Annotated in this window: 54 protein-coding genes (2 of these 54 cut by a window edge); 26 read left to right on the top strand and 28 right to left on the bottom strand. The window is 68.9% G+C overall.

Annotation, left to right across the window (positions count from 1 at the left end; translation table 11 throughout):
- Both AB0F17_RS38420 and AB0F17_RS38415 read right to left on the bottom strand, forming a co-directional pair.
- Window positions 1-1647, bottom strand: partial view of an ABC-F family ATP-binding cassette domain-containing protein gene (locus tag AB0F17_RS38420; RefSeq protein ID WP_358033258.1) — the 5' portion only. 150 nt of this gene lie to the left of the window's left edge; only the first 1647 of its 1797 coding nucleotides appear in the window; its start codon is at window positions 1645-1647; the stop codon falls past the left edge of the window.
- 368 nt (window positions 1648-2015) lie between these two features.
- Window positions 2016-2918, bottom strand: a complete 903-nt coding sequence (locus AB0F17_RS38415) for a 4-(cytidine 5'-diphospho)-2-C-methyl-D-erythritol kinase (RefSeq protein WP_358033256.1) — start codon at window positions 2916-2918, stop codon at window positions 2016-2018.
- 274 nt (window positions 2919-3192) lie between these two features.
- On the opposite strand from AB0F17_RS38415, the gene AB0F17_RS38410 reads away from it, so the two are divergent.
- Window positions 3193-3546: an arginase family protein gene (locus tag AB0F17_RS38410; protein WP_358033253.1), complete on the top strand. Its 354-nt coding sequence runs from the start codon at window positions 3193-3195 to the stop codon at window positions 3544-3546.
- A 73-nt stretch (window positions 3547-3619) separates the two neighbouring features.
- Here AB0F17_RS38410 and AB0F17_RS38405 read toward each other — a convergent pair whose 3' ends face one another.
- Window positions 3620-4543, bottom strand: a complete 924-nt coding sequence (locus AB0F17_RS38405) for an NlpC/P60 family protein (RefSeq protein WP_358033250.1) — start codon at window positions 4541-4543, stop codon at window positions 3620-3622.
- Between the two features lie 237 nt (window positions 4544-4780).
- The gene (gene rsmA, locus AB0F17_RS38400) at window positions 4781-5641 is read right to left on the bottom strand and encodes a 16S rRNA (adenine(1518)-N(6)/adenine(1519)-N(6))-dimethyltransferase RsmA (protein ID WP_358033247.1); all 861 of its coding nucleotides are present in this window, start codon (window positions 5639-5641) and stop codon (window positions 4781-4783) included.
- A gap of 71 nt (window positions 5642-5712) precedes the next feature.
- On the opposite strand from rsmA, the gene AB0F17_RS38395 reads away from it, so the two are divergent.
- Window positions 5713-7557, top strand: coding sequence for a protein kinase (locus tag AB0F17_RS38395; protein WP_358033244.1), 1845 nt, complete (start codon window positions 5713-5715; stop codon window positions 7555-7557).
- Entirely contained in the window at window positions 7554-8765 is a 1212-nt protein-coding gene (locus AB0F17_RS38390) for a hypothetical protein (RefSeq protein WP_358033242.1), read from the top strand. Before AB0F17_RS38395 ends, AB0F17_RS38390 begins: the two co-directional genes overlap by 4 nt.
- A 63-nt stretch (window positions 8766-8828) precedes the next feature.
- Here AB0F17_RS38390 and dnaE read toward each other — a convergent pair whose 3' ends face one another.
- From dnaE to AB0F17_RS38375, 3 genes are all read right to left on the bottom strand, one after another.
- Entirely contained in the window at window positions 8829-12383 is a 3555-nt protein-coding gene (gene dnaE / locus AB0F17_RS38385) for a DNA polymerase III subunit alpha (protein ID WP_358033239.1), read from the bottom strand.
- A gap of 184 nt (window positions 12384-12567) precedes the next feature.
- A complete protein-coding gene (locus tag AB0F17_RS38380; RefSeq protein ID WP_358033236.1) occupies window positions 12568-13425 on the bottom strand; it encodes a ubiquitin-like domain-containing protein in 858 nt (285 codons plus the stop codon).
- A 142-nt stretch (window positions 13426-13567) separates the two neighbouring features.
- Window positions 13568-14443, bottom strand: coding sequence for a TatD family hydrolase (locus tag AB0F17_RS38375; RefSeq protein ID WP_358033234.1), 876 nt, complete (start codon window positions 14441-14443; stop codon window positions 13568-13570).
- Here AB0F17_RS38375 and AB0F17_RS38370 point away from each other — a divergent pair.
- Together AB0F17_RS38370 and AB0F17_RS38365 are read left to right on the top strand one after the other, a co-directional pair.
- A complete protein-coding gene (locus tag AB0F17_RS38370) occupies window positions 14442-17738 on the top strand; it encodes a BTAD domain-containing putative transcriptional regulator (RefSeq protein ID WP_358033230.1) in 3297 nt (1098 codons plus the stop codon). The genes AB0F17_RS38375 and AB0F17_RS38370 overlap by 2 nt on opposite strands.
- 35 nt (window positions 17739-17773) lie before the next feature.
- Entirely contained in the window at window positions 17774-18997 is a 1224-nt protein-coding gene (locus AB0F17_RS38365) for an FAD-dependent monooxygenase (protein WP_358033227.1), read from the top strand.
- Here AB0F17_RS38365 and metG read toward each other — a convergent pair.
- Together metG and AB0F17_RS38355 are read right to left on the bottom strand one after the other, a co-directional pair.
- Window positions 18942-20723, bottom strand: a complete 1782-nt coding sequence (metG, locus tag AB0F17_RS38360) for a methionine--tRNA ligase (RefSeq protein ID WP_358033224.1) — start codon at window positions 20721-20723, stop codon at window positions 18942-18944. The genes AB0F17_RS38365 and metG overlap by 56 nt on opposite strands.
- 62 nt (window positions 20724-20785) lie before the next feature.
- Complete coding sequence (locus tag AB0F17_RS38355; protein WP_358033221.1) at window positions 20786-22009, bottom strand: glycosyltransferase family 2 protein; 1224 nt, start codon at window positions 22007-22009, stop codon at window positions 20786-20788.
- Between the two features lie 99 nt (window positions 22010-22108).
- On the opposite strand from AB0F17_RS38355, the gene AB0F17_RS38350 reads away from it, so the two are divergent.
- Window positions 22109-23653: a hypothetical protein gene (locus AB0F17_RS38350; RefSeq protein WP_358033217.1), complete on the top strand. Its 1545-nt coding sequence runs from the start codon at window positions 22109-22111 to the stop codon at window positions 23651-23653.
- On the opposite strand, the gene AB0F17_RS38345 is transcribed toward AB0F17_RS38350, so the two are convergent.
- Together AB0F17_RS38345 and rsmI are read right to left on the bottom strand one after the other, a co-directional pair.
- Window positions 23589-25175 (bottom strand): phospholipid carrier-dependent glycosyltransferase, encoded by a 1587-nt coding sequence (locus AB0F17_RS38345; protein WP_358033214.1) that lies wholly within the window; start codon window positions 25173-25175, stop codon window positions 23589-23591. The genes AB0F17_RS38350 and AB0F17_RS38345 overlap by 65 nt on opposite strands.
- Before the next feature lie 10 nt (window positions 25176-25185).
- Window positions 25186-26034 carry a 16S rRNA (cytidine(1402)-2'-O)-methyltransferase gene (gene rsmI, locus AB0F17_RS38340; RefSeq protein WP_358033212.1) on the bottom strand — a complete coding sequence of 283 codons (849 nt, stop codon included), beginning with the start codon at window positions 26032-26034 and terminating at the stop codon, window positions 25186-25188.
- Between the two features lie 189 nt (window positions 26035-26223).
- On the opposite strand from rsmI, the gene AB0F17_RS38335 reads away from it, so the two are divergent.
- Together AB0F17_RS38335 and AB0F17_RS38330 are read left to right on the top strand one after the other, a co-directional pair.
- Window positions 26224-27756, top strand: coding sequence for a phospholipid carrier-dependent glycosyltransferase (locus AB0F17_RS38335; protein WP_358033209.1), 1533 nt, complete (start codon window positions 26224-26226; stop codon window positions 27754-27756).
- A gap of 113 nt (window positions 27757-27869) precedes the next feature.
- Window positions 27870-29054, top strand: a complete 1185-nt coding sequence (locus AB0F17_RS38330) for a hypothetical protein (protein WP_358033206.1) — start codon at window positions 27870-27872, stop codon at window positions 29052-29054.
- Window positions 29055-29082: 28 nt separating this feature from the next.
- Here AB0F17_RS38330 and AB0F17_RS38325 read toward each other — a convergent pair whose 3' ends face one another.
- On the bottom strand, window positions 29083-29481 hold the full coding sequence (locus AB0F17_RS38325; protein WP_358033203.1) for a MerR family transcriptional regulator: 399 nt from the start codon (window positions 29479-29481) through the stop codon (window positions 29083-29085).
- 61 nt (window positions 29482-29542) lie between these two features.
- Between AB0F17_RS38325 and AB0F17_RS38320 the strand changes: the two genes are divergently transcribed.
- A complete protein-coding gene (locus tag AB0F17_RS38320) occupies window positions 29543-30331 on the top strand; it encodes an MBL fold metallo-hydrolase (RefSeq protein ID WP_358033200.1) in 789 nt (262 codons plus the stop codon).
- 119 nt (window positions 30332-30450) lie between these two features.
- On the opposite strand, the gene AB0F17_RS38315 is transcribed toward AB0F17_RS38320, so the two are convergent.
- Window positions 30451-31029, bottom strand: a complete 579-nt coding sequence (locus tag AB0F17_RS38315; RefSeq protein ID WP_358033197.1) for a calcium-binding protein — start codon at window positions 31027-31029, stop codon at window positions 30451-30453.
- Window positions 31030-31349: 320 nt separating this feature from the next.
- On the opposite strand from AB0F17_RS38315, the gene AB0F17_RS38310 reads away from it, so the two are divergent.
- Window positions 31350-32231 carry a helix-turn-helix transcriptional regulator gene (locus AB0F17_RS38310; RefSeq protein ID WP_358033195.1) on the top strand — a complete coding sequence of 294 codons (882 nt, stop codon included), beginning with the start codon at window positions 31350-31352 and terminating at the stop codon, window positions 32229-32231.
- Window positions 32232-32273: 42 nt separating this feature from the next.
- On the opposite strand, the gene AB0F17_RS38305 is transcribed toward AB0F17_RS38310, so the two are convergent.
- Window positions 32274-32489, bottom strand: a complete 216-nt coding sequence (locus AB0F17_RS38305) for a DUF397 domain-containing protein (RefSeq protein WP_358033193.1) — start codon at window positions 32487-32489, stop codon at window positions 32274-32276.
- 236 nt (window positions 32490-32725) lie between these two features.
- Between AB0F17_RS38305 and AB0F17_RS38300 the strand changes: the two genes are divergently transcribed.
- From AB0F17_RS38300 to AB0F17_RS38280, 5 genes are all read left to right on the top strand, one after another.
- Window positions 32726-33535: an AfsR/SARP family transcriptional regulator gene (locus AB0F17_RS38300; protein ID WP_358033190.1), complete on the top strand. Its 810-nt coding sequence runs from the start codon at window positions 32726-32728 to the stop codon at window positions 33533-33535.
- Between the two features lie 159 nt (window positions 33536-33694).
- A complete protein-coding gene (locus AB0F17_RS38295) occupies window positions 33695-34915 on the top strand; it encodes a sialidase family protein (RefSeq protein WP_358033187.1) in 1221 nt (406 codons plus the stop codon).
- Between the two features lie 53 nt (window positions 34916-34968).
- Window positions 34969-35454 carry a MarR family winged helix-turn-helix transcriptional regulator gene (locus tag AB0F17_RS38290; RefSeq protein WP_358033185.1) on the top strand — a complete coding sequence of 162 codons (486 nt, stop codon included), beginning with the start codon at window positions 34969-34971 and terminating at the stop codon, window positions 35452-35454.
- A gap of 69 nt (window positions 35455-35523) precedes the next feature.
- Entirely contained in the window at window positions 35524-36954 is a 1431-nt protein-coding gene (locus AB0F17_RS38285; protein ID WP_358033182.1) for a DHA2 family efflux MFS transporter permease subunit, read from the top strand.
- 68 nt (window positions 36955-37022) lie between these two features.
- A complete protein-coding gene (locus tag AB0F17_RS38280) occupies window positions 37023-37196 on the top strand; it encodes a CsbD family protein (protein ID WP_358033180.1) in 174 nt (57 codons plus the stop codon).
- A gap of 56 nt (window positions 37197-37252) precedes the next feature.
- Here the strand turns inward: AB0F17_RS38280 and AB0F17_RS38275 are convergent, their stop codons facing one another.
- The 10 genes from AB0F17_RS38275 to AB0F17_RS38230 are packed head-to-tail and all read right to left on the bottom strand — an operon-like array spanning window position 37253 to window position 42460.
- Window positions 37253-37570, bottom strand: a complete 318-nt coding sequence (locus AB0F17_RS38275; protein WP_358033177.1) for a gas vesicle protein K — start codon at window positions 37568-37570, stop codon at window positions 37253-37255.
- Window positions 37560-37769: a gas vesicle protein gene (locus AB0F17_RS38270; protein ID WP_358033174.1), complete on the bottom strand. Its 210-nt coding sequence runs from the start codon at window positions 37767-37769 to the stop codon at window positions 37560-37562. The genes AB0F17_RS38275 and AB0F17_RS38270 overlap by 11 nt, the downstream gene beginning before the upstream one ends.
- The gene (locus AB0F17_RS38265; RefSeq protein WP_358033171.1) at window positions 37759-38553 is read right to left on the bottom strand and encodes a GvpL/GvpF family gas vesicle protein; all 795 of its coding nucleotides are present in this window, start codon (window positions 38551-38553) and stop codon (window positions 37759-37761) included. Before AB0F17_RS38265 ends, AB0F17_RS38270 begins: the two co-directional genes overlap by 11 nt.
- Window positions 38546-38944: a gas vesicle protein GvpJ gene (gvpJ, locus tag AB0F17_RS38260; RefSeq protein WP_358033168.1), complete on the bottom strand. Its 399-nt coding sequence runs from the start codon at window positions 38942-38944 to the stop codon at window positions 38546-38548. Before gvpJ (AB0F17_RS38260) ends, AB0F17_RS38265 begins: the two co-directional genes overlap by 8 nt.
- Window positions 38941-39366 carry a gas vesicle protein GvpO gene (gene gvpO / locus AB0F17_RS38255; RefSeq protein ID WP_358033165.1) on the bottom strand — a complete coding sequence of 142 codons (426 nt, stop codon included), beginning with the start codon at window positions 39364-39366 and terminating at the stop codon, window positions 38941-38943. Before gvpO ends, gvpJ (AB0F17_RS38260) begins: the two co-directional genes overlap by 4 nt.
- A gap of 22 nt (window positions 39367-39388) precedes the next feature.
- Window positions 39389-39619: a gas vesicle protein GvpG gene (locus AB0F17_RS38250; protein WP_358033163.1), complete on the bottom strand. Its 231-nt coding sequence runs from the start codon at window positions 39617-39619 to the stop codon at window positions 39389-39391.
- Window positions 39620-39625: 6 nt separating this feature from the next.
- On the bottom strand, window positions 39626-40450 hold the full coding sequence (locus AB0F17_RS38245) for a GvpL/GvpF family gas vesicle protein (protein WP_358033160.1): 825 nt from the start codon (window positions 40448-40450) through the stop codon (window positions 39626-39628).
- A complete protein-coding gene (gvpJ, locus tag AB0F17_RS38240; protein ID WP_358033157.1) occupies window positions 40431-40841 on the bottom strand; it encodes a gas vesicle protein GvpJ in 411 nt (136 codons plus the stop codon). The genes AB0F17_RS38245 and gvpJ (AB0F17_RS38240) overlap by 20 nt, the downstream gene beginning before the upstream one ends.
- Window positions 40842-40877: 36 nt before the next feature.
- A complete protein-coding gene (locus tag AB0F17_RS38235) occupies window positions 40878-42002 on the bottom strand; it encodes an SRPBCC family protein (protein WP_358033154.1) in 1125 nt (374 codons plus the stop codon).
- Between the two features lie 5 nt (window positions 42003-42007).
- Window positions 42008-42460, bottom strand: a complete 453-nt coding sequence (locus AB0F17_RS38230) for a hypothetical protein (RefSeq protein WP_358033152.1) — start codon at window positions 42458-42460, stop codon at window positions 42008-42010.
- Window positions 42461-42714: 254 nt separating this feature from the next.
- Here AB0F17_RS38230 and AB0F17_RS38225 point away from each other — a divergent pair, with 254 nt between their 5' ends.
- Together AB0F17_RS38225 and AB0F17_RS38220 are read left to right on the top strand one after the other, a co-directional pair.
- Window positions 42715-43455 (top strand): ABC transporter ATP-binding protein, encoded by a 741-nt coding sequence (locus AB0F17_RS38225; RefSeq protein ID WP_358033149.1) that lies wholly within the window; start codon window positions 42715-42717, stop codon window positions 43453-43455.
- Window positions 43456-43460: 5 nt separating this feature from the next.
- The gene (locus AB0F17_RS38220) at window positions 43461-45233 is read left to right on the top strand and encodes an FtsX-like permease family protein (protein ID WP_358033147.1); all 1773 of its coding nucleotides are present in this window, start codon (window positions 43461-43463) and stop codon (window positions 45231-45233) included.
- A gap of 18 nt (window positions 45234-45251) precedes the next feature.
- Here AB0F17_RS38220 and AB0F17_RS38215 read toward each other — a convergent pair whose 3' ends face one another.
- Window positions 45252-46097, bottom strand: coding sequence for an NAD(P)H-binding protein (locus tag AB0F17_RS38215; RefSeq protein WP_358033144.1), 846 nt, complete (start codon window positions 46095-46097; stop codon window positions 45252-45254).
- Between the two features lie 147 nt (window positions 46098-46244).
- On the opposite strand from AB0F17_RS38215, the gene AB0F17_RS38210 reads away from it, so the two are divergent.
- Genes AB0F17_RS38210 through AB0F17_RS38200 form a run of 3 tightly spaced genes read left to right on the top strand, consistent with a single transcriptional unit; the run spans window position 46245 to window position 48305 of the window.
- Window positions 46245-47054: an NAD(P)H-binding protein gene (locus AB0F17_RS38210; protein ID WP_358033141.1), complete on the top strand. Its 810-nt coding sequence runs from the start codon at window positions 46245-46247 to the stop codon at window positions 47052-47054.
- Window positions 47051-47434 (top strand): TIGR03618 family F420-dependent PPOX class oxidoreductase, encoded by a 384-nt coding sequence (locus AB0F17_RS38205; protein WP_358033139.1) that lies wholly within the window; start codon window positions 47051-47053, stop codon window positions 47432-47434. Before AB0F17_RS38210 ends, AB0F17_RS38205 begins: the two co-directional genes overlap by 4 nt.
- 10 nt (window positions 47435-47444) lie before the next feature.
- Window positions 47445-48305, top strand: coding sequence for a haloalkane dehalogenase (locus AB0F17_RS38200; protein WP_358033137.1), 861 nt, complete (start codon window positions 47445-47447; stop codon window positions 48303-48305).
- A gap of 2 nt (window positions 48306-48307) precedes the next feature.
- On the opposite strand, the gene AB0F17_RS38195 is transcribed toward AB0F17_RS38200, so the two are convergent.
- Window positions 48308-48802, bottom strand: coding sequence for a hypothetical protein (locus AB0F17_RS38195; protein ID WP_358033134.1), 495 nt, complete (start codon window positions 48800-48802; stop codon window positions 48308-48310).
- Between the two features lie 135 nt (window positions 48803-48937).
- Between AB0F17_RS38195 and AB0F17_RS38190 the strand changes: the two genes are divergently transcribed.
- The 3 genes from AB0F17_RS38190 to AB0F17_RS38180 all read left to right on the top strand — a co-directional run bounded on the left by AB0F17_RS38190 (window position 48938) and on the right by AB0F17_RS38180 (window position 51007).
- The gene (locus AB0F17_RS38190) at window positions 48938-49468 is read left to right on the top strand and encodes a PadR family transcriptional regulator (protein WP_358033131.1); all 531 of its coding nucleotides are present in this window, start codon (window positions 48938-48940) and stop codon (window positions 49466-49468) included.
- 100 nt (window positions 49469-49568) lie between these two features.
- Window positions 49569-50579, top strand: coding sequence for an alpha/beta fold hydrolase (locus tag AB0F17_RS38185; protein ID WP_358033128.1), 1011 nt, complete (start codon window positions 49569-49571; stop codon window positions 50577-50579).
- Window positions 50576-51007, top strand: coding sequence for a nitroreductase family deazaflavin-dependent oxidoreductase (locus AB0F17_RS38180; protein ID WP_358033126.1), 432 nt, complete (start codon window positions 50576-50578; stop codon window positions 51005-51007). Before AB0F17_RS38185 ends, AB0F17_RS38180 begins: the two co-directional genes overlap by 4 nt.
- Window positions 51008-51032: 25 nt before the next feature.
- Here AB0F17_RS38180 and AB0F17_RS38175 read toward each other — a convergent pair whose 3' ends face one another.
- Window positions 51033-51953 carry an RNA polymerase sigma-70 factor gene (locus tag AB0F17_RS38175; protein WP_358033123.1) on the bottom strand — a complete coding sequence of 307 codons (921 nt, stop codon included), beginning with the start codon at window positions 51951-51953 and terminating at the stop codon, window positions 51033-51035.
- 108 nt (window positions 51954-52061) lie between these two features.
- Between AB0F17_RS38175 and AB0F17_RS38170 the strand changes: the two genes are divergently transcribed.
- Window positions 52062-52805 carry an SDR family oxidoreductase gene (locus AB0F17_RS38170; protein ID WP_358033120.1) on the top strand — a complete coding sequence of 248 codons (744 nt, stop codon included), beginning with the start codon at window positions 52062-52064 and terminating at the stop codon, window positions 52803-52805.
- 31 nt (window positions 52806-52836) lie between these two features.
- Here AB0F17_RS38170 and AB0F17_RS38165 read toward each other — a convergent pair whose 3' ends face one another.
- A complete protein-coding gene (locus AB0F17_RS38165) occupies window positions 52837-53823 on the bottom strand; it encodes an NAD-dependent epimerase/dehydratase family protein (protein WP_358033117.1) in 987 nt (328 codons plus the stop codon).
- Between the two features lie 193 nt (window positions 53824-54016).
- On the opposite strand from AB0F17_RS38165, the gene AB0F17_RS38160 reads away from it, so the two are divergent.
- Together AB0F17_RS38160 and AB0F17_RS38155 are read left to right on the top strand one after the other, a co-directional pair.
- On the top strand, window positions 54017-54964 hold the full coding sequence (locus AB0F17_RS38160; RefSeq protein WP_358033114.1) for an ankyrin repeat domain-containing protein: 948 nt from the start codon (window positions 54017-54019) through the stop codon (window positions 54962-54964).
- A 69-nt stretch (window positions 54965-55033) separates the two neighbouring features.
- Window positions 55034-55728: the 5' end (the start) of a protein kinase gene (locus AB0F17_RS38155; RefSeq protein ID WP_358033111.1), read on the top strand. The gene runs 766 nt beyond the window's last position; 695 of the gene's 1461 nt are visible here — the first part of the coding sequence; the start codon lies at window positions 55034-55036; its stop codon lies beyond the right edge, outside the window.

Genomic DNA, 55728 nt, shown 5'->3' with positions numbered 1-55728 from the left:
GTCGCCCAGTCGGTCGAGTTGGCGTTCGAGGCGGTTCAGTTCCTTGCGGAGCTCTCGTTCTTCCTTGGCCGACATGCCCTCTTGGGTGGCTGCGGGCTGGATCTGTGCGGGAGTGGGTTGGAGTGAGGTGGTTCGCGCCGTCAGGGCGGTGCCCTGGGCTCGGCGGGCCAGGTATTCGTCCACGCCGCCCGGAAGGAACGAGAGCTTGCCGTTGCCCAGGAGGGCCACGCACTTGTCTGTGACACGCTCCAGGAAGTAGCGGTCGTGGCTCACCAGGATGAGCGTGCCGGGCCAGCCGTCGAGAAGGTCTTCGAGCTCGTTCAGCGTCTCGATGTCGAGATCGTTGGTCGGCTCGTCGAGCAGCAGCACGTTGGGGTCGTCCATGAGCAGCCTGAGTAGTTGCAGCCGCCGCCGCTCGCCACCCGACAGGTCGCCGACGACCTTCCACTGCGCCTCGCCCTTGAAGCCCAGGCGTTCGAGCAACTGGGAGGCGGACCACTCCTTCTTGCCGACCTGGATGTACTTGCGGATCTCCTCGACCGTCTCCAGCACCCGGCGGGTGGGGTCGAGTTCGGCCAGCTCCTGCGACAGGTGCGCCAGCCGTACCGTCTTGCCCCTGTTCATCCGGCCCGAGTCGGGCTGGACCGTGTCGGCGAGCAACCGGAGCACGGACGACTTGCCGGAACCGTTGACGCCGATCAGCCCGACGCGGTCGCCCGGCCCGAACTGCCAGGTGCAGTCGTCGAGCACCAGCGGGCCGTTGCCGGGACCACCGGCGTGCAGGGTGACGTCTTCGAGGTTGTACACGGTCTTGCCGAGCCGGACCGCCGCGAACCGCAGGAGTTCCACATTTTCGCGAGCCGGCGGCTCGTCGGCGATCAGCGCCTGGGCGGCATCCACCCGGAACTTCGGCTTCGACGTACGCGCGGGCGGGCCGCGCCGCAGCCAGGCGATCTCCTTGCGCATGAGGTTTTGGCGGCGGTCTTCGGCGGCCTGGGCGATGCGCGCCCGCTCCGCCTTCGCGAGCACGTACGCGGCGTAACCGCCCTCATACCGCTCGACTCGCCCGTCCACGACCTCCCAGGTCCTGGTGGAGACCGCGTCGAGGAACCACCGGTCGTGCGTCACGACCACCAGCGCGCTCTTACGTCCGGCCAGATGACCGGCGAGCCAGGCGATGGCCTCGATGTCGAGATGGTTCGTGGGCTCGTCGAGCATGATCAGGTCGTGCTCTTCGATGAGCAACTGGGCCAGCGCGGTACGCCGCCGCTCACCACCGGACAGATCCCCGGCCTTGGCCTCAAGGTCGAGATCACCGATGAGATTGCCGAGGATCTCGCGGACGCCCTGATCTCCCGCCCACTCGTGCTCGGCCTTCTCACCCAGCACGATCTCCCGGATGGGCATAGCCGGATCGAGCGCATCATGCTGCGCCAGCATGCCCACCCGCAGCCCCCGGGTATGGGTAACCCGGCCGTTGTCCGGCCGGACATCCGCCGCGATCACCGACAGAAGTGTGGTCTTACCGCCGCCGTTACGTCCGACGACACCTATGCGCTCTCCGACCTCGACGCCGAGGGAGACGTCGCTGAGCAGCGGCTTGGGCCCGTAGGCATGGGAAACAGACTCGAGATTTACCAGATTCATGGCCTTACCAGGGTATCGGCCCGCGCGACGCTGTGGTGACGACGCCAAGCCACCACCACCCCCAAACCCAGCCGCAGGCCAGGCGATCAGGCGAACAAGCGAGCGGCCAGGCGGTCGGTTGGGCGGGCGGGCTGTCGGGCTGTCGGGCGGTCGGGCGGTAGGGCGGGCCGTCGGGAGGTCGGGCCGTCGGGAGGTCAGTAGGGCGGGCCGTCGGGAGGTCGGGCCGTTGGTAGGGCGGACGAGCGGTCTGTAGGACGGAAGGGCCATTCATGCGGCTCCGCGCTGCCCGCTCCCCAGTCTGGCCGCGCTGCCATCCTTACCCGAACAGTCCCATCGCACCCTGGAGCGGGCGTAATGCGCTGATGGCGTTAGACCACTACCGCGCCCGGGACAGGGCCGTGGGCAGGGATGGCGGTGCGGGTGACGTTGGTGGTGGTGAGGGCGGTGGCCAGTCGGTCGGCGTGGGCGGCATCGGTCGCGAGGAAGGCGCAGGTCGGACCGGAACCGGAGACGATCGCGCCGAGTGCGCCGTACTGACGACCGGCTTCGAGGGTGCGGGCCAGTTGAGGGCGGAGCGTCAGGGCGGCGGGCTGGAGGTCGTTCGTCAGGTACGCGCCCAGCTTGCGGGCGTCTCCGGCGCCGAGCGCCTCCAGCAGGGGGTCGCTCAACTGCGGCCAGGGGATCTCGGCACTGGTCGCGGCTCTGAGCCGATCGCATTCGGCGTAGACAGCGGCAGTGGACAGCCCACCCTCCGCCACCGCGAACACCCAGTGGAACTGACCACCGGTCGGCAACTCGCTGAGCTGTTCGCCCCGGCCGATCCCCACCGCCGTGCCCCCGAGCATCGAGAAGGGCACGTCACTACCCAGATCGCCGGCGATCTCCATGAGATCTTCGAGCGGCAGGCCAAGCCCCCACAGCTCGTTGCACGCCACCAGAGCCCCCGCCGCGTCGGCGCTCCCCCCAGCCATGCCACCGGCCACGGGAATGGCCTTGTGGATGATCAGCGCCACACCATAAGTGCGGCCCGCGTGCTTGGCCAGGGCTCTTGCTGCCTGAATCGCGAGGTTCTCGTCATCGAGCGGGACCCGGTCCGCCCAGTTTCCCCCCACCGTGACGGTGATCGACTCGGACTCCTTGGCGACCACTTCGTCGAAGATCGATACCGCGTGAAACACGTTGACCAGGTCGTGATAGCCGTCTTCGCGGAGCGGTCCGACGGATAGCTGCACGTTGACCTTCGCGGGCACCCGTACGGTAACCGAACTCATCGATCTTGTGTCACTTTCGTCGCTTGGCGGGGTCGAGGACTCATGAGCTTATAGTGGCTCGCTTCCTGGTCACGCGTTTCTCGGCAGAAGTGGTGAAGCCCTGTATGGGACCAAGCCAACCCCCGTGCTCCTGGAGGTCAGTGACATACGCAGGGATTAAGGCGCTTGGACGGACCAAACGGCCGACCGGACCGACGGACGGACCGACCGACCGACCGACCGACCGACGGACGGACGGACGGACGGACGGACGGACGGACCGTCCGACCCACTGGTGGGACTGAAGGGTCCGGTCCTGGGCTGGGGGCATGGGGCTGAAGAGTTTGATCGTGGGTCGGGGTTTGGGGTCGAGGAGTCGGGCCGTAGGCAGGGGGGCGGGATCGAGGAGAAGGCCGTTTATATTCATATCGATCTTGATGTGCTGGATCCGGAGGTGTTCGCGAGCGTCGGGACGCCGGCGCCGGGTGGGCTGCGTCCTGATCAGTTGCTTGAGTTGGTCGGGGCGCTGGCGGAGCGGTTCGAGGTGGCTGGGCTGGGGATCGTGGAGTATGAGCCGGGCAGGCAGGAGGATCAGGAGCTGCTTGCGCCTCTGGTCGACGGGCTGGTCAGAGTCTGCGCCCGTATTTGAGTAGCCGGACCGCACCCAGGGAAGTGGGGGGCGGATGCGGTCCGAGTGTGCGGAGCCTGCTACGGGCTGTTCGTCAGCCTGGGCGTACGGCGCCTCGGTAGAGGGGGCGATAGTAGGTGGAGGTCAGGAACGGGGTTCTTCTGACTACGTCGCCGGTTTTGGGGGCGTGGATCATCATGCCTCCGCCCAGGTTGAGGCCGACGTGGGTGGGGTCACCGGTGCCACCGCCGAAGAAGAGCAGGTCGCCCTTGCGTAGGTCGCCGAGCGTGACTCTGCGGCCCTGGCGGAACTGGCTGCCCGTGTAGTGGCCGAGCCTTATGCCGGCTTTGGACCAGGCGTAGAGGGTGAGGCCGCTGCAGTCGAAGCCCTTGGTGTGGGCTCCTCTGCCTACGCCTGTGGTGGGGCCCGATGGTGCGCCGCCGCCCCATGAGAACGGGGTGCCCAACTGGTCGATGGCGGCTTCCGTTGCGATGTCGCCCTTGGTCAGGGGCTTGGTGGGGCTCGGCTCGGAGGGAGTGTCTCGGGGGGTCTTGGCTGGGGGGTTGGGGGCGGGGCAGGACTCTGGGGGCAGGGGGATGAGGACATAGATGGGCTGGTTGTCGTGTGCTACGCCATCAGGAGGTAGGGCGAAGAACGCCTCTGGTGGGATGGGGGTGTCCTGAGCGTGGTTCGTCTCGCTGTCGTTGGCTGCGGGTGGTTTGGCGGGGAAGGCGATCAGGCGGAAACACGGGGTGGTAGGCGGTTTGAGTGAGGTGGCGGTCGCGGCGGCCACCGGGCTGGGGAATGCGAGGAGGGCCGCGAGGGTACCGCCACCGATCGCGAGCCAGGTAAGAGCAGAGCGAGGGGCCACGGGGGCGGAGTGGGTGGCCGGGGCAGAGCGAGGAGCCGGGGCAGAGTGGGTGGCCAGGACGGCGGCGGCGTCGAAGACGGGGCTGGCGTCCGGGACAGGGCGGGTGTCCGGGACAGGGCGGGGAGTCAAGACGGGGCGGGGGGTCATAGCGGGCCTCCTGCGACGTGCGGAATGGAGGCCCCAGGATCTTGCGATTGGTTAGGGCGGCGGGGAGCCGAGCGGCGTTCTGTGGATAGCCGAGGCGCGAGGGCAAGACCTGTGGATAGCCGGGGCGCGAGGGCAGGGCCTGTGGATATCCAGGGGGCGCCGGAGAACGCGGGTCTCGGTGGATGGCAGGCGCGCCGGGCAAAGCGGCCTACAGCAAACGCGCCAGACCCACTCGATCTAGGGCTTTACTTCGGCGATCCGGGCGAAGGCCGTCACGTCGAGCTGTTCTCCCCTCTCCGAGGGGTCCACCCCAGCGGCCCGCAGCGCGACCTCGGCCTGGGCGGGGCTTCCTGCCCACGAGGCCAGCGCGGCCCGCAACGTCTTGCGCCGCTGCGCGAACGCGGCGTCGATCACCGCGAACACCTCCTCCCGCGACGCGGACGTCTCAGGCGGGTCCCGCCGGACCATGGAGACGAGGCCGGAGTCCACGTTCGGGGCGGGCCAGAACACCGTCCGGCCCACCGGCCCGGCCCGTCGTACGTCCGCGTACCAGGCGGCCTTCACCGACGGCACCCCGTACACCTTGGAGCCGGGCCCCGCCGCGAGACGGTCGGCCACCTCCGACTGGACCATCACCAGGCCCTTGCGCAGGGACGGCAGCGTCTGCAGAAGGTGCAGGACCACCGGGACCGCGACGTTGTAGGGGAGGTTCGCGACCAGGGCGGTGGGGGTGTGGCCCAGCAGGTCGGCGGAGGTGATGCGCATGGCGTCGGCCTCCACGACCGTGAGCCTGTCGCCGAGGCCGCGGTCGGCGACGGTTACCGGGAGTTGGGCCGCCAGTACGGGATCGATCTCGACGGCCACCACGTGCTGGGCCGCGGGGAGCAGCGCGAGGGTGAGCGAGCCGAGGCCGGGCCCGACCTCTATGACCACGTCTTCTGGGGCGAGTGCGGCGACTCTGACGATGCGTCGCACGGTTCCCGCGTCGATCACGAAGTTTTGGCCTAGCTTTTTTGTCGGACGAAGATTTAGCTTATCCGCCAAAATACGTATTTCTGTAGGGCCCAACAGGCTCATCATCCAACCAGTCTCCCGCATCGAAGAACCTGCGATGGCGGATGGGGGCACCCACAGGGGAGGATGGCGTGGAACAGGAAGGGACGTCCTTGATGGAGCCAACGGGCGCCGCGCCGCTCCGCCCGACGGATCTGCGAGAAATCGGCCCATACCGACTGCTCGGCCGACTCGGCGAGGGTGGAATGGGGACGGTGTTCCTGGCCAGGGCACCGACGGGGCGGTTCGTCGCGGTCAAGGTGGTGAAGGCCGAGTTCGCCAACCAGCAGGGGTTCGCGGACCGCTTTCACGCCGAGGTGGAGAACGCGCGGCGGGTGGCGTCGTTCTGTACGGCACAGGTGCTCGACAACGGCAACACCGGCGACAGCCGGCCGTACATGGTGACCGAGTACATCGGCGGCACCCCGTTGTCGGACCAGATCGCCAAGTACGGCGCGCTGGACCCGGGGCCGCTGCACGGCGTCGCGCTGGGAGTCGCGGCGGCGCTGGCGGCGATCCACGTCGCCGGGCTGGTGCACCGGGATCTCAAGCCGGCCAATGTCATATTGTCGCTGTCCGGGCCGCGGGTGATCGACTTCGGTATCGCCAGGGCGCTCGACAGGGAGACCGGGTTCACGATGTCCGGCGAGCTGCTGGGCAGTCCCGGCTGGTGGGCGCCTGAGCAGGTACAGGGGCACACGGTCACGCCCGCCGCCGATATCTTCGCCTGGGGCTGCCTGATCGCGTACGCCGGTAATGGGCGCCACCCGTTCGGGCGCGGCGACCCCATCACGCTCGCGACGCGCGTCCTGAACACGCCGCCCGACCTGGGCGCGCTGCCCGCGCCTCTCGACGAGTTGGTACGGCGGGCGACCGACATGGATCCCGCCCAGCGGCCCACGGCCCAGGACCTGCTGATCGCCCTGGTCGGAGGCACCGCTGCGCCCAAGCCCGCGGCGACGGCGGTCGATCCGCCGACCCTGGTGGCACCCGGGCTGCTCAACGACTGGGAGCCGCCGCAGAATGTGGTGAACGAACCCGACATCACGGCCACGTTCGCCACACCGCCGCCCAGCGACACGACGGCCAAGGGCCCGGCCGTGGCGACCGACGCACCCCAGCAGGGGTCCCAGCCGGGGTCCCAGAGACAACCGGAGCCACAGCAGGAGCCAGCCGATCTGCAAGAGCTGGCCCGCCGGGAGGAGCAGGCGGCCCGCGAGGAGCTGGCGCGCTGGGAGGTTCCGACCCCCCAGAAGCCGACCCCTCAGAAGCCGACCCCCAAGCAATCGACTCCCAAGACTGCCAAGAAGCCGAAAAAGGCCCGCTTAGCCGAGCAGGCCCCTCAGCCCGACGACGAGCTGAGCGTGCAGGCCCGCCAAACGGACCCGGGGCGCCAGGCCGAGGAACTGTCCACGGACGACACCCAGGCCCCCCTCCCCGGCCGCTCTCTCAGCACCCGCTGGCTCATCGCGGCCGCCGCGGCCGTGGCGGCCATCGCCGTAACCGTCGGCGTCCTCATCGTCACCTCCAGCCGCAACATCACGCCGCCCGCGAAGACACAGCCCCAGTCGGCGTCCGCCTCGGCGCGGCCCAACGACCTCGGCCACCGGTTCGCCCTCGGCAAGTCCTTCGACGACCCGCAGCTCATCGTCGTCGCGGCCCCGCAGTGCGGACTGAAGGAGTTCGAGGGCAAGACGCAGACCCAAGGCCAGCTGTGCGTGGTCCGCTGGACGATGCTGAACCCCGGAGGCGAACGCCAGGAGATCGGCGACCCGATCGTCTCGCTGCTCGACGACAGGGGCGGGCGCCACGACCCGGTGGAGCCCGCGTTCCCGGCGGTGATCACCGCGGGTGGCCGGATCGACAACGCGTTCGTGTTCGACATGCCGCTGTACCGCAAACCCGTAGAGCTGTCCGCCACCAGGCTCAAGAACGGCAACCAGATCGAGGTCCGGCTGTGAAGACGATCGGTGCGGCGCTCCTGGCACTCGCGCTCGCCGTGGGCGGCACGCTCGCCACCAGCACGGCCGCGACAGCCGCCACCAAGAAGGCCGCCTGCTCGGGTACGAGTGACTTCGACGGCGACGGCCTGGAGGACGTGGCGGTCGGCGACCCGTTCGCCGACGGCGGCAAGGGCGCCGTGCACATCCTCTCCGGGGACAAGGTGATCCCGGTTTCGGTGCCCGGCCTCCAGCAGGGCGACGCGCTCGGCTGGTCGGTGACGCTGGCCAAGGTCGATCCCGGCAACCCCTGCGCCGACCTGGTGGTGGGGGCGCCGTACACGGACGTCAACGGCGTCAAGGACGCGGGTGCGGTCTATGTCGTGTACGGCGGGGGCAGCCCGGCGCCGCAACGCCTGGTGGCTCCCGAGCCGCAGCGCGATGCCCACTTCGGCTGGTCCCTGGCGTCTCGCGGCAGCCTGGTGGCGATCGGCGCGCCGTACGAGGACCAAGCCCAGATCGCCGACGCGGGTTCCGTCTACGTGCGCGAGGGCACCGGTCGGCTGATCAGGATAAATCAGGACTCGGCGGAGGTGCCGGGCAACGGCGAGGTCGGCGACCAGTTCGGCTGGTCACTGGCCGTCGGGCCGGGCAACAGCCTGCTCGTCGGCGTCCCGTACGAGAACGACGACGGTGCCGGCCGCCAGGTCGACGCGGGCAAGTCCGACTCGGGGGCCGCGGTCCGCATCGACAACGTGCTGGCCTCGACGCTCTCGGGGGCCAAGATCGACTCGCCCACCAAGGCCGCCGGAGACAGGTACGGCTACGCGGTGGCGTACGCCGAGGGGGCCGGGTTCGCGGTGACGGCGCCGGGCCACGGCTATGTCCAGCTCTACGACCCGGCCATGCGCCCGACGAGGCGGGTGGGGCAGGGGGCGGGGTTCGGGTTCTCGATGGCCGCCTCGGCCGACGGCAAGGTGGCCGTCGGCGCGCCCTATGAGGGAGGCGTACGGGTGCTGTCGTTCAAGAACGCGGCCGAGGACAAGAAGCTCCCAACGTCGGACGGCCTGTTCGGCTGGTCGCTCGCGTACGGCGGCAACAAACTCTACATCGGCCAGCCCGACGCCGTGCCGGCCGGCAAGGTCCTGGTGCTGGCCCGCAACTCCGACGAGCTGCGTCCGCTCCAACCACCCGCTGGCGCCGACTTCGGCACCTCGATCGCCGGTTGACCCAACCGGCCGCGCACCGCCGCCGGTTGACCCAACCGGCGGCGCACCGCCGGGGCCGCGGGCTTACATCATGATCGCCTCAGGCCCGAACAACTGCTTGACGTCCGCGGCGAAGCTGGGTTCGGCGTTGACGGAGAACTCCGGCAGAGCACACACCATGATCTTCCCGGTCAGCCGCTGCACGTTGATCCGCAGCGGCACGTTGCCCTGGTGCAGCTTCAGCACGTTACGGAGTTCTTCCACTGCCTGCTGCGTGAGGCGTTCCTCGCGCACCTGGATGGTGATGGGATGTCCGGAGTCGCTGGTGATACCGGACACGTCGAGTGGGGTGAGGTCTTCCGCGAAGATGCTGATGGCGCCGTCGCGGTTGTTGACCTTGCCGCCGACCGACACCACGGCATCTCCGCGCAGCTCCGGCGCGTACAGCTCGTAGCTCCTGGGGAAGAACAGGCACTCGATGGCCGCGTCCATGTCCTCGACGGTGACGATCGCCCACACGTTCCCGGCCTTGTTGACCCGCTTGTCGACCTTGGTGATCAGGCCGCAGACCCGGACGTCCCCGCGGTCGTCACGGCCGCTTTCGAGGAGTTCGGCGATGGTGGTGTCCCGGTGGCGGGCCAGCAGCCGCTCCGTGCCCGCCAAGGGGTGATCCGACACGTACAGGCCGAGCATCTCCCGCTCGAAATCCAGTCGCGTCTTCTTGTCCCACTCCATGTCCGGAATCTGTACGGAGAACGCCGCCGTGCCCGTGTCGTCGCTCGGGCCGCCGAACAGCGAGTCCTGGCCGTGGGCCTCGTTCTTCTTGATGTCGATGACCGAATCGACCGCCGGCTCGTGCACCATGAGCAGCGCCTTGCGCTGGTGGTCGAGCGAGTCGAACGCGCCCGCCTTGATCAGCGATTCGATGACCCGCTTGTTGCAGACCGTCAGCGGCACCTTGCCGAGGAAGTCGTTGAAGTTCTCGTAGCGGTCCTTCTCGGTGCGGGCCTTCACGATGCCCTCGACGACGTTCTCACCGACGTTGCGGACCGCGCCCAGGCCGAACCTGACCTTGTCGTCGCCGACCGCGACGAAGTCGAGCTGGGATTCGTTCACGTCCGGGGCGAGCACCTGGATGCCCATCTTGCGGCACTCGGCCAGATAGACGGCTGCCTTGTCCTTGTCGTCCCCCACGGAGGTCAGCAGGGCGGCCATGTACTCGGCGGGGTAGTTGGCCTTGAGGTAGGCGGTCCAGTAGGCGACCAGGCCGTAGCCGGCGGTGTGGGACTTGTTGAAGGCGTATCCGGAGAACGGCAGCATGACGTCCCACAGTGCCTGGGTCGCCTCGGCGCTGTAGCCGTTGCCGTGCATGCCGGCCTGGAAGTTGGCGAACTCGGCGTCCAGGATCTCTTTCTTCTTCTTACCCATGGCGCGACGCAGCAGGTCGGCGCCGCCCAGGGTGTAGCCGGCCAGTTCGCGGGCGACGGCCATGATCTGCTCCTGGTAGACGAGCAGGTGGAAGGTCGGCCCGAGGATCGGTTCGAGCGCTTCCTTCAGTTCGGGGTGGATGGGGTCGATGTCCTGGCGGGCGTTCTTGCGGTGCGCGTAGTTGGTGTGCGCGTTGGCCGCCATCGGGCCCGGCCGGTACAGGGCGAGCACGGCGGCGATGTCCTCGAATCGGCTCGGCTCCATCAGCTTCAGGAGCTGCCGCATCGGGCCGCCGTCAAGCTGGAACACGCCCAGGGTGTCGCCGCGGGCCAGCAGCTTGTACGTGGGCACGTCGTCGAGCGGAAGGGTCAGGGTGTCGAGTTTGACGCCCCGGTTCTGCTCGATGATCTTGATGGCGTGGTCGATGATGCCCAGGTTCCGCAGCCCCAGGAAGTCCATCTTGACCAGGCCCATGTCTTCACAGGACGGGTAGTCGAACCCGGTGATGATCACGCCGTCCTTGTCCCGCATGTGCATGGGGATCAGGTCCAGCAGGGGCTCCGAGGACAGGATGACCGCGGCGGCGTGTACGCCGGTGCCGCGGATCAGGCCCTCGATGCCACGGCCGGTGTCGATGACCTTGCGTACGTCCGAGTCGTTCTCGTACAGGGCGCGGAGCTCGCCGCCCTCGTTGTAGCGGGGGTGATCCTCGTTGAAGATGTCGGCGAGCGGGACGCCCTTGCCCATGACGTCCGGCGGCATCGCCTTGGTGATCTTGTCACCCATGGCGAACGGGTAGCCGAGAATCCGGCTCGCGTCCTTGACGGCGGCCTTGGCCTTGATCGTGCCGAACGTGTTGACCTGGGCGGTCGCTTGGCTGCCGTACTTCTGCGTCACGTACTGGACCATCCGGTCCCGCTGACGGTCGTCGAAGTCGAGGTCGACGTCCGGCGGGTTGATGCGCTCGGGGTTCAGGAAGCGCTCGAACAGCAGGCCGTGCTCCAGCGGGTCGAGCTCGGTGATGCGGGTGGCGTAGGCGACGATCGAGCCGGTGGCGCTTCCTCGGCCCGGACCCACGGCGATGCCGTTGTCGCGGGCGTACTTGCAGATGTCGGCGACGACGAGGAAGTAGGAGGAGAACCCCATGGGACCGATGACCTTCATCTCGGTCTCATACCGGTCTGTCACCTCGGCGGGGATGGGCGTGCCATACCGCATCTCCAGGCCGCGCTCCACTTCCTGACGCAGCCAGGACTCCTGCGTCTCCCCCTCGGGCACGTCGGGGAACTGCGGCATCCGGTCGATGTGCTGGAACACATCGCTGTAGTCGCTCACCATCTCGGCCACGAGCAGCGTGTTGTCACACGCCTCGGGCAGGTCGGCGAACAGCTTGCGCATCTCGTCGGCGCTCTTGAGGTAGTAGCCCGACCCGTTGAACCGGAAACGGTTGGGGTCGTCCTTGTTCTTGCCCACACCGACGCACAGGAGGCTGTCGTGCGCGTCGGCCTGGTCCTCCGTCACGTAGTGGGAGTCGTTGGTGCCCAGAAGCGGGATGTTGAGCTGCTTGGCCAGCCGGAGCAGATCGGCGCGGACGTCCCGCTCGATGCTGATGCCGTGGTCCATCAACTCCAGGAAGTAGTTGTCCTTGCCGAAGATCTCTTGGTACTCGCCGGCGACTCTGACCGCCTCGTCGTACTGGCCGAGCCGGATCCGGGTCTGCACCGCGCCGGACGGGCAGCCGGTGGTGGCGATGATCCCGTTCGCGTGCTTGGAGATCAGGTCCTGGTCCATGCGGGGCTTGGAGTAATAGCCCTCGAACGACGCCAAGGAGGACAGCCGGAACAGGTTGCGCAGCCCGTCCGCGTTCTTGGCCCACATGGTCATGTGGGTGAACCGGCCGCCGCCGGAGACGTCCTTGCCGCCCTCACCGTCCGCCACGCCGGTCTCAGCGCGCTGTCCCCAGAAGACCGGCTTCTTCACGAACCGGTTCTCGGGGGCCACGTACGCTTCGATGCCCACGATCGGCTTGACCGGGCTGCCCTTCGCCACCTTCTGGAACTCGTACGCACCGAACATGTTGCCGTGGTCGGACATCGCGATGGCGGGCATCTGGAGCCGCTCGGCTTCCTTGAACAGCGGCTTCATCTTGGCCGCCCCGTCAAGCATGCTGTACTCGGTGTGCACGTGCAGATGCACGAAAGACTCGCTCACCCGTTCCCCTTACCTCGGCGCCGGCCCGACATCTCGAATGAGCCTATTCCGTCCCGTGAGGCTGTTGGGGCATTGGGCGCGAGGGGTCCGCACCTTGTTGCCGGCCTGTTGCCCACGCTGCGCTCTGGAGCGGTGACCGTGATGGGAGCCCGCTGCCCAACTCGCTGAATCGCCTGGTCAGCGACTAGCCGAACAGCCGTGACCCGCACTCCCGCCACTGGCCCTGCCACCGGCCGTCGACCAACTGGTAGAGGAGCTGCGCCCGATAGGTCTGCTCCTCCGCCGGCCAGGTGTGCGGCAGCCCGGTGCCGCCGACGGCCGCCCACATGGGCAGGCTGAATCCGTACATCCCGTAATAGGGCCCGGCGGGGTTGACCGCCAGCGGGTTGCCGTTCGACATGCACCGGGCCAGCTCCGCCCAGTTGAGCCCGGCCACAGCCACCGGTACGACCACGGTGTGCGGCGGCGGGGGCGGGCTGACCCTGATGACGGTCCCCTGCGACGGGAAGCTGTCGAGCGGCGGCCGTACCCGGTAGCCGCGGTGCAGCGGGATGCGGCGCTGCCTGAGCACCTCGCGGACGGTACGGCCGGTGGTCGTGGTCGCCATCCGGACGCCGCCCGTCTCGACGTACACCTCACGCCGCGTATACATCGAGAGCGATATGCCGGACAGCGGCACGTTCCGGCCCGGCGGGGCCGACAGCCGGCCGCCCGCGGAGCTGATGTCGAGCTCGGCCAGCGCGTCGCCGACGTTCGTGGCGGTCACCAGGTGCTGGGTGGTGCGCCCGTCGACGGTCAGGATGATGGGACGGGCGTGGCGCACCTCGATCCGCGTCCCGTCGACGAGCTGTTCCTGCCCGGCCGGCCGTACGGAGTCGCCGGATCCCACCGGCACCCCGGCCTCGCCGAGGACCTCCCGCACCGATCCGGCGAAGCTGCGCAGCGCGATCTGCTTGCCGTCGACGACCAGCACCACGCTCTTGACCATCGTCGCGACGGTCATGATCCCGCCCACGGCCATGGCCGCGAGCAGGCAGAACACCGATGTCCACGGCGAGCGCCAGGCAATCCGAGGGCGTGGAGCGCGCCTCTTTCCTCGCACGGTCGACCTCCGGTAGCGGCTGCGGGCGGCACGACGCTAGCGGCGCCCGTGCCGTCGCCTCCACCGGTTCACGGAAAGATGGTCACCACTCTCCGAAGACCGTGACTCCGTTGACGCTGATGGCCTCGCACAGCTCATCCGGATGGACTCCCTTGACCTCCGCCAGGCAGCGCAGGGTGAGCGGGATGAGGTAGGGCGCGTTGGGCTTGCCCCGGTATGGCACAGGCGGCAGGTAGGGGGCATCGGTCTCGACCAGCATGAGCTCCATCGGCGCGACCTGGGCCGCCTCGCGCAGGTAGGAGGCGTTCTTGTAGGTAACCGGCCCGGAAAAAGACATGAAATATCCGGCTTCGGTGCACTTTTTCGCCATTTCGGGATCGCCCGAGAAGCTGTGGAACACCACCACCGGCGGCGCGCCCTCGGCGGCCAGCACCTTCAGCACGTCGTCGTGCGCATCACGGTCGTGGATGACCAGCGCCTTGCCGGTGCGCTTGGCGATCTCGATGTGCGCTCGGAAGCTCGCGTGCTGGTCGTCCTTGGCCGCCCAGTCACGGTAGTAGTCCAGCCCGGTCTCCCCCACCGCCCGCACCTCGTCGCGCCCGGCCAGCGCCTCGATCTCGGCCAGCGTCTCGGGCGTGGCCGCGTGCGCCTCGTTGGGATGGATCGCGACGCCCGCGTAGATCCCCTCGTGCTCCGCCGCCGCCTCGGCGTTCCACCGGGAGGAGGGCAGGTCGTAGCCGATCGTGACGAGCCGGGTCACACCGACGGCGCGCGAGTCGTCAAGGATGCTCCGTACGCTCGCCGACGCCGCCTGCGCCGCCTGAGCCACCGGATCGCCCGAGGACGCCTGCCGGTTTCCGACCATGATGTCGAGATGGCAGTGACTGTCGAACACCGGCGCGGACAGCGGCTCCGGCGGGCTGGGAATCTTGCTCACGCCCTCTAAAGTAACCTCCATGCGCTTCGGCATCCTCGGCAGCACCCGGGCCTGGCGCGCGGACGGCGGCGAGGTGCCACTCGGCGGCCGGGCCCGGCGGGCCCTGCTGGCTCTCCTGCTCATCCGGCCTGGCGAGGTCGTCACCTACGACAGGCTCATCGATGTCCTGTACGGCGAGCAGCCGCCCAAGAACGCCCAGCACGCCCTGCACTCCCAGGTGTCGAGGCTGCGCGGCGACGGGATCATGGTCGAGCGGGCGGCCACGGGCTACCGGCTGGCCGTCGATCCCGGCGACGTCGACGCGCACCGGTTCCTGCGGCTGGCCGAGGCCGGGCGGCAGGCTCTCGACGCCGACCCGGACCGGGCCGCCGCGTTGCTGGGCGAGGCGCTGTCCCTGTGGCGCGGCGCCGCGCTCGCCGATCTCGACCCTGCGCATGCCGTACCCCTCGAAGAGCGGCATGTGGCCGCCCAGGAGGACCGGATCGAGGCCGAGCTGCGGCGGGGCGCGCACCGGGCGGCGATCCCGGAGCTCGGCGAGCTGATCGAACGCCACCCGCTGCGCGAGCGGCTGCGCGGCCAGCTCATGCGCGCGCTCAGCGCGGACGGCCGCCAGGCCGAGGCGCTGGTCGTCTACGAGCAGACCAGGCGGCTGCTGGCCGACGAGCTGGGCGCCGACCCGTCACCCGAGCTGTCCGGCCTGCACCAGAGCCTGTTACGCGGCGAGCTGGCCCGCCTGACACCACCGCCCGCCCCCGCGCCGGCCACCGCGCAGACCCCGCCCGCAACGACCACCCCTGGACCAGCCGAACAGACTGCACGCGCCCCGGCCACCGCTGGACCAACCGGACAGATCGAGGTCGCGTCCGGCAGGTCGGGGATGCCGGTCCGGCTCACCAGCCTGGTTGGCCGGGCCTACGATTTGGCCGCGGTCGGCGCGTTGCTCGAGTCGGCCCGGCTGGTGACGCTGCTGGGACCGGGCGGCGCGGGTAAGACGCGGCTGGCGGTCGAGGTCGCCGGGCCGCGTCCCGACACCTGCCTGGCCGAGCTGGCCTCCCTGACCGAGGGCGCCGGGCTGCCGCAGGCGGTGCTGGGCGCGCTAGGCGTGCGTGAGGGCGGCCTGCTGACCGGTCCGGCCGAGCCCTTGACCGGCCAGGCCGCAAGCTCGGCCAGCCAGGCCGCAGGCTCGGCCGAGCCCGCGGCCCTGTCGCGGCTGATCGCCGCACTGGCCGAGCGCCCGCTGCTGCTCGTGCTCGACAACTGCGAGCACCTGATCGAGGACGCCGCCGCCCTCGCGGAGCGGTTGCTCGCCGCCTGCCCCCACCTGCGCATCCTGGCGACCAGCCGCGAGCCGCTCGGCATCACGGCCGAGCACCTCTGGCCGGTACGCCCGCTCGCCCCCGCCGACGCCGTCCGCCTCTTCACCGACCGGGCGACGGCGGTCCGCCCGGGTTTCACGCCGGACGAGACGGTCGAGCGGATCTGTTCCGCGCTGGACGGCCTGCCGCTGGCGATCGAGCTGGCCGCCGCCCGCATGCGTACGCACGAGGCCCCCGAGCTGGCCGAACGCCTCGCCGGCACCGACCGCTTCCGGCTGCTGTCACGCGGCAGCCGTACCGCCGACGCCCGGCACCAGACGCTCCGCACGGTCGTCGCGTGGAGCTGGGAGCTGCTCACCGAGCCCGAACGCGCGATGGCCGCCCGCCTCACGGTCTTCTCCGGCGGCGCCACCGCGACGGCCGCCGCCGAGGTCTGCGGCCTGCCCGACGCCGAGGAGCTGCTCGACTCGCTGGCCGACAAGTCGCTGGTGACCGTCACGAACGGCCGCTACCGCATGCTGGAGACCATCCGCGCCTTCTGCGCCGAGCAGCTCGCCGACGAGGCATCCGTACGCCGGGCGCATGCGACGTACTTCCTCGGCCTGGCGCAGGAGGCCGATCCGCACCTGCGCGCGGCCGAGCAGCTCGACTGGCTGGAGTCGCTGTCCGCCGAGCACGACAACCTCCGTACGGCCCTGCGCTGGGCGGCCGAGACGGGCGAGGTGCGGCTCGGCATGCGGCTGCTGGCGGCGCAGTCCGCCTACCTGTGGATGCGCGGGATGCGCGGCACCGCCACGGCCTCGGCCGTGGCCCTGCTGGAGGCGGCCGGGCCGGCGCCGGATCCGGAGCTCGGCGACGCGTACGTGCTCTGCCTGCTGACCGTGGCCGGCGACGAGGCGGCCGGCGGGCTGTGGGCCCGCCACTCCGCCGCGGCCGACGCGATCGTGTCGGCTGGAGAGGGGGCGCGGGAATACCCGGTTCTCACGTTCCTGTGGCCGATGATCACGGCGGCCGTGCACGCCCCCGAGCCGACACTCGCGGTGCTGGTCAGGGCCACGGAGAGTCCCGACCCGTGGGAGCGCGGCATGGCCCGGATGATGTGGGCCTATTCGCTGATGGCCCGCGGCGAGTACGCCCGGGCGCAGGCCGACCTGGTCTCGGCGCTCGACGCCCTGCGCGCGCTCGGCGACCGCTGGGGGTCGATGATCTCGCTCGACGCGCTGGCCTTGCTGGCGGGCACGCACGGCGACCGGGCCACCGCGCTGGCCCGCACTGACGAGGCGATCGTGCTGGCCGAGGAACTGGGCGCGACCGAGGACCTGGCCGATCTGCTGTGCAACCGGGGCGATCACCGCCTGCACGCCGACCCTGCCGCCGCCAGGGCCGACTACGAGCGGGCCGCCGAACTGGCCCGGCGCGTGGGCGTGCCGACGAACGTGGCGTCGGCGCTGCGCGGGCTCGGCGACGTGGCCCTGGAGGAGGGCGACCTGATCAGGGCGCGGGAGCTGTACGAGGAGGCGCTGCGGCGGTCGGATCCCCGGTGGCTCAGGAGTACGGGCAGCAGGATCCGGCTCCTGGTCGGTCTGGGACGGCTCGCGGAGGCCGACGGCGACCCGCACGCGGCCGGGGCCTGGTACCGGCAGGCGGTCGAGGCCGCGGTCGCGACGGGCGCGATGTCGGAGAGCGCCCGGGCGTTCGAATCGCTCGCCCGGCTCGCGCTCATCGGAGACGGCGATGCTTGGCCGGCCGCCAAGCTGCTGGGGGCCGCCACCGCGATGCTCGGCGGGACCCGGCTCGACACGCCCGTGGCCGCGGACGTCTCCGCCCGGGTGCGGGCCGTCCTGGGCGACGAGGCGTACCAGCGGGCCTGGAACGAAGGCGCGGCGCTCACCCACTTCCAGGCGGCCCTCCTGGCGGGTGTGTCCGACGCGGCGATCGACTCCTCACCACTGCGCCTGATCGGCATCCTGCCCGGTGAGCTCGGGGTGAGAGAGCGGTGAGGTCGGGGTGAGCGTGCCCCGCGAAGCTCGGCTGCATGGACATTCTGCTCTCCGGCGCCAGCGTCGCCGGCCCTGCCCTGGCCTACTGGCTCAACCGCTCCGGACACTCCACCACGATCGTCGAACGGGCGCCCTCCCTGCGTGACGGCGGCTACTCGGTCGACTTCCGCGGCGATGTCCACCTCACCGTGCTCCGCAAGATGGGCATATTTCAGGAAATCCAGCGACGGCAGACCCACATGGGCGCCATGTGGAACGTCAACGAGGCGGGCAAGAAACTGAGCGCCCTGCCGGCCGACCTGTTCGCCGGCGACGTCGAGATCCTGCGCGGCGACCTCGCCGAGATCCTTTACGACCTGACCAGGGACCACACCGAGTACATCTTCGACGACTCCGTCGCCGCGCTCGACGAGGACGCCGACGGGGTCACGGTCACGTTCGAGCGGGGTCAGAGCAGGCGCTTCGACCTGGTGGTCGGCGCCGACGGCCTGCACTCGAAAGTGCGTGAGCTGGCCTTCGGCCCCGAACGGCAGTTCATCTCGTCCCTGGGCCTGTACTGCGCGGTCTTCACGACGGAGAACTACCTCGGTCTCGACTACAGCGGCCAGGCCTACGGCACACCGGGCAGGATGGTCGCCCTCTACAGCGCCAGGCAGAACACCGAGGCCAAGGCCATGTTCTGGTTCGGCTCGCCGGAGCTGACCTATGACCGGCGCGACACCCGCCAGCAGCAGGACCTGCTGGAGCAGGCTATGGCGGGCGTCGGCTGGGAGGCTCCCCGGCTGCTGCGCGACATGCGGCGGGCCGGCGACTTCTACTTCGACGCCATCGCCCAGGTGCGGATGGACCGCTGGTCACGCGGCCGGGTGGTGCTGCTCGGCGACGCCGCCTGGTGCCCCTCGCCGCTGTCGGGCATGGGCACCGGGCTCGCCATGGTGGGCGCGTACGTGCTGGCGGGCGAGCTGGCGGCAGCCCGCGACCACCAGACCGCCTTCGCCGGGTACGCGGCGGCCATGCGCGACTACGTGCTCGCCTGCCAGAAGATGGGCGAGGGCGTCAGCAAGCTCATGGTGCCGGAGAGCAGGTTCATGCTCTGGTTCATGAACCAGAACTACAAGCTGCTGCCGTACCTGCCCTGGAAGGGCCTGATGGCGCGGTCCGCGCGGAAGACGGCCGCCGCCATCAGGCTCAAGGACTATGAGATCAGTCGGCCAGCCGGGCCAGCTCCTCGTCCACGACCTTCGGGTCGAGCTTCTTGAACAGCGGCACGGGCGGCGCGAGCGGCGTGCCGGGCTTGATCTGCCGGTGCTCCCACTGGGCAGCGCCCTGGTAGTCGCCGGTGATCACCGGGTAGGGGGTGCCACCGTCCTCGTCGACGTCGTGCATCTCCGGCATGCCGGCCCAGACGCCCTCGCCGCCGAGCATCGCGTGGACCTTGTTGGACGAGCCGGGCAGGAACGGCGTGAGCATCGTCTTGGCGTCGTCGACCACCTGGAGGGCGACGTGCAGGATCGACTTCTGCCGCTCCGTGTCGTCCTTGAGCTTCCACGGCTCCTGCTCGGCCAGGTAGCGGTTGGCGTCGCGGACCACATCGAACGCCTCGGTGATGGCGTTCTTGAACCGCGAACGGTTGAGCTCCGCGCCGACGGGCCCGAAGGCGTTGCGCGAGCGCTCCAGCAGTGCCCGGTCGGCGTCGGTCAGCTCGCCAGCCTCGGGAATCGCGCCGAAGTTCTTGGCCGCCATGGAGATCGACCGGTTGACCAGGTTGCCCCAGGCCGCGACGAGCTCGCCGTTGTTGCGGTTGACGAACTCCTGCCAGGTGAAGTCGGTGTCCTGGTTTTCCGGGCCGGCGACGGAGATGTAGTAGCGCAGCGCGTCGGCGTCGTAGCGGGCCAGGAAGTCGCGGACGTAGATGACGATCTGCCGGGAGGAGGAGAACTTCTTGCCCTCCATGGTCAGGAACTCGCTGGAGACCACCTCGGACGGCACGTTGAGCGCACCCAGCGACCCCGGTGAGCCGTCCCTGGCGCCCACGCCGCTGTAGCCGTACAGCATCGCGGGCCAGATCTCGGCGTGGAAGACGATGTTGTCCTTGCCCATGAAGTAGTAGCTACGGGCGTCGGGGTTCTGCCACCACTGGCGCCACGCGTCGGGGTCGCCGGAGCGCCTGGCCCACTCGATGGAGGCGGACAGGTAGCCGATGACGGCGTCGAACCAGACGTAGAGCCGCTTGTTGGGCTGGTCGCGCCAGCCGTCGAGCGGGATCGGCACGCCCCAGTCGAGGTCGCGGCTGATCGCCCTCGGCTGCAGGTCGCCGAGCAGGTTGAGGGCGAACTTGAGCACGTTGGGCCGCCACTCGCCCTGCTTGGACTGCAGGTAGGAGCCGAGCACCTCGGCGAAGGCCGGCAGGTCGAGCATGAAGTGCTCGGTCTCGGTGAAGATCGGCGTCTCGCCGTTGATGCGGCTCTTGGGGTGGAGAAGCTGGATCGGGTCGAGCTGGTTGCCGCAGTTGTCGCACTGGTCGCCGCGGGCACCGTCGTAGCCGCAGATGGGGCAGGTGCCCTCGATGTAACGGTCGGGCAGGGTGCGTCCGGTGGACGGGGAGATCGCGCCCATCGTGGTCTTGGGGAAGATGTAGCCGTTGTCGTAGAGGCCCTTGAAGATCGCCTGCGTGACGGCGTAGTGGTTCTTCGTCGTCGTGCGGGTGAACAGGTCGTAGGACAGCCCCAGGCCGGTCAGGTCTTCGGCGATCACCCGGTTGTAGCGGTCGGCGAGCTCGCGGGCGGTGACGCCCTCCTTGTCGGCCTGCACCTGGATGGGCGTGCCGTGCTCGTCGGTGCCGGACACCATCAGCACCTTGTTGCCCGCCATCCGCTGGTAGCGGCTGAAGACGTCGGACGGCACGCCGAATCCGGATACGTGCCCGATATGGCGAGGGCCGTTAGCGTACGGCCACGCTACGGCGGTCAAGATGTGCTGGGACATACGCCCAAGCCTACGGTGCGACCGTGGTCGCCTCGCACCGAATCCCGGCACGAGGCGAACGATCAACGCGTCGTGGACTCTTCGCGGGACACGGCCTCGGCCGCCTCCTCGGCCACCTTGGCGGCGACGTCTATCGAGCTCTCGCGGGTGCGGCGGATGCCCAGGATGCTGATGAACAGCGCCGCGAAGATGGTCTGGAAACTCATGATGAGCGCCGTCGCCGACGGCACGACGATGCGCAGCGACTCACGCGGGTCGAGCGAGCCGAAGCTGCGGACCTGCCAGTGCGACAGCGACATCACCAGGCCGACGAGACCGGCCAGGGCCAGCAACCCGCCGACCACCAGGCCCTTCTCCAGGGTGACGATGTCGATGAGCTTGCGGACGCGTGTCGACTCGGGCAGGAAGCCCTCCTCGGCCGCGTAGACCTTGGTGAACAGCGCGAACAGCGCGGCCTGGAAGCCGATCACCACCGCCGCCGACGCCCCGACCAGGGTGTCGACGTCGAAGGCCAGCTCGCCGATCTCGACGGGGCCGAACGTCAGCGCCGTGCCCGCGACCAGCCCGATGATCATGAGCAGCAGGCCGGGGTAGAAGAACAGCCACTTGGGGCTGTACAGCATCAGGAAGCGCAGGTGGCGCCAGCCGTCACGCCAGGAACGCAGGTGCGGCGGCCGGGAGCGGCCGTCGGGCGACAGCGTCGTGGGCACCTCGCGCACGTCGAGGCCGGACAGCGTGGAGCGGACCACCATCTCGGAAGCGAACTCCATGCCGCCCGTCTGCAGCTGGAGCCGCAGGATCGAGTCGCGCCTGAAACCGCGCAGGCCGCAGTGGAAGTCGCCGATGGCCGACGGGAAGAACAGCCGGCCGATGAACGACAGCACCGGGTTGCCCAGGTAGCGGTGGAGCGGCGGCATGGCGCCAGGCGCGATGCCCCCCTTGAACCGGTTGCCCATCACGAGATCGGCACCGTCGCGCAGTTGCTCGACGAACGGGAGCAACGAGGTGAAGTCGTAGGAGTCGTCGGCGTCGCCCATCATGACGTATTTGCCACGCGCGGCACGGATGCCGCCCATGAGCGCGTTGCCGTAACCCTTTTCATCGACGTGGACGACGCGAGCGCCGGCGTCACGGGCGAGCTGCTGCGAGCCGTCCGTGCTGCCATTGTCGGCGATCAGGACTTCGCCCTCGATGCCGTGCTCTTCCATGCACGCCAGTGCCTTGCGTACACAGACTTCCACGGTCTCCGCCTCGTTGAGGCAGGGCATGACCACCGTCAGTTCCACGTCTCAACCCTTCAGTTAAGGCTCTTCCAGCCCACCATCATGCCCTGTGCCCGAGGATGGTCGGGTCAAGTCCTAAAAACGACTGGCATTCTTTACAGCATGGTGAGCGCTGCGGAGATTACCCCTGTGGACCCCTCCGCCCCTGGCCGGCCGGCCCGCGCGCTGGCGTTCCTGGGCCGTCATCGGGTGTTCGCCGCCGCATTCGCCGTGGGCGGGGTGCTGCGGCTCGTCACCATGCTCGGCTACGGCCCGGCGATGTGGTTCAACGACTCCTACGAGTACGTCTCCGTCGCGCTCCACCCCAGGCCACACCCCATCAGGCCCGATGGTTACGGGTTCTGGCTGCTGCTGCTCAAGCCCTTCCACAGTTTCTCTTTGGTAACCCTCTCCCAGCATCTGATGGGCCTGGCCACGGGCGCGCTCATCTACGCGTTGCTGCGCCGGAAATTCGGCCTGCCGAAATGGGGGGCGACGCTGGCGGCCGTCCCGGTGCTGTTCGACGCCTACCAGATCCAGCTCGAACAGCTCATCATGTCCGACACGCTGTTCACGCTGCTGGTCGTGGGCGTGGTCACGATGGTCCTGTGGAACAGGCGGATGTCGTGGAAGCTGGGCGTGGTCGTCGGGCTGCTGCTCGCGCTGACCGCGCTGACCCGTTCGATCGGCCTGCCGATCCTCGTCCTGGTCGTCGCCTACCTGCTGATCAAGCGGACCGGGTGGAAGGCGATCGTGGCCGTGATCATGACTTGCGCGGTTCCGGTCCTCGCCTACATGGGCTGGTTCTCAACAAATTTCGGTAAATTCGCGATGACCAACAGTGACGGGCTCATCCTCTATATGCGTACGGCGATCTTCGCCGACTGCAACAAGATGCACATCGACAAATACAGGGAGCTCCAGATGCTCCTGCTGTGCATCAACGACCCCGTCAACCAGCGCAAGGACTACGCGCAGTGGTACCTGTGGGGTCAGGGCAACGGCGACGGCCAGGGCACCGGCGAGGTGCTGCACCGCTGGGGCGCGGGCAAGAAGTTCACCGACATCACCAACGAGGCCGCCAGCGCGTTCGCCACGCGGGCGATCGTCTCGCAGCCCGGCGACTATCTGAAGGTGGTCGCCCGCGACTTCTTCCGCGCCTTCAACTGGGGCAGGCCGCGCTTCCCGGACGAGAAGACGTACAACATGTATCGCTTCATCCCGTTCTACGAGCTCGATGACGGCGGCAATCCCAAGCGCCTGCCCCAGTGGCCCTCCTTCCAGGGCCGGACCGACACCGACGCCTACACCTACGAGCAGGGCCCGCCCGAGACGAAGATCGTCGCGCCCTGGGCGCAGATCATGAGCGGCTACCAGCAGGTGGTCTACCTGCCCGGCATCGTGCTGGGCGGCGTGATGCTGATCGGCCTGTACGGCACGGTGGTCCGCTGGCGCAGGTTCGGCGGGCCGGTGATCCTGCCCTGGCTCGGCGCGTTCGGCCTGCTGCTCGCACCCGCCGCGACGGCGGAGTTCGACTACCGCTACGTTCTGCCAGCGGTCCCTCTGGCCTGCATCGCGGCGGCGATCACCCTGCGCCGCGGCATCACTTGGGAGCGGGTACGACCCAAGAACGCGTCAGCATCCGAGCCCACCACTGTGCCTGCGTGAGCGTCTCGGCCACCAGCACCGGATAGAGCCACCAGAAGTTGATCAGCACGATCAGCGTGAACGCCCCCACGGCCGCGGCCCCCACCGCCCGCCGTACGGGTGAGGCGCTCTCCTTCCCGATCGCCAGCCCCGCGACCAGGACGAGCGCCAGCACCATGAACGGCACCACGGGGATCATGTAGAAGAGGTACATCGTCCGCTTGTCGGCGATGGCGTAGTAGAACCACGGCAGCCAGCCGGCGGCGTAGGCCAGCAGCACCGCGCCGGCCCGCCAGTCGCGCGTGGCGACGTACCAGGCGATCAGGCCCAGCAGGGCCAGCGCGGCGGCGTACCAGAGCACGGGTGTGCCCGCCCCCACCACGGCCTGCGAGCACTTGTCGGCCCCGCACGCCGAGCCCGGCAGGTCCGTCGGGTAGAAGAAGGAGACCGGCCGCATCATGATCGGCCAGGTCCACGGATCCGACATGTACGGGTGGTACTCGTGCAGGCCGGTGTGGTAGCCGAGCACCTGCACCTGATACTTCAGCCACGACCGCACTGAGTCGACGACGAAGAACATCGGCCCCGACGACGTCGCCTGGTCCCAGTTGCGCCCGTAGCCGCCCGCGGTGACGAACCACCCCGTCCACGAGGCCACGAAGGTCAGCGCGGGCACCAGCCCGAGCGCCGCCAGCCACGACGGCGCGTCCAGCGAGAGGGCCCCCTGGTACGGCCGGCGCAACCCGACGGCCCGCCTGGCCCCCATGTCCCACAGCAGGCTCATGACCGCGAACGCGACCAGGAAGAACAGCCCCGACCACTTCACCGCGCAGGCCGCGCCCAGGCAGACCCCGGCGGCCAGCCGCCACGGCCGCAGGCCCAGCCGGGGCCCGGCCGGGGTGAGCGGGGAGCTGTCGTACCAGTCGGCCAGCCGCTGCCGCGACCAGTCGCGGTCGGCCACCAGGCAGGCGAACCCGGCCAGCACCCAGAACATCAGGAAGACGTCCAGCAGCGCCGTACGCGACAGCACCAGGTGCAGCCCATCCAGCGAGAGCAGCAGCCCGCCCAGGCAGCCGAGCAGCGTCGAGCGGGTCATCCGCCGCGCCACGCGGGCCAGGATCAGGATCGACAGCGTCCCGGCCAGCGCGGCGGCGAACCGCCAGCCGTACGGGTCCACCCCGAACAGCCACTCCCCCAGAGCGATCATCCACTTGCCCAGCGGCGGGTGGGCGACGAACGAGGCGCAGTCCGTCGTAGTGGGGCAGTGCTTGAAGATGTCCAGGTTGCCGGCCATCAGCCGGCGGTCGGCCACCGGGTTCTTGGCATCGCCGAGCGTGACCCGCTCCACCCCGAACCTGAGCAGCGAGTAGGCGTCCTTGAGGTAGTACGTCTCGTCGAAGACGACGGCCCGCGGCTCGCTCAGCCTGACGAACCTGAGTATCCCGCCGAAGAGGGCGACCGCGATCGGTGCCAGCCATCCCCACAGGACGGTGCCCTGCATCGGCGGGACCAGCCTGCGCGCGGAAGACCCCCAATTCTTCACGATGTGCACCCTATGGCGTGGGTGATCTCCTGTGAACCGCGTCGTAGAGCTCCCGCTTGGGCAGACCCGCCTCCTTGGCCACGTCGATGACGGCCACCTTGCGCTGCTCCCCGTCGGCCACCCGGCGGTCCACCTCCGCGACCAGCGACTCGATGTCGGGCTCGGTGTCGGCCATGACGTGACCGGCGACGACCACGGTGATCTCGCCCTTGACGCCCGCCGCCGCCCAGGCGGCCAGCTCACCCAGGCCGCCGCGCCGTATCTCCTCGTAGGTCTTGGTGAGCTCGCGGCAGACGGCGGCCTTCCGGTCCTGACCGAACGCCTCCGCCATCGCCTCCAGCGAGCTCTGGAGCCGGTGGGGCGCCTCGAAGAACACCATCGTGCGCTCCTCCTTGGCCAGCGCCGCCAGGCGGCGGCCGCGCTCGCCCGGTTTGCGCGGTGGGAAGCCCTCGAAGCAGAACCGGTCGCTCGCCAGGCCGGAGACGGCCAGCGCGGTGGTGACGGCGCTCGGGCCCGGCAGCGCGGTGACCGTGATGCCCGCCTCGACCGCCAGGTGCGTGAGGCGGTATCCGGGGTCCGACACGCCCGGCATGCCGGCGTCGGTGATGACCACCACCGTCCGCCCCTCCTTGAGGATCTCGACGAGCTCCGCCGCACGTCCGGCCTCGTTGGCGTCGTAGTAGGAGACCACCCGCCCGCCGATCTCCACGCCGAGCTCGTTGGCCAGCCTCCGCAGCCGTCTGGTGTCCTCCGCCGCCACCACGTCCGCCTTCTCGAGCACCTCGCGCAGCCGCGGCGAAACGTCACCCGCCTGTCCGATGGGGGCCCCTGCCAGCACCAACCTGCCCTCTACTGTCACCCGGCCATTGTGGCAGGGCATGCCGATAAGACCCTGTTTCCTGGGTAAGCACTGGCTTGAGGCCCGTACGATGTCCGAATGGCGGTGACCGATTTCCCGTACGAAACCTTTGGCCAGTCGAATGGCCAACCGGCGGCGGACGAGAGCAGTCCCGGGACGCGATCCTTCCGAGATCGCCTGGTCCCGCCGATGCGCGGCAGCGTGTTGTGGGGCTGGCTGGGGCCGCTGCTCGTCACCCTGTTCGGCGGAGTGCTGCGCTTCATGGGGCTCGGCCACCCCAACGCCGTCGTCTTCGACGAGACCTACTACGCCAAGGACGGCTTCTCGCTGATCACGTGGCTCGTGGAACGGGTCACGATCAAGGACGCCGACAAGGCGCTCATCGCCGGCAACACCGACATCTGGCAGAAGTGCACCGAGGCGACGCTCGACAAGTGCGCCTCCTACGTGGTCCACCCGCCGCTGGGCAAGTGGATGATCGGCGCGGGCGAGTGGCTGTTCGGCATGAACCCGTACGGCTGGCGGTTCGCCGCGGCGGTCATCGGGACGCTGTCGATCCTGGTCCTGGCCCGCGTGGCCCGCCGGATGACCCGCTCGACCCTGCTCGGCTGCTTCGCCGGGCTGCTGCTCGCCCTCGACGGGCTGCACTTCGTGCTGTCGCGTACGGCGCTGCTGGACGTCTTCCTGATGTTCTGGGTGCTGGCCGGGTTCGCCTGCCTGGTGGTCGACCGCGACCGGGCGCGCGAGCGGCTGATCGACTGGTACGAGACGTCGCCGCTGTCGCCGCAGGGGCCCTGGCTGGGGCTGCGGCCGTGGCGGATCGCCGCGGGCCTCTGCCTCGGGGCCGCCATGGCGGTCAAGTGGTCGGGCCTGTTCTTCGCGGTGGCCTTCGCCGTCATGTCGCTGCTGTGGGACTTCGGCGCGCGGCGGGCCGTCGGCCTGCGCCAGCCCTATGCCGGCGCCATGTCCAAGGACGTGCCGACCGGTCTGGCCGCCTTCGCGCTGGTCCCGTTCGTGACGTACATGGCCACCTGGATCGGCTGGTTCGCCACCGCGACCGGCTACGGCCGCAACTGGGACCAGGCCACCTCGTCGGGCCCGTTCTACTTCGTCTTCGACTCGATGCGGTCATGGGTCCAGTACCAGTGGCAGGTCTTCTCCTTCCACAACGGGCTGGCGACCTCGCATCCCTACATGTCGGATCCATGGCAGTGGCCGCTGCTGCTGCGCCCGGTCGCCTTCTACTACGAGGGCAAACAGACCGGCTGCGGCGCCAAGGACTGTTCCGAGGCCGTGCTCGGCGTCGGCACCCCGGTGATCTGGTTCGGCGCGCTGGCCGCGCTGATCGCCCTGATCGCCTGGTACGTCGCCACGCGCGACTGGCGGGCCGGCGCGGTGCTGCTGGCCTACGCGATGGGCTGGCTGCCCTGGTTCTACTTCGCCATCGCCCAGAACCGCACGATGTTCCTGTTCTACGCGGTGCCGATGGTGCCGTTCATGGTGCTGGCCATCACGCTGTGCGCGGGTTTGCTGATAGGCCCCTCAGCGAAGACGGCGGGTGGGGCTGTACCGTTGAGGCGAACGCTCGGGGCTGCGGCCGTCGGCGCGTTCGCACTTCTCGCACTGATCAACTTCTGGTGGCTGCATCCGGTTTTGTCCGCCGAGCTGATCCCCTACACCGAGTGGAAGGCAAGGATGCTCTTCGACAAGCGGTGGATATGACCCGGTTACAGATCCATATTTACTAATTTCATAGGGTAGTCGCAGTGCAAGACCCAATACGCACCGGTTTCGGTCATCGTCAGGCCCGGGGTCGATACGGCAAACTTCGAGGCATGAGTGCACCAGACGTCACCGCCCTGCTCGCCGAGTTGGAGCGCTCCGAGCCGGATCTGGCCGAAGAGGCCAGGACCGCAGTGGAGTGGTTGACCGGCGGGGAGCCGCTGGAGACGGTTACTCAGCTCGACGTCTGCGAATTCCTCTGGTACACGTTGCCGCTCAAGGTCGGCGGCGACCACGAGCGGCTGGCCCACTCCCTCGGCCGGCTGCTGCAGCTCGGCGGGCTCGAACGCTATGCCGGGCTCTGTGAGTCGACGACTACGACGCACATCCTGCGCACCTACGCCCGCGAGGGCGAGGACGCGGGCACCAGCGCTTACCAGGCCGCGCTCGAAGCCACTGGCGTGCTCCCACCCGATGTGCTCGACCTGCAGTGGAGCATGATCATGGGACCCGAGGAGCTGGGCGCGCACGTCGCCTGCTCCGCGGCGCTGGAGCTGGCGATCGTCTCGGGCGACAGCGTCGATCCCGGCGCGCTGACCAAGCGCTGGCTGACCGAGCCACGGGCCGAGCTCGGCGGCGACAGCTGGCTGCACCGGGTGCACGGCGAGCGGCTCAACCGCTGGGTGCTCGGCCGCGGCCCGGCCCGGCGCGAGCTGGCCCAGCCGTTCGAGGTGCGACTGCACGCTCCGGTCTCGGTCCAGTCACTGCCCGGGCTCCACGGCCTGCTGTCGCTGGCCGCCTCGGAAGGCAGCCTGCCCATGCGGCTGGCTCCGTCGGCGGAGGCGCTCCGGCTGCGCGAGCTGGCCGAACGAGAGCTGGGCGCGATCAGCCGCGACGGCACCAGGCTGTCGATCACCGAACGCGGCAGGCGGCTGCTGGACTCGCCCGAGGCCATGTGGGACGCGGTCACCCGGCTGCTCCTGGCCAGGGGCGAGCACGAGTTCGAGGTCTCGGCGCGTGAGGCCGCGCTCATGCTGCTCGCCGACGGCACGCTGATGTCGCCCACCGAGCTGCGCGAGCGGGTGGCGGAGGTGGTCGGCGGAGAGGGCTGGCATCCCGCGACGAACCCTGAGGACATCGCCACACCGGTCATCGAGCTGGTCGGGCAGCTGACCGCGCTCGGCCTGGCGTTCGCCGACGATCTCGCCGTACGGGTGACCCGGCCCGGTCAGCTCGCGGCCCTGGCCGCGCTCCGCGCCCACGCGCTGCGGCCGAGGCAGTATGTGAGCGCGGCCTGACGCTCGGTTTCCAAGCGGCGCTCGGTTTCTAAGGAGCGCTGACGCGTCGGATGGCCTGCTTGAAGTCGGGGCATTCGACGAGCGGGTCGTGGTCGCAGACCGCGGCGTGGCGCAGGCTGTCGCGCAGCCGGGTGAGCTGCGCGATCCGCTCGTCCACCGCGCGCTCCTTGGCGGCCATCCCCTCGCGCAGCACGGCGTCGGACGGCCCAGCGCGCAGGAACGCGGCGATCTCGGCGAGCGTGAACCCGGCGTCGCGCGCGCAGGTGACCAGCGCCAGCCGTTCGAGCGTCTGGGGCAGGTACGTGCGGCGCAGGCCGTTGCGCCCGACGGCCGTGATGAGCCCCTTACGCTCGTAGAACCGCAGTGCCGACGGCGCCAGGCCGGACTGCCGCGCCACCTCGCCGATGTCGAGCAACGTCTCGTCCACAACTCACTCCTTACCTTCGCTCCTTGACTTGAACCGCGCTTCAAGTAGGAGTCTAGGACACATGAAAATTCATCACCTCAACCTCGGCTCGATGCGCGAGATCGATTCGACCGAGTCCCTGCCCTCCGCGCCCGCCGTCTGCCACGCCCTGCTCGTCGAGACCCCCGACTCGGGGCTCGTCCTGGTGGAGGCCGGGCTCGGGCTGGACGACGTGACGCGGCCCGGCGACACGCTCGAAAACGAGTGGGTCGAGCTGGTCGGGCCCGCGCTCCTGCCGGCGGAGACCGCCGTCCGGCAGATCGCCGCGCTCGGCCACGACCCGGCGGACGTACGCCACATCCTGCTGACCCACCTGGACGTCGACCACAGCGGCGGGCTGCCCGACTTCCCGCAGGCCGAGGTGCACGTCATGGCGGCCGAGCTGCAGGCGGCGCTCACGGAGGCGCCGAACCGCCGCTACCGCCCCAGCCACTGGGCGCACGGCCCGCGCTGGGTCACCTATCCCGGCACCGGTGACACCTGGTGCGGGGTCGAGGGTGTGCGGCCTTCGACGTTCTCCACGGACTTCCTGATGGTGCCGCTCGGCGGGCACACCCTGGGCCACGCGGGTGTGGCCGTCAGGGACGGCGACCGGTGGCTGCTGCACGCCGGTGACGCCTACTTCTACCACCGCGAGCTGTCGCCCGACGAGCCACTCTCGCATCCGCTGCTGGACATCGTGCAGCTCGACTCGCAGGTGGACGAGGAGTCGCGGCTGACGAGCCAGGCCCGGCTGCGGGACCTGGCGAACGTGCACGGAGTGGAGGTGTTCTCCGCGCACGACCCGTGGGAGCTAAGCCGCATGGCTTGAGGTCTGGTCAGTTCCCCTTGGGCGCGTTCTACTGGGCATGAACCGGGTATCGTCCGCGCACGTATCTCTGGCTGCCCGGCCACCGCGGCGCGCAGAACGCGGTGGCCGGGCCCGGAGCCCTACAGCTCGCAGTTGATCTCGCTCTCACCGTTGCAACTGTCGGTGTCGCCACCGCCGTCGATCCGGTCGAGCCCGGCGCCACCGCTCAGACGGTCGTCGCCGGCCAGACCACGGACCTGGTCGTCGCCCGCACCGCCGTTGATCACGTCGTCGCCGAAGCCCCCGGCGAGCAGGTCGGCCTTGGAGCCGCCGTTGACGGTGTCGGCGCCGTTGTCGCCGGACAGGGTGCTCGGCAGGGTGGTGTTGTTGCGGATCGCATCGTTACCGGCCCCCGCGAACACGTCGACGCGGGTGATCCCGCTCGTCGGGCAGCGCACCCCGGCCCCCAGTTGCTGGCAGCCGGGGCCGGCGGCGACCGATCCCAGCGTGTTGCCGATGGTGACGAAGCCGCCCAGCGAGCTGACGTCGATCCCGTCCGCCACGGCGCTCCCGTTGACGAGGATCCTGGTCCCGTCCACCTGCGCGTTGACCGTCGCCGCCGACGCCGGACCGGCGAGTGCCGTCGCGCCGGCGAACAGGACGGTGACGAACCCCAGGGCCATGCCCGTGTCGCGGAGCAGAGTGTTTCTGCTGAACATCTGTGTTTCCCCTCGTGATGTGTGTCCGGGCCCCGCATCACTGTGAGTCACTCGCCCGTCGTGCTCCGCGCAGAACGACGCAGTGGCGGCGCGTACTCGTTCGTTGACGACCACCTCGTCGCGCGGGACTGAATCATTCTGAATCATCCGGCTCGCGACGGCGGCGCCTGGACCAGCGATCTCTGCCACGACCAGGGCAGCGCAGCCAGCGCTCCCTGGTTTGACGTATGCGACATTAGCTGATTTAGTGCTTCATCAATTGGCATCAAACTGGGTCGTAGGGAATGGGTGCGCCGGATGCTGTCGAGGGTGCGGAGCGAATGAACACAGTCGCAAGTGACGGCGCCGAACACCGCACCAAGCGCGAGCGTCTCGCGACGGAGCTGCGGCGCCTGCGTGACCAGGCCGGGATCTCCGGGCGCGACCTGGCGCACCGGGTCGGCATCAGCCAGTCCAAGGTGTCACGCATCGAGTCCGGGACCGTGATCCCCTCGCTGCCGGAGGTGACGGCATGGGGTGAGGCGGTGGAGGCCTCGACGCAGACCAGGGAATGGCTGACCGATCTCACCGAAGCGGCGTTCACCGAGATGCACACCTGGCGGGCCGCGCTCCAGCGGCAGGCGCACCTGCAGGACGAGATCCGGGAGCAGGAGGACCAGGCGCGGCTCGTACGCGGATTCCAGCCCACCCTCGTCCCGGGGCTGTTGCAGACCGCCGAGTACGCCCGGCGGGTCTTCTCGCTGTTCGACCCGCCCTACTCCGAGAGCGCCCTGTCCATGGCCGTCTCGGCTCGTTTGCAACGGCAGCTCGCGCTCTATGAGGAAAGCCGGAATTTCGCATTCCTCATTACGGAGGCGGCGCTGAGGTGCCGTCCGGGACCGCCCAAACTCCTGCTGGCCCAATTGGACCGGATAGCCTCGCTCAGCACCCTGGAGAACGTCAGCGTCGGGTTGATACCGCACAACACAGAAGCACTTGTCTGCCCACCGCATGGTTTCACCCTCTACGAGAGCGACGGCGGCGCGGCGGATACTTTTGTGGAGATAGAGACAGCGCATGTGAGATTGACCGCCGGTCATGCCGACGACATCGCGGTCTATCAGCGGCAGTGGTCCCTGCTGAGCGAGATGGCCATCTTCGACGACGAGGCGCGGGAGTTCCTCGCCACGGTCAGCGCCGACGTCCGAGCCACGGCCCGGTGACCCGCCATGAGCGCGGCTGTCCGCCGTGAAGAGCGACCCGGCTCACCTCAGGTCGAATTCACCCGCGTACACCCCCGCGAGGAACGCGCCCCACTCCTCGTCGCTGAAGTAGAGGACGGGACCCTCGGGGTCCTTGGAGTCGCGAACCGCCACCCCGTCTTCACCCAGCGCGACCTCGACACAACCGCCGCCGTTGTCACTGAAGGTCGCCTTGAACCATGCGGCGCGCCGCGACCGGCTCTCCTTGGCAGTACCCATTATTTCTCTCCTGTTCGTTTCGGGGAGCCTTTTGGGCCGCCCGGTGGTTGCGGACGGCTCGGGTATCGGCAGAGTGCCGCGCCGTAGGTCTGCCAGTGGAATTCTATGAATGCTTTAAGCCATATCCAATACGCGTGGTACGGAGGAGTTGGGCGATGCAGTTTCGATTGTTGAACGGCGTGGAGGCGTACCGAGACGGTGTGCGGGTTTATGTCGGTGACCGAAAACAACGTTTGATGCTGGCTTTACTCCTGCTGGCGGGAACCCGGCCGGTCACCATGGAGGAGCTGATCGACAAGATCTGGGGCGCGGAGCCGATAAACAGCGCGCGCAAGGTCATCCAGCACTATGCGAGTGACCTGCGTGCGCATCTGGGCCATTCCAGCGGGCCGGGGTTGGGTGACATGCTGCCCAAGTACCAGGGCGGCTACCGGCTGCTGGCCGACCGGAACCAGGTTGACGTGTACCGGTTCCGGGATCTGGTGAACGACGCCCGGCCGCTGATCTGCCGGGACGACGCGGAGGCCGTACGGATCCTGCGCGATGCCCTTCGGCAGTGGGGCACCCGCGGCCTGCGGGCCGGCGAACCGCTCAGTGGCCTGACCGGTCAGTCGGCGGCGAACGCCCGCGCCAAGCTGCAGGCGGAACACCGCGCCGCGGTGATCGACTGCCTGGAGGCCGAGCTACGGCTCGGGCACCACGCGCAGCTCGTACCCGAGATCCTGGACCTCGCCACCGCCGGGCCGCCCGACGAGGAGCTGACCGGCCTGCTCATGCTGGCCTGCCACCGCGCCGGCCGGTCGGCCGAAGCCCTCGGCGCGTTCGCCGCCCTGCGGAAACGGCTGGCCGACGAGCTCGGAGCCGACCCGGGCCCGGACGTCGAGCACCTCCACCGGCGCATCCTTCAGCAGGACCCGGACCTCAACGATGCACACAGATTCGCCCCTTCCGGAGGGGAACTGCGATCCCCTCGTGAGACCGCGAAGAGCGCCGTCCGCCGGGTGGCCGAGGCCGCCAGGAAGGGCGACGCGAAGGAGGCCGACTAGCCGTCCTCGCCACAGGGCCACTTCACGAGCGGCCCTGTGGACAATCACCGCCTACCGAGACCCCATCCGCGACCAGAAGAGCGCACCAAGGACGATCCTCTCTTGATCATGGCGCGAGCGCTGGATCATGATGGCGCGGACACGAATGGGGAGGTATCCATGCGTACGTTACGCACGTCAGGTGCTGCGATCGCGGCGGTGATGGCTGTGGTGATCACCGCGTCACCCGCGGCGGCCGCGCAGGCGCCCACGTACACCTTCCACAAGCAGACCTTGTGGCAGCAGTACACGACGACGGATCCGGCCACCGGATCGGCGGTGACGACCTGTTTCAGGCTTCCGGCGGTCGTGAAGACCAAGAACGGTGTGCTGCTCGCCTTCGCCGAGCGGCGCAACAAGAACAACTGCGCGGATCACGGCGCGTTCGACATCGTCATGCGGCGCTCCGTCGACAACGGCGTCACGTGGACGGCCAGCAGGACCGTCCTGGCCAGCACCACGGGGGCGATCCTCCAAGGGAACGCGACGCTGGTGGCGGACTCGACCGGACCGGTGTTCCTGTTCACCACGTCCGAGCCGACGGCGAGCCAGACCACACCACGAAAGCCCGCCGTCCAGGTCAGCGATGACGACGGGCAGACCTGGTCGGCGCCGAAGGACCTGTCGAGCGCCATCAAGGCGCCGGCGGGCACCGCCGACTGGTACGCCACGGGGCCGGGGCATGGGATCCAGTTGACGCGTGGCCAGTACGCGGGACGCCTGGTGGTGCCCGTCTACTTCGCCGTGGGCGACCGGCAGAGCGTACGGCTGATCTACAGCGACGACCACGGCGGAACCTGGAAGATCGGCGCGACCGCGACCTACGACAAGTCGATCCTCAAGCTGGGCGAGCAGACCCTGGTCGAGCGGACCGACGGGAGCATCCACGTGATCGCCCGCAACGGCGCGGTCCCGGACCAGACCTCCGTCCACGGCCTCGCCCGAGGCAAGAGCACGGACGGGGGCCTGTCCTTCGACGGCGAGTTCCAGGCCGACACCGTCATCACCGCCCCGCCCACCCACCCCGCCCTGCTCCGCCAGCGCTGGGACGGCGGCTCCTACAGCCGGATCCTGCTGTCGGCGCCCGCTACCGCGAAAACCGACAACAACCCTGTGGGCATGAACGTCCGCTCCTCCTTTGACGAAGGAGCGACCTGGGACAACTACGACCGCACCCCCAACCACGCCGGTGTCCGCATCGACAGCGACCACGCCGGATACTCCGACATGACGCTCGCCGGCAACGGTGCGATCGGCGTGCTCTACGAGGCGGGGACATCCCGCTTCCGGGACGAGATCCGCTGGAACTGGTTCTGGGAGAGCGCCATCGGCCTGCCCTGAACCCGATCCACCGGCAGATAATCCGGAACGGAACCAATTGGTAGACTAGGGCCATGACTGCCATGGCCCCTGCCCGCTCCGCGCCGGACCTGTCGTACCTGCTGGACCACACCAGCCACGTCCTGAGAACCCGGATGGCGGCGGCGCTGGCCGAGATCGGGCTGACGGCGCGGATGCACTGCGTGCTCGTGCACGCCCTGCAGGAGGAGCGCACGCAGATCCAGCTCGCGGAGCTCGGCGACATGGACAAGACCACGATGGTGGTCACCGTCGACGCCCTGGAGAAGGCCGGTCTCGCCGAGCGCCGCCCATCCAGTACGGACCGGCGCGCCCGGATCATCGCGATCACCGAGAAGGGCGCGGAGGTCGCCCAGCAGAGCCAGGCGATCGTCGACGGCGTGCACCGGGCGGCTCTGGACGCGCTGCCCAAGGATGAGGCCGAGGTGCTCCTGCGAGCCATGAACCGCTTGGTGACGGAGCATCTGGCCGTCCCCGCCGAGGCTCCGCAAGGGGCAAGGCGGGCTCGGCAGAAGTCCTGAAGCGGATCGTCTACAACAAAACTATCTGCTATGGTCTCTCTTGTTGCCCCCTTTGAGCAGGAGATGGCCATGTCAAATACCGCACCTTCCCGCTGGCTGGCGCTAGCGGTACTGTCCGCCGCGATGCTGATGACGGTCCTGGACGGCAGCATCGTGACCGTCGCGATGCCGGCCATCCAGCGGGATCTGGGCTTCTCGCCCGCCGGGCTCAGCTGGATCGTCAACGCGTACGGGATCGCCTTCGGCGGGCTGCTCCTCCTGGCCGGCCGGTTGGGCGACCTCATCGGCCGGAAGACCATGTTCCTGGCCGGAAACGCGGTCTTCACCGCCGCGTCGCTGCTGGCCGGGGCGGCGACCGGGCCCGGCATGCTGATCGGCGCCCGGTTCCTGCAGGGCATCGGCAGCGCCATGGCCTCCGCGGTCGTGCTGGGCATCCTGGTGACGTTGTTCACCGTGGCCAAGGAGCGGGCCAAGGCGATCGGCGTCTTCAGCTTCACCGGCGCCGCCGGAGCCGCGATCGGCCAGGTCCTGGGCGGGGTCATCACCGATGCGCTCAGCTGGCACTGGATCTTCTTCATCAACCTGCCGATCGGCCTGGCCACGATCGGGCTGGCGATCTGGGCCCTGCCGGGCGAGCGTGGGGCCGGACTGGCCGCCGGGGCCGACGTCATCGGCGCCGTACTGGTCACCAGCGGCCTGATGCTGGGCATCTACACGGTGGTCAAGATCGAGCAGTACGGCTGGCTCGCGGCCCACACCCTCGGCCTCGGCGCGGTGTCACTCGCCCTGCTGGCCGCGTTCGTCGTCCGTCAGGCGACCGCCAGAACCCCGCTGATGCCGCTGCGGATCTTCCACTCGCGCAATGTCTCCGGCGCCAACCTGGTCCAGATGCTGGCGCTGTCGGCCATGTTCTCCTTCCAGATCATCGTCGCGCTCTTCATGCAGAAGGTCCTCGGCTACAGCGCGCTCGAGACCGGCCTGGCGATGCTTCCCGCGGCGGTGGCCATCGGCGGCATCTCCCTGTTCGTCTCCGCCCGGCTCAACACCCGCTTCGGCGAACGCCCTGTCCTGCTGGTGGGCCTGGCGCTCCTGCTCGGCGCGATGGGCTGGCTCACCCGCGTACCCGTGACCGCGGACTACGTCACCGACCTGCTCCCGGTCATGCTGCTCATCGCGGGTGGCGGCTTGGTGCTCCCGGCGCTGACCACGCTCGGCATGTCCGGCGCCAAGGCCGACGACGCGGGCCTGGCCTCCGGGCTGTTCAACACCACCCAGCAGGTCGGCATGGCCATCGGCGTCGCGGTGCTGACCACGCTGGCCGCCTCGCGGACCGAGGAACTGCTGTCCGCCGGCAGAAGCCAGGCGGTCGCGCTGACCGGCGGCTACACCGTGGCCTTCACCATCTCCGCCGCACTGCTCGTGACCGCCTTCGTCGTCGCGCTCACCGTACTGCGGCAGCCCAACCCCAAGAAGGACGAGGCGCTGCTCAGCCCGGTCTGACTTCTCCAGAACAGGAATGCTTTCTGTGGTCTGGGTAGCTGCTGCCAAGAACCACAAGGGGGCTGAACATGAGCAAGGCAAACAAGATCAAGGCCAAGGCACAGGAAGTGAAGGGCACGGCCAAAGAGCGCGTCGGAGACGCTACCGACGATGCATCGCTGCAGGCCAAGGGGAAGACCGAGAAGGCCAAGGGCAATCTCAAGCAAGCGGGAGAAAAGGCGAAGGACGCCTTCAAGAAGTGACCCACACAGCGGAAGCCGCCAGGCAAAGGCGGCTTCCGCTGTCGTGTGCGGGAGCGTCAATCCAGGGGAAGCAGCGTCCCCAACGGCCCGAGGTCGAGATTGAGATCGGATGGAGAAAGGCCGAACCGGTCGCACAGTTCGGTCATCGCTTCTTCCAGCCGCATCAAGGTCAGGCCCAGTGCCTCGATCTGCTCGTCCGACAGATCTCCTTGCTCCATCCGTCGCACACATTGACGCTCGACGAGCTGGCGTACCAGCTCGACCAGGGTGAGCACGAGGCGCGACAGGTCGCGCTCCATCGCCTCGGCATCGGTCTCGATGCGTAGCCGTCTCGACGGCACCTTTTGCGCCGATGAAAAGGACTTATTCTCCATCAGACCCCCGTACCGACATGATCAGTGCGCGTATGGAGATGCGCACCAGGTCGATGTCCGCGATGGACAGGACGAGGTCACCGCTCACGACGACCCCGCCCGCCAGCAGCCGGTCCAGGAGATCCACCAGCGCCACCCGCTCGGGCGGCAGCCGGCCCTCCTCGGCGAGCACGGCACCGCGAGGCTGGTCAAGCGTCATCGCCTGTCTCCCCTCTGGACGGCTCGGCGAAGGCGGCGAAGGAGTACGGCGCCCATGGACCGGTGAGCTGCACGTCGATCCCCTCGCCGCGCAGCCCGTCGACGAGCCGGGCGAATTCCGCACCGCGGTCGAGATCGACGAGGTAGGCGCCGTTGAGGATCATCCACTCCTCACGACCCGAAAGCTGGGAGTCCTGGGGGCGATGGCGCTGGCTCGCGACCGCCATAGACCTGAGGACGTCATGGAGGTGCTCGCCGCGCGCGGCGGCCTGGCGCCAGATCTCCTCGCGGCTACGCAGACTCGCTTGACGTTTCTTGAGGTAGGCCAGTCCCGGACTGGTCGCCCCCTCGTCTTTCTCGCCTCCTTCGGCGGACGGCCGCGCGGTCGGATCGACGTACGCTTTCACGCCCCATTCCTGCCGGCCGGTGATCCGCGCGAGTGTCGCGGTGAAATCGTCATGGCGCCGGTCCAGGAGCTCCCGGATCTGGTCTTCGCCGCTGTAGACCGTGACCAGCCGTACCGGGGCCGTCGGGGTCGTCCGCGCGACCGCCTCGACCACGTGATGGTGCGCGCGGGCGGTCTCACTCAGCCAGTCCAGGTCTTCCATGGACCGCCGCAGCGGCTCTTCGCCGAACCGGTCCAGCGGGACCGTACTCACGTAGGCGACGAGGTCGGCATGCGTGATCGCGCGAACCGCCTCGCCGGCCACACCCTTCAGGTCTTGAGCGGGTGCGGAGCCCTCGGCGCGCGTGACGGCGTACAGATAGGTGCCCGCGTTATTCATCGTGCTCTTCCACTTCGGCTTTTACTGTTCGCCTGCGAGCGGGCTCGACCTCCGCGGTCCGCCCGCGGGGCAGGGCGGTGCCCTCCTCCACCGCGGCGAGGCGGGCTCGGAGCCTGCGGTTCTCCTCGACCAGCTCCCGGTCCTTCCCTGAGAGCCAGGGATCGTGCTCCCACCAGTCGATGCCCATCTCCCTGGCGGTGTCGACCGAAGCGATGATCAATCGGAGCTTGATGGTCAGCAGCTCGATGTCCAGGAGGTTCACGCGGATGTCTCCCGCGATGATGATGCCTCGGTCGAGCACCCGTTCCAGGATGTCGCCGAGGTTCGCCGGCTCGTGGCCGGAGGACAAGGAAGAAGTGGGCTGGCGCACGACGGCGCCCGGCTCGGTCATCGCGGACCGCCCTCCCCGGTGGCGCCGCTGCCCCGCTTGTAGCGCTGGAGCCTCCGGTAGGACAGCAGGCTTCCCTCCGGGTCCAACTCCGCCTCGTACAGCGAGAGGATGTCGCCAGAGGATGGAATGCGGTGATCTTCCAATACCTCTACATTCACCAACCAGCCCCCCTCGACCGGCTTCACCAGCGTGATGCCTTCCGGGTCCCCCGCGGCCAGATCGGCGATGTGACGCAGCCCTGCTTCGCCGACCGCCGCCACCGACAGCCCACGTGGGCGGCGTTTCGGACGCGCCCCCGTCCTTCTCTCGTCGCTGACGTCGTCGTTCTCTTCACGCGAGCCCTTCGCCGTCCGGATGCCGGCCGCCCGCTCTTCGCGGGCAGTGCGCCTGACAGACACGCGATCACCCCCCTTGTTCGTCATCCGGCGGCGTGGCGGCCTTGACCTACTCGGGTCCGCCGGTCATCGCCTGGAGAACCTGCCGCATCTCCTGAGCCTCTTCCTCTTCGGAGATCAGGCCGTCGGCTCGGGACCGCTCGATCTCCTCCAGCCGACGCCGGACAACCGCCGGGTCATGCAATTCCTGCTCCGCCTGCTCCTGTATCAGCTCGCCGAGCCGGATCACCGCCTTGACCGGCGCGAGCGGCCAGCCGAAAATGAGGCCGATCAGTCCCATCCGTCATCACTCCTGAGTTGTCCGCGCGGTGATGAAGTCGTACGGTGCCAGCGGACCAAGCACACGCATCTCGACCCGGTCGGCCCATCGGTCGGTGAACTCGTTCACGGCCTCCTCCAGCTCGCCCTGCCGGTCCGTCTCCATGAGCAAGGCCACATGAACGGCGTCCTGTTCATGAGAGGGCTCCCGGATGACGGTGAAGACGGCGAGGGGAGCCACGACTTCGACCAGAGTCTGCGTGTCGGCTTCGCGTTTGGCCGCTACCGCCTGGTTCACCAGCTCCCCGAGCTGGATCCGCGCATCGCGCGTCAGCTCCTCCGGCTTCCCCTTGATCTCCTCACGCAACCTGGCTGCCTCCGGGAGCTCACTCAGCACCTCTTGGAACAGCGTCCGCTCGACGTAGCGCCCTTTGACGACGTACTCGGCCCGCCCCTCCAGTTCTTCCAGCGCGCTGCGGAACTCGTCGTGGTGGGGCGTCAGCAACTCGTCGACGACGGCTTCCGCGCTCGTCATCACCGAACCGAAGCGGAGCGGAAGCACCGGAACCTCGGCGGCGGTGGCGTCGAGCAAGGCCTCGTGCCGGAACAGGTCATCGGGAGTGCCCAACGGGCGATCGAGCGGGATCTCGCTCACCAGAGCAGCGATCTCGCCATGCCGCACCAGCTTGATCTCTCCAGATTCGTCCCCTATGCCGCGCGCGTCGCTGGACACCTCGACGTCCTCGGGTACAAGACCGTAGATGTAGACGCCGGTGCTCTGGGTGCGCTCCTCAGGCGCAGCGGTATCCGCGGCTTTCGCAGATTGCGCCATTTCAGCGCTCCTCTCGTTCATGCCGCCGGCCGCGCGTCTCTTCGTGTTTCTCGGAACGGTCGCCGACGAAGTCACTCAGCTTCTCCCCCGCCGCTTCCAGCACCCCTTGGGCGATGTCCTTGCTCTTGCCGCTGATCTGGCCCTGCGACATGTCCTTCATGAGTTCGGGCAGGCCTTCCCCGCCGGACTCCGAAAGATCCGTCCGATTCACGGCCTCAGCGAAGCGCAAGTAGGTATCCACGCTGGCCACGACGATCCGGGCATCGATCGTCAAGAGCTCGATGCCGACGAGTGAGACCCGGACGTACGCGTCGATGACAAGTCCCTTGTCGAGGATCGTGTCGATGACGTCGGCCAAGCCTGACGGAGATGGACCTGCGGCTACTCCGCCTGACGCGGGTTGCACGGTCATTGCTTTTCCCCTCGGTCTTCGTGACGTGGCCCCGCGTCATGCAGTCCGGCCACCGGCCCTGCGGCGAACCGGCCGCTCCTTGGCGGTAGTGGGAGCCTGCGGTCTTCTCCTCGGGCGTTTCTGGGAGGACGCGACACGCGGCTTCTCTTCCGGCTCTTCCTCTTCCTCCGGCTCCTCTTCCTCTTCTTCTTCCTCCTCCTCTGGTTCCTCTTCTTCCAGCTCGTCCTCTTCTTCCTCCGGCGCTTCTTCTTCCTCTTCCGGCTCTTCCTCTTCCGCGAGCTCGCCCTCTTCCGGTTCCTCTTCCTGTGCGGCCCGTTCCTCCTCGACAGCCGTCTCGTGGTCCTTGACGACTTCACCGTCGTGGATCACGCCACGCCAACCGGCGTCGGCGATCTCCTCGGGATGCAGCATGGTCTGCGTCATGACATGCCGCCTGAAGTGCTTGAACTCCAGCCGTACCCGCCTGCCCTGCGCGCGCCACATATTGCCTACGTGCTCGAACAGCCCTTTCGGGTGGTACTCGAGTTCGAGCAGGACCCGGGTCAGGTTGGGTGTGAGGGCGTGGAAGCTGACAGCGCCGTCTACGTAGCCCTTGGGTCCTTTGGATCGCCAGATGATCCGTTCGTCGGGGACCTGCTCGACGATCTGCGACTCCCAGTTCCGATGGGACCAGAAAATCTGCGCCTTCCAGTCGACCTTCTCCTCGGACTGGTTCTCTACGTGCTCCACCTTCTTCATGAAGGTGGGAAAGTCCTGGAACTGTGTCCATTGGTTGTAGACGACCCGCACAGGAGCGCCGATGTCGAGCACCTCGCTGATGTTGACGAACCGCAGCTTCTTGTTTCCCTTGGTCAGGCCGCCCATCAGGCTCGAGAAGGCACCCTTGACAGCACCCATGCCGGCAGCGCCCAGGATCGAACCCTTGGAGGGCGAGCCATCCGACTTCTTCGATCCGGTAATCGCGCTTATCAGTCCGCTTCCGCCGTCACCAGACGCGTAATCGGTGAGCCGGCCGGTCATCCCTTCGACTTTGTCGGCCAGGGACTGCAGACCTCGCTCGGCCAAGGCTTGTCCGAGGTTTTTGAGCTCCTGGGTGAGCTCGTTCGTCGGCAGTGCCTCGGTGGCTTTCTTGATGGGCTGAGTCTTCGATGCTTGAGCCATCGAGCTCACCCCCGTACCCTGCGGACGGGCCGCGTGGCACGTACCGGTTCGGCCCGGGGCCTTCTTCTTCGCGGCGCCGGCTTAGGGGGCGCCTCCTCGTACTCGTCCTCCTCGTATTCCTCTTCTTCTTCGTCCGTGTCCTCGAGCTCGGCCGGCTGGCGCAACCCCTCGGCCCGCTCGTGCAGCCTCGTGGTCAGCGATTCGATCTGCCTGCTCGTCATGGCCACCGCCGCGGCCTTGCCGACTTCCATCAGCTCGCCGCGAAGGCGGCCGGTGATCTTCTCCAGCTCAGGCGACGTACCGAGCGCCTTGATCCCCTGCTGTAGCAGGCCCCCCTGGCCCCGCAGTCGACTGGCCAGTCCGGCGGCCACCAGCGTGGTCGCCCAACGTAGCTTGTGGCGTCGCCCGAGGTAGTACCCCGCGGCGATGGCCAGCCCTATCTGGATTTTGTCTTTCATGACCAGCGCTCCTTGCGCTCGATAACCGGTCCCCACCTGCCCGATGAAAAAGACAAACAAACACATGATCGGAAAAAACGGACAGATTTGACGCAGGGGTGGCCTGGATTGGGCAGACCTGGTTGCTGGGTGTGGCGTTTGACACCTCTTGTGGCTAACCGCTATCTATTTGGCTAACCGTTAGGGGGTGGAGCGAGAGACGCAGCGGCCTGCGAGCGGGCCTGATCCAAGGTCGATGACAAAGCTGAGGGTGCATGAACGAGTCGAGTGCTGTGGTGCGGGTTCGCGGCCTGGTGAAGGAGCATGGTCAGGGGCAGAGCCGGGTCCGCGCGGTTGACGAGGTCGACCTGGACGTGCCCGAGGGGGAGATGCTGGCGGTGATGGGCCCCAGCGGCTGCGGGAAATCCACGCTGCTGCACCTGCTGGGCGGCCTGGAGCGGCCCAACGATGGGGAGATCCGGCTGGCCGGCCGACGCATCGACACCCTGAGCGAGCGGGCCCTGGCTCAACTGCGGCGCCGGTCGGTGGGCTTCGTCTTCCAGGCCTTCCATCTGATGGAGGAGCTGTCGGCGGCGGAGAACGTGGAGCTTCCCGCGCTGCTGGCCGGGAGTTCGCCGCGCGAGGCCAGGCGGCGCGCGAGGCTCCTGCTGGAACGGGTCGGGCTCGCCGGCCGCGCCCGGCATCTGCCTTCGGAGCTGTCCGGCGGGCAACGTCAGCGGGTCGCCATCGCCCGCGCCCTGATCAACGAGCCGCTGCTCATGCTGGCCGACGAACCGACCGGCAACCTCGACACCACGGCGACCCGCGACATGCTGAGCATCTTCGACGAACTGCGTTCCGCGGGGCAGACCCTCATGATCGTTACGCACGACGAGCGGGTCGCGGCCATCGCGGATCAGCTGATCTCGATGCGCGACGGGATGTTCGTCGATGACACCCGGATGGCCGGCGGCACCACCGGGTGGCTCGGCGGTCTGATCGGGCTGGAGGGCTGACCGCCGTGGGTCGCGCCGTACTCGTCGCCCGCCTCGTCATCGCCGACATCCGCCGGCACGGGGCCCAGGCCGCGATGCTCCTGCTCTCGATCACCGCCGCCACCGCGGCTCTGGCCCTGGGGCTGTCGCTGAGCGGGGTGACCGAGGCGATGTACCACCAGACCCGGCAGGCCACGGCCGGCCCGGACCTGGTGGCGGTGTCCGCGGGCGCCGACCGGACCGCGCTCTCGGCCCTGACGTCGCTGATGGACAACCCCGAGGTCTCCGCCCACAACGGGCCATACCGCATCGTGCAGACACCACTCACCGCGGGTGGCGTCAAGGCGCAGGCGGTGGCGCACGGCGTCAGCGCGACACCGGGACCGGTGAACCGCCCGTTGGTGACCTCGGGCAGCTGGGTACGCGGCGGAGCCGTCGTCGTCGAACGCGGCTTCGCCGCCGCTCTCGGCGTCCACGTCGGCGACCACGTCACCCTCTCCGGCCGGACGTTTCCCATCGCCGGGATCGCCGTCACCGCGGCCGCCCCCGTCTACCCGTGGGGGCAGTTGACCGGCCCGGGCGGCGGGACGAGCGACTACAGCGGTCTGGTCTGGCTGGCCGAACGGGACGCCCGGGCACTGGCATCACGAGACCTCCCGGTGACCACCGCCCTGGACCTGAAACTCCGCGACCCCGAGGCGACCTGGACCTTCGTGGACTCCTACCGGGACCCGGCTTTCCCGGTGAACTTCTTCACCTGGCAGTTCATGATCGAGCAGGATTCGCACATGGTCAGGAACAGCCAGCCGATCCTCGTCGTCGGCAGTTGGCTGCTCGGCTTCCTGGCCATCACCGGTGTGGCCGCGCTGGCGGCCGGATGTGCCGCCAAGCAGACGCGGCGGGTCGGACTGCTCAAAGCCGTCGGCGCCACGCCAGGACTGGTCGCCGTCGTCCTGTTCGCCGAATACCTGGCCCTGGCGCTCCTGGCCGACGCCTTGGGACTCGTGGTCTCCCGCCTGGCCGCGCCCGCCATCTCCAACCCCACCGCCAGCCTGATCTCCGCCGCCTCCGGGCCGACCCGTGGCACGATCATCGCGACGACGGTCTCCGCCCTGCTGGTGGCGGCGCTGTCCACGCTCGGTCCCACCGTACGGGCCCTGCGCACCGCGACCGTCCCCGCGCTGGCCGACCCCGCCCATCGTCCTCACCGCCGGGCCCTGTCGACTCCACTGTCCGCGTGGCTGCCCACCCCGCTCATGCTCGGGCTACGCCTGATCGCCCGCCGGCCGGGCCGCGCCGTGCTGCACGCGTGCGGCACCGCCACCACCGTCACCATGCTCACAGCGGGGCTGACCCTCTATGCCCAGCCCTCGAAGGGGTACGGCCCTACCCTGGGCAACCTGCGAGACGACCAAGCACGCGAGCTGCTGCTGGCGGTCACCACCGTCCTGATCGCACTCGCCGCCGTGAACATCATCACGCTCACCTGGACCCTGGCGGTGGAGGCCAGGGTGAACATGGCGATCACACGTGCGCTCGGCGCCACCCCCGGGCAGGTCTCAGCCGGGCTGGCCGTCGCCCAGCTTCTGCCCGCCCTGCCCGGCGCTGTCGTCGGAGCGCCCATGGGCATCGGCCTGTACTGGGCCTTCAGCGTCGGAGAGCTGGTCCTGCCGTCCATCGGGTGGGTCCTCGCGGCCGCACTCGCGACCCTTCTGGCGACGGTTGCCCTGGCCTCCGTACCCGCACGCTTCGCGGCCCGCCGTCCCGTGGCACAGACCCTCAGCGCCGACACGGCCTGACCTGCCATTTCCCCCTGCTCAGCGGAAGTCGTCCGCGTGGTCGGTGGCCCATTCGCGGAATGTACGTGCCGGCGTTCCGGTGATCTCCTCCACCGTGGAGGTGATCAATCCGGAGTGAGGTCGCGTTTCGGCGCCGGCCAGCAGAGCCTCCACCAGGGCGGGAGGCCTGCCGTCCGCGAGCATCTGCTTGCGCGCGGCGTCCAGGGGCACCTCCTCGAAGCTCAACGGGCGGCCGATCGCCTCCCCGATCGCGTGTACCTGCTGGGCCCTGCTCACCACCTGCGGACCGGTCAGCACGTGCGTCACACGCTCATGTCCCTCGTCGATCAGCACGCGTACCGCCACCGTCGCGATGTCCCTCGGGTCGATCACCGCGGTGGCGGCGATGTCAGGACCGCGGACGACACCCGTGCCGCGGATCTGCTCGGCCCAGCCGCGGGCGTTGGAGGCGATCGTGTTCGACCGCAGGATGGTCCACCGCAGGCCGGACCGCTCGATCAGACGCTCCATGTCCGCGTGGAGCTGGTTGATCGGGTCGGTCTGCCGTTCGGTGTCGTCACTCACGCCCGACGACGAGAGGTAGACGACGCGGCGGGCATGGCCGGCGATCACGTCGAGGACGGCCGAGGCGCCTTCGGTGGTGAGGAAGGGCCAGATCAGGAACACCGTCTCGATGTCCGCCAGCGCGCGCTCCAGTGTGCCCGGCCTGGCCAGGTCTCCTTCCACTGCCTCGGCCTGTTCTGGGAGCCGGGGTTGCTGGGCGTCTCTCACCAGCGCGCGCACAGGGGTGCCGGTGGACACAAGCTGGGCGACAACCTGCCGACCGACATTTCCGGTCGCGCCGGTCACAAGGATCCCGTTCACGATCAGGCCAGCCCGATCTTGTACGGAAATATTCCGATCTATCGACTGAGTTAGTCGTACAACTAACTATCGACAAGCTCCGCGCGAACCCGCTATGGTTCTTCTCAGTCAGCCAACTAACTGACTACCTACTGAGGAGCAATCATCATGATCGTTGTCACGGGTGCCACGGGTAACGTCGGGCGCGAGCTCGTCAACGCGCTCGCCGCCGCAGGGGAACAGGTCACGGCAGTGTCCCGCCGGCCGGCCGAGTTCGCCGAGGGAGTACGGCACAGCCAGGGCGACCTGAACGACCCCGCGAGCCTCCGCCCCGCACTGGACGGCGCCGACGCGCTCTTCCTGCTCGTCGCCGGAGATGACCCGCACGGGATCCTGAAAGAGGCCGCGAACGTCAAGCGAATCGTGCTGCTGTCCTCGCAGGGGGCGGGCACCCGTCCCGAGGTCTACCGGCACCCGGCGCTGTTCGAGCAGGTCGTACGCGAGTCGGGGCTGGACTTCACGATCCTGCGGCCGGGCGGCTTCGACTCCAACGCCTACGCCTGGGCCGAATCGGTCCGCACCCTGCGTACCGCCGCCGCGCCCTTCGGGGACGTCGGGCTGCCGACCATCGACCCGGCCGACATCGCCGAGGTCGCGGCCGCGGTTCTGCGTGAGTCCGGGCACTCCGGCCGTACCTATGAACTGACCGGACCCGTGCTCGTCACCCCGCGCGAGCGGGCGGCGGCGCTCAGCCGGGCACTCGGCGAGCCGGTGCGGTTCGTGGAGCAGACCCGCGATGAGGCACGCGCGCAGATGCTCCAGGTGATGCCCGAGCCCGTCGTCGAGGGCACGCTGGCCATCCTCGGCGCGCCGACCGCGGTTGAGCAGACCGTCAGCCCCGACGTCGAGCACATCCTCGGGCGTGCGCCGCGCACCTTCGAAGAGTGGGCCGCGCGCAACCTGCCCGCCTTCCGGTGAACACGATCGTCGAGGGCTTCCTCGCCGAACCTCATGTGGCCACCCTGACCACCTTGCGCCCCGACGGCTCACCGCATGTGGTCGCGGTGCGCTTCACCTGGGACGGCGAGGCGGAGCTGGCCCGGGTCCTGACCATCGGCACCACCAGAAAGGCCAGAAACCTCATCGCCGGGCCGGGCGGGCGCGTGGCGCTCTGCCAGGCGGCAGGGTTCCGGTGGGTGACGCTCGAGGGCGTCGCCACCGTGCACGACGCGACCAAGAGGGTGGCCGAAGGCGTACGTCGTTACCGCACGCGCTATGGGACGCCGCCCCCGAACCCGCCCGGTCGCGTGGTCATCGAGATCGCGGTCGACCGCATCACCCAGCTCAACCTTCGATAAGGACAAGATCATGCCTGTTCAGCACATTCTTGACTCGACCATGCACTACCGGGAGTCCGGCGCCGGGGCGCCGATCGTCTTCCTGCACGGCAACCCGACCTCGTCCCACCTGTGGCGTGATGTCATGCCGGCCGTGGGATCCGGCCGGCTCCTGGCCCCCGACCTCATCGGCATGGGCGACTCGGGCAAACCGGATATCGCCTACACCTTCGCCGACCAGGCCCGTTACCTGGACGCCTGGTTCGACGCGCTGGACCTCCAGGACGTGGTGCTGGTGGGGCATGACTGGGGTGGCGCCCTGGCCTTCGACTGGGCCACGCGCCACCCGGATCGGGTGCGCGGCATCGCGTTCACCGAGACCATCGTCAAGCCGATGGCCTGGGAGGAGTTCCCGGAGGACGGCCGTGAGCTGTTCCGGGCGATCAAGACCGAGGGGGTCGGCGAGGGCATGATCCTCGACGACAACGCCTTCATCGAGCAGGGCCTGCCGGGCACCACCGCCACGCCGATCTCCCAGGGGGACCTCGACGTCTACCGCAAGCCGTATCCGACGCGCGAGAGCCGGCTGCCGCTCCTGCAATGGCCGCGCGCCATGCCGCTGGGCGGCGAGCCCGCCGACGTCGTGGCCAGGATCGAGGCGTACGACCGGTGGCTGGCGGCCAGTGCGGAGGTGCCCAAGCTGCTGCTCACGTTCGCGCCCGGTCCGGGGGCGATGATGCACGAAGGCATGGTCGCGTGGTGCGCGGCCAACATGGCCGGCCTGGAGATCGAACACTCCGAGGCCGTCGCCGGGCACCACACGCCGGAGGATCACCCTGTCGCGATCGCCACGGCCATCTCGGCGTGGGCGGACAGACACCACCTTCGTTGACGTCAGGCAGGGAAGAGTGCGGCGGCCAGAAGGTAGAACGCGAGAGACGAGGCGACGGACAGGACAAGCGTTGGCCGGGCGATACGGGTCCCGGCCAACCAGGCCGCGGCCGGATACGAGATCACGCCGCTGAAAAGGATGAGAAGAAGGGAGACGCCGAACGAGGTATGCAACCGCGCTTCGGCGAACTGCCAGATCGCCATCAGGAGGAGTGCGGCCAGGACGGCGACGGGCAAGGACGGTCGTACGCGCAGGAGATACAGCAACGGCCAGGCCAGGACGATCACGACCCAGCGCCCGACCTCCCACACCTGCACAAGGAGGCCGAGACACCCGGTGTACTCCCCGCAATACGAGGAGTCAGGGAAGAGCTCGACCATCAGCACGATCCCTGCGATGAGACCGACAGTGAGGATGATCCCCACCGCCCAGGCCAAGACCATCTGCCTACCAGGTCTCTCACCCGGCAGGGATAACTCCGGCGGCAATTCGATCATCTGCGAATGGTGACACGCAGGACGCCACCTGGCCAGAGCAGGCCTTCCGCAGCAGAACAAATGGAGAAGCCCGTCTAGCCTAGGTCGGGCGCGCGGTCACGCAGTGGAGGCCGCGTCCGGCGAATGAGGGAGACGATGTCGGCGACGCGACTGCTGGTCCTGGGCGTGGTACGGCGGCTCAGCCAGGCACACGGCTATCTCGTCGGCGCCGAACTGGAGTCGTGGGAGGCCGGGCAATGGGCGGGGCTCAGGTCAGGATCGATCTACCACGCCCTCCGTCAACTGGCCAAGGACGGGCTGCTGGACGCCACCGAGGTGCACGAATGGCCCGGCCGAGTCGACTACGTCATCAACGACAAGGGTGAGGCGGAGTTCCTGCGGCTGCTCAGGACCGCTTTGAGCGTGCCCGACCGGCGTCCGGAGATGTTCGACGCGGCCATCGCGCTGCTGCCGGCGCTGCCGAAAGAGGAAGCGATCACGCTGCTCAAAGAGCGGTTGCGCGCCATGGAAGACGAGCGGGCGCGGATCGAGGCCGTGATGCGCGAGAGTCCGCGACCGGGACACCTGACGGAGCTGTTCGACCTGCGCGCGAAGCAGGCCTCGGGCGACGCGGCATGGACCCAGGGCCTGATCGTACGGCTGGAACGGGGTGCGGAGCCGGCCTGACCGGTCGCCCCCCGGTTTGACGGTGGGAGGGCGGGTGGGCCATAGTTCGATACCCAAATTTGGTTAACCAAATTTGGGTATCTCTTCGTGAAGGAGCTCCATGCGCGTCCGTACCGCAGCAGCGGCAACACTCCTGCTCACTCTTATCTCGCCCCCGGAAGCGGCGAGCGCCACCACCACCTGCAAACCAGTCAGCGCCGAAGTGGCGATGACCTCCGGCGGCCCCGCCGACCAGCGCGTGGCCGGCACCCTGTGCCTGCCGCGCGGCCGTGCCGCCACCGTTCAGCTGCTCATCCCCGGCGGCTTCTACGGCCAGGCGTACTGGCAGGCGCGCGGCGACCGGCGGCGCCCCTCCTACGTCGAGACGATGACCGCCGCCGGCTACGCCACGCTGGCCATCGACCGCCTCGGCACCGGCGCGAGCACGTACCCGCCCAGCGCCCGCTTCCGGCAGGACACCCACCAGATCGTCGTACGCCAGCTCATCGAACAACTCCGCGCCGGCCGTCTCGGCGGCGGCCGCTTCACCAAGGTCGTCCTGGTCGGCCACTCGCTGGGCTCCACCCTTGCCCGTACCCTCGCCGCCACCCATCCCGCCGGGGTGGACGGCGTCATCCTCACCGGCGAGTCGAGTGCCCCGAACCAGGCCGCCTTCGAGCAGATGGGCGCGCAGATCTACCGTGCGGCCGACGACCCGCGCTTCGCCGAGCGCGGGCTCGACGACGGCTACCTCACCACCCGGCCCGGCATGCGGGCCGCCTGGTTCTACCACCGGCCCAACGCCGACCCCAAGGTCATCGCCGCCGACGAGGCCACCAAGACCACCGACGTCTTCCCGCCCGGCGACTCCTACACCCCGCCCTCCATCAACAAGGGCATCCAGGTGCCGGTGCTGATCGTCACCGGCGAGTACGACAAGCTGCTCACCCCGACCCACTCCTCCACCGAGCTGCGTGCCCAAGAGGCCCCCTTCTACGGCCCGCGGGCAAAACTGGAGGCCGTCCTGGTCCCCGGCACCGGACATGTGCTCAACGCGCACCGTACGGCGTCCGGTTGGTCGGCCAAGGCCCGGGACTGGGCCGACCGCCGCGTGGGCGGAGCGGCCCGATGAGCCAGGAGCCGATCGACAGCCCGACCAAGTGGGTCGCCGGCCACGTCAAGAAATACGTCGAGTCCGGCGGCGCCCGTGGCCACCTCTTCCACGGCGCGCCGACCCTGCTGATCACCACGACCGGCCGCCGCTCGGGACTCCCCCGCCGTACCGCGCTCATCTACGGCCGCGACGGCGAGCACTACCTCGTGGTCGCCTCCAACGGCGGCGCCGCCGACCACCCGCTCTGGTTCCACAACCTGCTCGCAGAACCGCGGGTCCGGGCGCAGGTCGGCGCCGACGTGTTCGACGCGGTGGCCCGCCCGGCGACCGCCGACGAGCGACCCCGGCTGTGGGAGACCATGATCGGGGTGTGGCCGCAGTACGCGGGCTATCAGCGAAAGGCGCCGAGGGAGATCCCGGTCGTGGTCATCGAGCGGGCCGGCTGAGCAGCGGTGGGCTCGCGGCCGACGACTATGTCGGTCGCCGGCGAGCCTGGTTCTTCTCGTGGATGACCGCGTGGGCATCTGCGACGGGGCCCAGGTGCCCGAGCTTGTCGGGGTTGATCACCGAGCGGATGGTCTGGATGCGTCCGTCGAGGATGTCGAGCGTCCAGATGTTGACGACCCTGCCATCGCGGTCGCGGAGGATCGCGCCCGGCTGTCCGTTCACCTCGTGTGCTTCCAGCACGGCGCCGATCTGGGTCAACGGAGGCACGTTGGCGGCCAGTACGCGGGCGACCCGCTCAACGCCGTAGACGGGGATCGTACCCCCGACCTTGCCGCCGCCGTCACTGACGAGCTGAGCGTCGGCGGCGAGGAGCTCGCGCAGCCCGTCGACGTCCCCTTCCTTGAGCGCGTCGAGGAACCGTTCGGCGAGTTCCTCGCGCTTCCCGCGGTCGGTCTCGAACCGGGGCCGGTCATCCCGCATGTGGCGGCGTGCCCGTGACGCGAGCTGGCGGCAGGCCGCCTCCGAGCGCCCCACCGCCGACGCGACCTCGGGAAAGCCGAAGTCGAACACCTCCCGGAGCACGAAGACGGCGCGTTCGAGCGGGCTGAGTCGCTCCAGCAGCAGTAGTGCGGCCATCGACAGCGAGTCGGCCAGTTCCGCGGCGCGTTCCGGGTCCTGGTAGGGGTCGGCGAGCAGCGGTTCGGGGAACCACGGCCCGATGTACTCCTCCCGGCGGACCCGGGCGGAGCGCAGCACGTCGATCGAGATCCTGGTGACTGTCGCCGAGAGGAAGGGCTTGGTGGATCGCGGTTGCGTCGAGGTCGCCGCGTAGCGCAGCCAGGTCTCCTGAACGGCGTCCTCGGCCTCGGTCACGCTGCCCAAGATCCGGTAAGAGATCGAGAACAACAGCGGTCGAAGTTCCTCGAATTCCTTGTCTCGCGTCATCCCAACCCGTCCTAGAAGCCCTGGCGCCACGAGGGTAGCGCAGGGCTTTCGGTTGTGAGGCCGCTCACACCGTGTCACAACCGAAAGGGGCACATCGTCTTAGGGAGCATGACAAACGCGGAACAGACCTCGGTGCTGATCACCGGAGGCAACAAGGGACTCGGCTTCGAGGCGGCGCGGCGGCTCGGGGAACAGGGTTGGACGATCTTTCTCGGCTCGCGCGATGAAGGTCGAGGACGGGCCGCTGCCGACAAGCTGGCCGACGGTGGCGCGAACGTGGTCATGGTCCCGCTGGACGTGACCTCGGACGAGTCGGTGAGCGAGGCCGTACGGCTCGTTCGCAAGCACACCGACCGGCTGGATGTGCTGATCAACAACGCCGGCGCGCCAGGAAAGATCGTCGCGCCGGCGGAGGCCACAGTCGACGACGTTCACTCCGTCTACGACACCAACGTGTACGGACCGATCAGGGTCACGCATGCGTTCCTCCCCTTGCTGCGGGCGGCGGACCACCCGCGGGTGGTGATGGTGTCCAGCGGTGGCGGTTCCTTCGCGGTCGTGACCGATCCGGAGCAGCCCGTCTCGAAGATGCACGAGCTCGCCTACAGCTCGTCGAAGGCGGCGCTGAACATGATCACCGTCAGGTACGCCCAGGCGCTCCCGGAGATCAAATTCAACGTCGCCACTCCCGGAGAAGTCGCCAATCGCAAATTCGCCGCCACCGACATGAACCATCACACCGGCCAGCTGACGGTCACCGAGGGCACCGACTCGATCGTCGAACTCGCGACGATCGACGCCGACGGGCCGACCGGGATCTTCATCGATCGCCTCGGCCCCGTCGCGTGGTAAGCGGCTGAGCACGGGCAGGGGACCAAGGCCGTCAGCCGATGGCGTCGAGCAACTCGCGCTCGCGCCCGGCGCTGAGTCCGGCGCGTCTTGGCCGGTCCAGACCCTGCTCGCGTTCCCAGAGCAGGGTGTCGGCCAGCAGTTCCGCCCGCGGCCGATGACGGAGCCCCGCGGCGCGCGCCGCGGACCCGCTCCGGGCCGACCACCCTTCCCAACCCGGCTCGACCAGCCACATCGGCAGCGACTCGGCACCCATGTACTCGGCCACGCCGTTCGCGAGCAGCCATGCCGAGTCGGCGGTGACCATCGAACCGGTGTGCCCGCCGATATCCCGGGACAGCTCGATCCACTCCCCGAACGACACGACCGGACCGACAGCGTCGTACGTGCCGATGGTCCCCGCCTCCGCGGCGTCGAGCAGCCAGCCGGCGAGATCCCGAACATCGATTGCCTGAGTCGGCATGGCCGGCGCGTCGGGAACCAGCATCGGCCCTTGCGGATCACGTGCGGCCCGGGCCACCCAGTAACCGGAACGTCCGCTGTGATCGCCCGGACCGCCGATGAGACCCGCGCGCGCGATGAGGAGACGGTCGCCCACGACGGCCGCCGACGCCTGCTCGCAGGCGACCTTCGCCTCGCCGTACGCCTCCCGGTCGGCCTCGCTCCGGTCGGTCGGAGCGAGCAGGACCGTGGACTCATCCGCGTCCGGCACGGCATGGGAGGCGTAGGCGCTGACGGAGGAGACATAAGCCCAGTGCCGGGCCCTGCCACCCAGTGCGTCAAGCGCCGCACGAACGAAGCCCGGCTGCCACGACACCTCTATGACCGCATCCCATTCGCGGTCGAGCAGCGGCCCGTAGGCCGAAGGAGCGCGCCGGTCGGCGACCACCAGCGTCGCCCCGTCCGCGACTTTCCCACTTTCGCCGCGCGCCAGACACGTCACCCGATGGCCACGCTCGATCGCCTGCCGCGACAGCTCCCGGCCCACCCACGCTGTTCCACCCAGAACCAATATCTCCATCCCGCCACCCAAGCACCGCGAACACCGATCACCCAGGCGGGTTCACCGACAGCAGACCCGATTCACTGACAGCGAAGTCGATGTCGTCAGATGCGCACTGCTTGCGGTGCTCCTGGCAGCCCGACCCGAATCTGTCAGTCCGGCACGTCATGATCGGCGAGCGGTTAGTCGGTAGATCCCCCTGAGGAGCGCCATGGTTGTCGCCGACGGAGATGGATGGTCCGACCTTGGCTGGAATGCCTGGACGGATCTCGCTCTGATCCGATCCCGCCTCGATGCGGGTGCCGACCCCCATTCAGGCACGTACTTCAACAGACTGCCGCTATATGAAGCGGCCGAGCACGGCTCACCTGAGGTGGTCGAGGAACTGGCCCGCCGCGTCGACAACGTCGATGCCGACCATGAGGGCCGTACCGCACTCTGGGAAGCCGTTTTCGCCAACCGTCCCGACAACGCCCGTGCCCTGGTCGCTGCCGGTGCCGATCCGTGGCGCCCGATGATGGCCGGCTGGTCCCCCGGACGACTCAGCCTGGCCAGTCCAACCCCCGACCTGTTCATCCCTCCGGGAGAAGCCGGCTTGTCCGCGACCGAGGCCGCAGCCGTGACGGAGGCTGAGCGCCTGATAGCCGCGTTGGGACACTTCTATTACGAGGGGGTGGGCCTGGCGTGCGTGGCCGGCATCAGCGCAACCGAGGCCGCGCAGCGCCTGGAGGCCACGCCGATCGAGGACTCGCTCCCCGACGACCTGTCGGGCGACGAGGGTCTGCATATCATCGGCGCTACTGACGTGCCCGGTGGATGCGTCATCAGCCAATCTTGGGGATACGCCCCCTCTATGCCCGGCGTCCTGAAGCGCTTGTCAGCAGGCACCATCTGCTACGGGATGTACGCCAACCCCGTGAGCGGCAACCAAGGAACCGTCGCCCGCGACGGAATGCTCGAAGAGCGGGGCAGGCGTCCCGGCGGCGGCATCGTGTCCGCCGACGAATCAGCCGAGGAGATCCTCGCCGCCTACCTCTACCGCCACAAGCCCGTGCCCTATTGCTGTGCCAGCGCGGTTCTGCGGTTGGCCGACGCCCGGGCGATCGACGGCGAACCTGACAGGTGGCTGAGGCTGCCCGAACGGGACTGGTGGCACTGAGCGAGCGCACCGGAGCACTCAGCAATAAGATCATTGCTGTTTGCGATGATCCGGCGATCGGGAGCCTCGATGAGTGACCTCGGCGGCTTCGGCCCCCTGGAGATGGACGAGCGCGAGGCGATCGGCCCCTACCGGATCGTCGGCCGGATGGGCGCCGGGGGCATGGGGGTGGTCTACGCGGGGATCGCGGCCGACGGCGCCCGGGGCGCGGTCAAGGTCATCCATCCGGGGTTAGCCGCGGATCCGCACTTCCGCGCCCGCTTCGTCCGCGAGGTCGATCTCCTGTCCCGGGTACGCGGGCGCTGCACGGTCTCGGTGCTGGCCGCCGACACCGCCACGATGCCTCCCTGGCTGGCCACCGAGTTCGTGCCCGGCCCGACGCTCAACACGTACGTACAGGACAACGGGCCGCTGGGCCCGGACGAGCTGCTCTCGTTCGGCGTGGACATCGCCGAGGCGCTCACCGACATCCACCGGGCCGGCATCGTGCACCGCGACCTCAAGCCCGGGAACGTGATCTTCTCCGCCTCCGGCGCGAAGGTCCTGGACTTCGGCATCGCCCGGGCCCTCGACGAGAGCGGGCTCACGGGCACCGGCGCGCTGATCGGGACGCCCGGCTGGATCAGTCCCGAGCAGTACCGGGGCGACCAGGCGGACGCCGCCGCCGACGTCTTCGCCTGGGGCGCGCTGATGGCGTACGCCTCGACAGGCCGCCCGCCGTTCGGCACCGGAGCCCCCGACGTCCTCGCCTACCGCGTCATGAG

Origin of the sequence: Nonomuraea sp. NPDC026600, from assembly GCF_040638335.1 — a bacterium.
GTDB lineage: Bacteria > Actinomycetota > Actinomycetes > Streptosporangiales > Streptosporangiaceae > Nonomuraea.
The sequence above is the reverse complement of the archived record's forward strand: the minus strand, read 5'-3'. Positions and strand labels throughout refer to the sequence as shown.

Bases quoted from the DNA above. Each gene is read 5' to 3' on its own strand.
- AB0F17_RS38310 (WP_358033195.1), top strand. From the start codon at position 31,350: ATGAACACAGTCGCAAGTGACGGCGCCGAACACCGCACCAAGCGCGAG.
- AB0F17_RS38300 (WP_358033190.1), top strand. From the start codon at position 32,726: ATGCTGGCTTTACTCCTGCTGGCGGGAACCCGGCCGGTCACCATGGAG.
- gvpJ (WP_358033157.1), bottom strand. From the start codon at position 40,841: ATGACCGTGCAACCCGCGTCAGGCGGAGTAGCCGCAGGTCCATCTCCG.
- rsmA (WP_358033247.1), bottom strand. From the start codon at position 5,641: ATGCGGGAGACTGGTTGGATGATGAGCCTGTTGGGCCCTACAGAAATA.
- AB0F17_RS38180 (WP_358033126.1), top strand. From the start codon at position 50,576: ATGAGCCAGGAGCCGATCGACAGCCCGACCAAGTGGGTCGCCGGCCAC.
- AB0F17_RS38350 (WP_358033217.1), top strand. From the start codon at position 22,109: ATGGTGAGCGCTGCGGAGATTACCCCTGTGGACCCCTCCGCCCCTGGC.
- AB0F17_RS38370 (WP_358033230.1), top strand. From the start codon at position 14,442: ATGCGCTTCGGCATCCTCGGCAGCACCCGGGCCTGGCGCGCGGACGGC.
- AB0F17_RS38280 (WP_358033180.1), top strand. From the start codon at position 37,023: ATGAGCAAGGCAAACAAGATCAAGGCCAAGGCACAGGAAGTGAAGGGC.
- AB0F17_RS38210 (WP_358033141.1), top strand. From the start codon at position 46,245: ATGATCGTTGTCACGGGTGCCACGGGTAACGTCGGGCGCGAGCTCGTC.
- AB0F17_RS38330 (WP_358033206.1), top strand. From the start codon at position 27,870: ATGAGTGCACCAGACGTCACCGCCCTGCTCGCCGAGTTGGAGCGCTCC.
- gvpJ (WP_358033168.1), bottom strand. From the start codon at position 38,944: ATGACCGAGCCGGGCGCCGTCGTGCGCCAGCCCACTTCTTCCTTGTCC.
- AB0F17_RS38290 (WP_358033185.1), top strand. From the start codon at position 34,969: ATGACTGCCATGGCCCCTGCCCGCTCCGCGCCGGACCTGTCGTACCTG.
- AB0F17_RS38365 (WP_358033227.1), top strand. From the start codon at position 17,774: ATGGACATTCTGCTCTCCGGCGCCAGCGTCGCCGGCCCTGCCCTGGCC.
- AB0F17_RS38335 (WP_358033209.1), top strand. From the start codon at position 26,224: ATGCGCGGCAGCGTGTTGTGGGGCTGGCTGGGGCCGCTGCTCGTCACC.
- AB0F17_RS38190 (WP_358033131.1), top strand. From the start codon at position 48,938: ATGTCGGCGACGCGACTGCTGGTCCTGGGCGTGGTACGGCGGCTCAGC.
- AB0F17_RS38270 (WP_358033174.1), bottom strand. From the start codon at position 37,769: ATGACGCTTGACCAGCCTCGCGGTGCCGTGCTCGCCGAGGAGGGCCGG.
- AB0F17_RS38250 (WP_358033163.1), bottom strand. From the start codon at position 39,619: ATGGGACTGATCGGCCTCATTTTCGGCTGGCCGCTCGCGCCGGTCAAG.
- AB0F17_RS38285 (WP_358033182.1), top strand. From the start codon at position 35,524: ATGTCAAATACCGCACCTTCCCGCTGGCTGGCGCTAGCGGTACTGTCC.
- AB0F17_RS38175 (WP_358033123.1), bottom strand. From the start codon at position 51,953: ATGACGCGAGACAAGGAATTCGAGGAACTTCGACCGCTGTTGTTCTCG.
- AB0F17_RS38275 (WP_358033177.1), bottom strand. From the start codon at position 37,570: ATGGAGAATAAGTCCTTTTCATCGGCGCAAAAGGTGCCGTCGAGACGG.
- metG (WP_358033224.1), bottom strand. From the start codon at position 20,723: ATGTCCCAGCACATCTTGACCGCCGTAGCGTGGCCGTACGCTAACGGC.
- AB0F17_RS38245 (WP_358033160.1), bottom strand. From the start codon at position 40,450: ATGAACGAGAGGAGCGCTGAAATGGCGCAATCTGCGAAAGCCGCGGAT.
- AB0F17_RS38160 (WP_358033114.1), top strand. From the start codon at position 54,017: ATGGTTGTCGCCGACGGAGATGGATGGTCCGACCTTGGCTGGAATGCC.
- AB0F17_RS38395 (WP_358033244.1), top strand. From the start codon at position 5,713: ATGGAGCCAACGGGCGCCGCGCCGCTCCGCCCGACGGATCTGCGAGAA.
- AB0F17_RS38265 (WP_358033171.1), bottom strand. From the start codon at position 38,553: ATGAATAACGCGGGCACCTATCTGTACGCCGTCACGCGCGCCGAGGGC.
- gvpO (WP_358033165.1), bottom strand. From the start codon at position 39,366: ATGACGAACAAGGGGGGTGATCGCGTGTCTGTCAGGCGCACTGCCCGC.
- AB0F17_RS38405 (WP_358033250.1), bottom strand. From the start codon at position 4,543: ATGACCCCCCGCCCCGTCTTGACTCCCCGCCCTGTCCCGGACACCCGC.
- AB0F17_RS38225 (WP_358033149.1), top strand. From the start codon at position 42,715: ATGAACGAGTCGAGTGCTGTGGTGCGGGTTCGCGGCCTGGTGAAGGAG.
- AB0F17_RS38295 (WP_358033187.1), top strand. From the start codon at position 33,695: ATGCGTACGTTACGCACGTCAGGTGCTGCGATCGCGGCGGTGATGGCT.
- AB0F17_RS38195 (WP_358033134.1), bottom strand. From the start codon at position 48,802: ATGATCGAATTGCCGCCGGAGTTATCCCTGCCGGGTGAGAGACCTGGT.
- AB0F17_RS38230 (WP_358033152.1), bottom strand. From the start codon at position 42,460: ATGAAAGACAAAATCCAGATAGGGCTGGCCATCGCCGCGGGGTACTAC.
- AB0F17_RS38165 (WP_358033117.1), bottom strand. From the start codon at position 53,823: ATGGAGATATTGGTTCTGGGTGGAACAGCGTGGGTGGGCCGGGAGCTG.
- AB0F17_RS38200 (WP_358033137.1), top strand. From the start codon at position 47,445: ATGCCTGTTCAGCACATTCTTGACTCGACCATGCACTACCGGGAGTCC.
- AB0F17_RS38305 (WP_358033193.1), bottom strand. From the start codon at position 32,489: ATGGGTACTGCCAAGGAGAGCCGGTCGCGGCGCGCCGCATGGTTCAAG.
- AB0F17_RS38185 (WP_358033128.1), top strand. From the start codon at position 49,569: ATGCGCGTCCGTACCGCAGCAGCGGCAACACTCCTGCTCACTCTTATC.
- AB0F17_RS38235 (WP_358033154.1), bottom strand. From the start codon at position 42,002: ATGGCTCAAGCATCGAAGACTCAGCCCATCAAGAAAGCCACCGAGGCA.
- AB0F17_RS38415 (WP_358033256.1), bottom strand. From the start codon at position 2,918: ATGAGTTCGGTTACCGTACGGGTGCCCGCGAAGGTCAACGTGCAGCTA.
- AB0F17_RS38375 (WP_358033234.1), bottom strand. From the start codon at position 14,443: ATGGAGGTTACTTTAGAGGGCGTGAGCAAGATTCCCAGCCCGCCGGAG.
- AB0F17_RS38320 (WP_358033200.1), top strand. From the start codon at position 29,543: ATGAAAATTCATCACCTCAACCTCGGCTCGATGCGCGAGATCGATTCG.
- AB0F17_RS38170 (WP_358033120.1), top strand. From the start codon at position 52,062: ATGACAAACGCGGAACAGACCTCGGTGCTGATCACCGGAGGCAACAAG.
- AB0F17_RS38315 (WP_358033197.1), bottom strand. From the start codon at position 31,029: ATGTTCAGCAGAAACACTCTGCTCCGCGACACGGGCATGGCCCTGGGG.